Origin of the sequence: Marinomonas lutimaris, assembly GCF_019426345.1 — a bacterium.
GTDB classification, from domain to species: Bacteria; Pseudomonadota; Gammaproteobacteria; order Pseudomonadales; family Marinomonadaceae; genus Marinomonas; species Marinomonas lutimaris.
Map to the genome: position 1 here is coordinate 461372 of NZ_JAHLLW010000001.1, position 57671 is coordinate 519042.

The window sequence follows — 57671 nt, forward strand, 5'->3', positions numbered from 1 at the left end:
ATAAAATGCGACCATTTTCGTCGAAAATGAAGGTGAAGTGATCTTTTCTGACCTCCTTTTTATTTTCGTTTTTTAGTTTTTCTGCCAATTCATTACTACTGCTGAACGCCGTTTTTAATGTTTGGTTTTCAATGTTTTCAAAGATCATTCCTCGAACATGGCTTTTCATTATGTTATCTAAAACAAAGTCACAAATAAAAACTGAGGCGGAAGATATGAGTAAACAAATAAAGGCGATCGTTGCAGCTTGTCTGAAGCTGCTGCTATGAAGTAAAGGCTTAATAAACACAGAATTATCCTAGTGCATAACCAACCGAGCGAATGGTTCGAATAATAGGGTTTTTAGATCCGCCATCTAGCTTATGCCTTAATTTTGAAAGGTGGACATCAAGCACATTGGTTTGAGGATCGAAATGATAACCCCATGCTTTTTCTAACAGCATGCTACGAGTCACTGTTTGGCCTGGGTGTTCTGCCAGCACATAAAGCAACTTGAATTCTTTGTTCGTTAAGTCTATACGTTGTCCTGAACGGGTTACTTCATGTAGTTCAAGGTTGATCATCATGTCTTTGATCTTAATTAAGTTACTTGAAGCGATTTTCTTGGTGCGGCAGTACAGCCTTTCCAAGCGCAACAGTAGCTCTGTGAAGTCAAAAGGTTTTCCAAGATAGTCATCAGCACCCGCCCTAAGTCCTTCTATTCGGTCCGAAATTTGATCATTGGCCGATAAAATAAGTATGGGTGGATGCGGTGTATTTTCTAATAAGCCCAGCAGTTGTATACCATCTAATTTCGGTAAAATACGGTCTAGTAAAATGACATCAAAGACTTCTTCTTTAATCAGTTTTAGTGCGTCTTCGCCATTATCGACTAGCTTGCATGTATGACCTGAGACATGCAGCTTGCTGCTAATCCAATGGCTAACGGAGGCATCATCTTCAACAACGAGAATACGCATAGCTTCTTATCTCTATAGAATAAAAAAATAGTAATGAATGGCCGAGAGGTGTGTCGGTATACTAGTTCATATTGATAATGATTATCAATAGCGTACTTGCTGTTTTTTTACATTTTCTTACAAACCTTAAATATTAAGTTCTTGTTGTCTTTATAAATAATTGTTTTTTATAAGTTATTTTTAATTTTTGGCTTTTTTAAAAGTCTAGGGCTTCAATTTCTTTTGTCTTTTTCTTGTCAGGTCTGCTCATCCTAGCAACTGAGTAGCAAAGAGCCAGCTTACTTTCATTAAGCATTCTTAATGCTTCGCTTCTTGAGTTGTTAATGAGAATCAATCTTAATATATGTCGAGTTGAGTCACACATAAGATTATTTTTAGTTTGGAAAAGGAAGAATTATGAAAGCGAGCGTACGACGTTTTTTGTCTGATGAGCGAGGCGTGACAGCCATTGAATATGGCATTTTGGCGGCGGCGATGGCGGCGGCAATTGGGGTGATTTTCGGGTCTGATGGGGTATTTGTTACTGCTTTGAAAGAACGTTTTTCTTCCATTGCGGATCAAATAACCAATACCAGTAATCCTGGGTCTGAATAAGTAGTGTGATCCCTATGACAGACATTTTTGTTTCTTCTGTTCTGGTGTTTACCTCTGCTTGGGTGATTCTCACGGACCTTTTCTATCGCCGTATTCATAATGTTTTGATCGTTGGCTTGCTATTGGGGTGGTGTGGGATCGCCATTTCATCTTTCTGGTCTGTTGGTCCCTACTCGAATGTACCTTCAGAGGATTTGCTGAGTTATTTAGGTTATTCCATTGCTGGTGCTGTTGGTGTGCTGGTTGTTGGTTTTGGACTTTTCTTGATTGGGCAAATGGGAGCAGGAGATGTCAAGTTGATGTCTGTTTTATGTCTATGGGTTGGTTACGACAATCAGTTGGTCTTTCTTGTTGTTACCGCTTTAGTGGGAGGAATGCTTGCGCTTCTTATGCCCGTTTTGTCTTTATTGGAAATTGCTGGAGCCAAAGTGATTGTGCAAATTTCGAGCCGATTTCCTCGGTTGAAAATTCCAGCGCCTTTGGTGTTTTCACGTGAAGGTGTTAAAGGGCTGCCTTACGGGTTGGCTATTTCTGGTGGGGCATTTTATTTATTAATAAGCCCATTTTCTCACTAATTCTATGGTTTGGAAGTTATGAAAGTTTCGTCTGTTTTTTTTATATCTGGTGCGTTGGTTTTTGCGATAGGTGGCGCGCTTTTAGTTAGGGTGTTGGCATCGACACCTCCGCCGCCAGCCCCTGTTGTTAAGGCGGCCCCTGCTCCTAAGCCTGTATTTACGCCAGTTCTTGCTGCCTCAAAAGATCTTGTGCCTGGTGATTTTATTGATAACTCAGCAGTGCAATGGTTGGCTGTAGATAAACAGTACGAGTCACATAGCTACTTTTTGAAAGGTGTTGATCAAGTTGATGCTGTCTTTGGGGCAACGGTCAGAGAACCTGTGGCTAAAGGGGATGTATTAGGTAGCCGTGTGGTTGTTCTCCCTGGTGATGCGGGATTTATCGCTTCTGTTCTTGAACCTGGAATGAGGGCGGTTGCTATTCCTGCTGATGCGGTGACAAGCAATGCTGGGTTGGTGTCAGCAGGGGATCGCGTCGATGTGGTTTTGGGGCTAAAACGGGACCAAGAAAACGGTGGTGAAGCAGATCCAATGGCATCAATTGAGTTACCTAAACTGGCTTCACAAACCCTACTTAGAAATGTTCGAGTATTAGCGCTGAACGATGCTGTTGAAGAGATGGCGAAAGAAAAGCCTACGGAAGAAAAAAGCGGAGCAAAAAAGCGTAAGTTCTATGAAACGGTGACGTTGGAAGTCTTCCCGAAAGATGTTGAGCGATTAACGGTAGCCCGTGAAATAGGGGTTTTACAGCTTGCTTTGAGAAGCGTGAGAAACGAAATGCTTGTTGGCTCTTCGGATGAAAATCGAATAGCAGCGCGTGATGAGGTCACCACTCTTGGCCAAGTAACCGATATATACGATAGCTTTAAACCTCGAAAAAACGCCGAAAAATCTTCTGTTGTGATGTTCCGAGGTGAGTCAAAAGAAGTGTCAGAATTTGCTAATTAAGAGTATTGCGCCGTTCCTTTCAGTTTATTTATTGTGGAAGTTGTTTGATGTCCTTTAAATGTAATTTACTCGTTGTCCCTTTGCTTTTTGGGGTGTTTCTGCTGTCTGGAGTAAGCCGAGCCGCTTACCTTGAGCCCATGAATAATACGTCCGAGAGTCAGTCTGTTATAGGGACTTCCGCTTATCAACAGGTTGAAGTCAGCGGTAATGTCAATTTAGTTGTGAATCAGGGGAAGCTTTTAACCTTGCCGCAAAATGCTGCGAAGGTGCTGATTGCCAATCCTGATATTGCTAGTTTTCAAATGCCATCACCCGACAATGTTTTTGTGTTCGCCAAAAAATCGGGTTCAACCTCTTTGTATGCGTTAGACGATGAGAATCAGGTCATCTTGGCATTAACACTTAATGCTGGATATGATTTAGATAGTTTAACGAAACAAGTTGCTCAAGAAGTTCCTGGGTCTAATGTGCAGGTTGGGCCTGCGACGGAGAATGGACTTATTGTCCGTGGCTCAGTCCAAACCCCGCAACAAGCCAAAAAAGTGATCGATAGTATTGAGGCTTTTGTCGGTGGTGATGCGACTGGCAATGCTGGTGCTGGCAGCCAGACGTTACGTATAGTGAATCAGTTAAAAGTAGAGCTGTCTTCTCAGATTAATATCAGTGTTCGTATTGTTGAGGTTTCCAGAAATTTGAGCAGTAGCTTAGGATTTAGTTGGGATGCTTTGTTTGATAATGGGAAATATTTTGCTCGTAATAGTGCGAGTTTGTTTGATGCTACAACAGGAGCCTTCACTGGGAGTGGTGTGACAAACGCTGTTTTTGGTGGTGCATCGGGAAACCTCGGTGGAGTTTTATCTGCACTATCAAATGATGGACTTGCGAGTATTTTAGCCGAACCTAATCTAACTGCTATGTCAGGTGAAACAGCAGGCTTTGCCGTTGGTGGGGAAGTGCCGATTGTAATCATTACAAACAATAACGTTACGATCGAATATAAGCAGTATGGCGTCATCATGCGCATGACTCCGACTCTGTTATCACCTAATCGTATTAGTTTGCATATTGCTCCTGAGGTCAGTGATTTAACTGAAGAAGGTGCAGTAGAGTTACAAGGACTAACGGTTCCAGCCTTTAAGGTGCGTCGAGCTGACACGACAGTCGAATTGGCCAGCGGTCAAAGCTTTGCATTAGCAGGTATGTTGCGCAGCAGTGTGAGTCAAACGGTGACTGGGGTGCCAGGTTTACGCAGCATTCCAGGCCTTGGTCGCTTATTTGAATCTGAAACCAATCAAAAAGAAGAAACCGAGCTGGTTATTATTGCCACGGCTTATGTTGTAGCGCCGACTTCTTCGGGTGATCTACAAACCCCTGCGAAAGGCATTAGTACCATTGATGCTCATTTACCTCCCTTGGCATCAGCCGGTTATCTGTATTAATTATTAGGTGGTTTAGTTATGCGTGTTATCACTTTTACAATTGCGATTCTGGTGTTGTTGAGTGGCTGTGATCGCACTGTTCATCAGTTAAGAAATGGCCCTGACTCGAGTATGCGTCAGAATGAATCCTTTTCGGTAAAGCCGACAGCCTCGTCTATCTCATTAAAAGTTCAGCCGAGCGGCAGTTTAACGCCATCGTCTCTGTCTGGATTAAATAGTCTTTTGAAAAACCAAGGGCGTTTGTCTAATCAAACGATTCGAATTCAACCATTAAGTGAGCAAGGGGAGCAGTTTGCTCAGCGTTTGGGGCAGTCTTTGTTGGAATTGGGGGTTCAGGGAGAGAGTTTATTTATCCAGCCGTTGGTCTATCAAGAAGCTGAGACTGCGTGGGATCTGAATGTGGTATCAGAGGCCATTATCGTTGTGACGCCAGATTGTGTTATTGAAGACAGCACCACATGGAGCGTTAAACCATTCGACGCGGTGGGGACATTAGGCTGTGCAAATCGCTCTAATATTGCCCGAATGGTAGTAAATCCAAGAGACCTGATACGCGCCAGAACATTAGATTCTGCTGATGGAATTAATGCTGTCGGTGCAGTGAAGCGTTACCACGAAGCAGACATTACACCTCTGTTAGATATCGACTTTAATGAAGATTAAGGCAGGAAGATCCGATGAGCGATAGTAATCAAAAGCAAAATAATGAATCGCAATTTTTGGCAATTTTTGCTGCCGATAGTGCGCAAGTTAAACAGTTTGGCGACAGCCTGTCCCGTTTGGGATACTCGTCCGATAGGGTGTTTCTCGGAGGTGTTGAAACCGCTGAATCATGGGTTAAAGAGCATGCTATTCCATCATTATTATTTGTTGATATTGATAATGAAGTGGCCCCTTTAGTGTCGATTTCTGCGTTGCTTGAGTTGTGTGGTCCGACATGCAAAATTGTGGCATTTGGCTCTGAGCAAAGTATTGATTTGTACCGAGCGCTGTTATCTAACGGCGTATTCGATTATCTCTTGAAACCCATTCCTTTGGATATGATTTCAGCTGTGATACAGCGCGCTGAAAAAGGCAAGGTTGATGATGCGACCACGGGAAGAACCATTGCGGTAACGGGAACATCGGGTGGAGTTGGTGCCTCCCTTGTCTCTCTTGGGCTTGCCCAATCGTTATCGACAAAGCGCCATATGATGACGGCATTAGTGGATTTTGACCGCAAAAACGGCTCATTAGGGCTAATGCTAGGTTATAACGGTGATGCGGGGCTAGGCAGTGCGTTAAGTGCTGAGAATATCGATGCAAGATTGCTTGGTAGATCGATAGGGAAAGTGGATACACGCCTTAGTTTAGTCGCTCAGGTTCCGGATTTTCATGCTGAAGAGTTAACGGATTCTTATCCTGCGTTGGTTCTGGGTAGCAGTTTATGTCGCATGTTTAATCAAGTTATATGGGATTTGCCAAGTGCCAAGCCGTTTGGCTCTATGGATGTTTTGGCTCACGCTCAAACACGCATCATTGTGACCGATTTTACGGTAACTGATGCCCGTAATACGTTACGTTTATTAAATGAGATTGGGGATGAATCATCAGGGCAGCGTATTCTTCTGGTGCGTAATAGCTCAAGGCATATGGATAAGGAAGTCATTTCTCAAAAAGAGTTTGAGGAATTTATTGGTCGCAAGATCGATATGGTTTTGCCTTATGCGGGTTCTGGGTTGGGCAGTAGTTTATTGCAAGGAAAGCTCTCGCTGGAGGCTTTCCCTGATTTTGCGTTGGGGTTGCTAAACTTAGCAGATCTAGCGTGTGGTAAGGTGCCTCAGCAAAGCATCAAGAAAACGTCAGCTATCACTACGGTTTTGCGTCGCTTATTTAAGACGAATAAGTCTCCAGAGATGATGCTGAAAGGCGGGCGTTTATGATTATTAATCATGTCCCTAGAACCAAAACCGCTGCGCAGCGTGTTTCAGCGACAGAGGTTTCGGCACAAGAAGAGAGCAACACAAAAAAGCTTGCTCGCCAGGCATCATCGCAAAGCAATAGTGACACGCTTAGTTTGAAGAATAAGCGACTCATTCGGGAACAGCTTTATGAGCAAATAGACCCAGTTAAAGCATCCACCTTGAGTCATGACAGCCTAAATCATCAAATTGAAATGATGATTCGCAGTATCTGTGACACGAATCGCTTACAGCTATCGCAAGATGATGAACAAGCTATTTGCCGAGAAATGTTCCATGAAATGGTGGGGATCGGCCCTATCGAACCCTTGCTTGCCGATGACTCGGTGAACGATATTCTGGTCAATGGCGCAGGGCAAGTGTTTGTGGAGCGTTACGGCAAGCTTGAGTTATCAAATATTCGATTTATCGATGAGGAGCATGTGCTCAATATTGCGCAGCGTATTGCTGCTGCAGTTGGGCGTCGCATCGATGAAACTCAGCCAATGGTCGATGCGCGTCTCGCCGACGGCAGTCGAGTCAATATTATTACTTACCCTTTGGCGATTGACGGTACCAGTATTTCGATTCGTAAGTTTATGCGTCGCAATATGTCATTAGAAATTCTTGAGCAGCGTGGTGCGTTATCGAATGACATGGTCGACGTGCTGCGTCGTGCTATGCAGGGCAAGTTAAACATTATTGTGTCTGGTGGTACCGGTGCAGGTAAGACGACCCTGTTGAATGCGTTATCACAAAAGATCAGTAACGAAGATCGAATTATTACCATAGAAGATGCCGCAGAGCTGCAGTTGCAGCAAGTGCATGTGGTACGCCTAGAAACGCGTCCTGTCAGTGCCGAGGGTACAGGGAAAGTTGATCAACGAGACTTGGTTCGTAACGCCTTGAGGATGCGTCCTGACCGCATCATTTTAGGTGAGGTGCGTGGCGGCGAAAGTTTCGATATGTTGCAAGCGATGAATACTGGCCATGATGGCTCCTTGTGTACCGTTCACTCGAATACCCCTCGTGATGCGATTATGCGATTGGAAAATATGGTGATGATGGCCAGCATGCAGTTGCCATTGGAAGCCATTCGTCGACAGATTGCCAGTGCTGTGGATTTGATTGTTCAAGTTGAACGTATGCGTGATGGTTCTCGTCGTATTGTCTCTATTACAGAAGTTTGTGGTATGGAAGATGACGTGATTCAAACCCAGGAGTTGTTTGCGTTCGAAACGGATTCTATTGACGGACAAGGACGAGTATCTGGACGATTTGTCTCATCAGGACAGCGACCTAGCTTTTATACAACTCACTCACATTATTTTGATGAGGCTGTATAAATGTCTGATGTGGTCAATTTGCTGTCTTTATTGGTGTTTTTGTCGATTGGTTGCTTTTTTTTATTTTTGCGCAGCATTAATGGAAAACGTAAACAAGAACAGTTGTCTAAACAGTATCTTCAGTCATTAAAGCAGAGCGTCTTGGCTGAGAGTTCTTCGTCCGAGAGTCAGGAGTTTGACAACGTTAGCCGTCAAGTGGATGTGTTTGTGTGGTCTAAAACACCCATTATTGGAGCTTGGTTGGAACGTTTTTGGATAGACATGTCTTTGCTTGGTTGGCAGGAAAAATGCCGCACGCGAGCGATGATGCTTGCAGCGCCGTGCTTTTTATTGGGATTTACACTCGCTAAAGACAGTTTATCTCCTTTTCTATTGAGCTTGGTTCTCTCCGTCGTATTCTTTCTCTGTGCTGTGTTGGTGTTATATCGCAATGCCATGGCGAAGCACTTGAAAGAGTTTAAGCAGAACCTTCCCCAAGCCATCGATTCTATTGTGCGAATTGCCAGAGCGGGCGTACCTGTGAGCAATGCTTTTAATTTGGTGGCAGAGAACCTTCCAGGCCCCTTGGCAAAAGAGTTTTCATTGGTGGATAAATGGCTTCGCTTGGGAGTGCCCTTACGTCAGGCGATGCAAGATTCCGCTAAACGAGTGCCATTGAATGAATATCGTTTTTTTGTGGTTATTCTGATTATTAACCAAGAAGCGGGCGGTCGTTTAAGCGATACGTTAGAACGCTTAGCTCATACTTTGAGAGAGCGCCAAGAGTTGGCCCTTAAAATTCGAGCCAAAACATCAGAAGTGCGCGCTTCAGCTGTGATTGTTGCTTCGCTAGCGCCGCTTTCTTTGGCCTATATGTATTTGAATTCTCCTAAAGACTTCCAGTTTCTATTGAATGATTCGACAGGAAATAATGTGCTGTTTTACGCCTTTGGGAGCGTTTTATTAGGATTGAGTATTACCCATTTTATGATTAAACGAGTGATTCGATGACAAATGACATGATGTTTCTCGTATTTGTAGGGCTGCTTTTATGCACTACTGGCTTGGTGTTGTTTGGGCTCTATTTTCGAGCGAAACCCAAAACACTAACAGATCGTTTACAAACTAGCGGAATAGCAGCGGATAAAGAAAGCCAACTGGTTGAAGCTGCCTTGCTATCGCAAAATGATGAGAGGCGTAAACTGCAAAAATGGCTGCAGCCTTTAGATCGCATTGGACAAGAGTTAGCTGGTACAGAGAGCGACAAATTTGCCACAAGAAAATTGTTGTTAATGGCTGGCTTTCGCCGCCAAAACGCGCTTGGCGTGTTCACTTTTTGCAAGTTTTCGTTAGGCATTATCTGCATATTGTTGTTTTTATTTGGCGTTTTGGAGAGTGGCAATCGCCTAAGCCTTAATGGTTTGGCTGGTAGTCTAATGCTTTTATTTTTCAGTTCCTTTGCGGCTGAGGTTTGGCTAAAGATGCGAGCCGCTAGCCGAGGAGGGCGCTTGTCTAGCAGCTTGCCTGATGCATTAGATCTAATGGTTATCTGTGCGGAAGCGGGATTGCCATTAGGGCGGATCTTTAAAACGGTTTCAAAAGAGTTGGCGTTTTCTGCACCTGAGATCGCCGAAGAATTGGGTTATACCCATGCTGAATTACAGATATTAAGTGATCGTACAAAAGCGCTGTTAAATTTGTCTGAACGTTGTGGTGTCGAAAACGTAGAGGCAATGGTATCGACCTTGATTCAAGCTGAGCGTTACGGCACACCTTTGTCACAAGCATTACGCACTATTTCAGAAGAAAGCCGTAAGCGATTAGTGCTTGATTTAGAAGAAAAAGCAGGGAAGTTACCCGCTCAGTTGAGCGTTCCTTTGATGGTCTTTATTTTGCCGCCAGTGATTGCCATGATGGGGACGCCTGCCATGATCCGTATAATTCGTATGTTGGGTAGTTGATTGATGAATATAGTAAAAGGAATGATCGGTTCAACGAGAGGCTTTTATTTGCTGCTTGTGTGTTTCGTTGTGCTTTTAGGAGGGTGTTCTACCCAGGTTACCAAAAGCAGTAGTCAGATCAGTGAAAGTAAGACAGTAGAAACGGATACGGCGGAAGAGGCGTTGAAGCTTGCGCATCTGTTGCGTAACAACGGACGTTATCAAGCAGCCTATGAAGTGTATGAAAAAATGGATGAGAAAGGTCAACTGGAAGGGCCTTTTGTATTGGAATACGCTAGCTTGTCAGCTTCTATTCTATCTGCATCCGAAGCAATCGCGCTGTACAAACGCGCTCAAGGCGAGTTAGGAAAAGAGGTTTCTGATTCTCAGCAACAAGCTATTTGTGTGGGATTAGGACGTGCCTATTTAGAATTAGCTCAGTTAAATAAAGCCAAAGAGCAATTTCAGTGTGCGTTGGAGGCGAGTCCCCAAAGCGTCATGGCACTAAATGGGTTGGGGGTCATTGCCAGTATGAATGGTGATGTCTCCACAGCCCAAGAGAATTTGCAAGGCGCTTTAGATATCGCACCCTCTAACGAGATTGTATTAAATAATTTAGCACTTTCGTGGTTGTCATCAGGTGAATTTCAAAAAGCCATCAGTTTGTTAAAAACAAAGCAAAGTAGCCAAAATATGTCTACACGACTTAATTTGGCTTTGGCATATGTTCTTATCGATCGTGAAGATATGGCCAGAGAGTTACTGTTGAAAAATATCTCTAGAAACAAGACTGAAGCCATTTTAGATAGTTATGTCACTTCAAAATACAGAATAAAAAATGGATCCGATATTTCAGCTGAAATACTAGCACTTACCAATTCTCCATTTTCATTAAAGGATGAATGATTGTGATAGATAGTATTCGTTTTTTTATTAGAAAAGAGAAAGCTGTAGTTTCTATTGAAGTCGCTCTGATATTTCCTGTCATACTTTTTATTGCAATGATGTTTTTTGAATTGGCAAGAATCGCATTAATTATTTCAGTTGTTGGAGTTTCTTTGGAAAGAACAACGCAAGAGTTTCGGTATAATAAAGACTTTATTTCAATTGGTGAAGAAGGAATTAAGCAGACGGTTAGTGATAAAGTGGTTGAGAATTCTTATGGGTTGATTTATGAAAATAATATTAAAGTAGATCTTCAAAGTTTTTCTGATTTAAATGATTTCGCTAGTGTAGATATAGAATCTGGTAGCTATAGATCCTTACCTATTTTAAATTTTAGTGTTTTATTGAATGATAATTTTATAACGCCTTTACCTGGTTTTTTTGGCTTGGGTAATTCGTTCCAACATGAATACCGACAAGTTCTTGGTGATCTTGTAGGGAAGTCTTCGTCATGATATCGCGCTTTTTTCGAGACGAGAATGCGAACGCAGTGTTGGAATTTGCACTTTTCGTTCCTGTCATGATTGGCATTATTTTAGCGAGCGCAGACCTTTATAATATCAATCGCATGCGTGGTGTGATGGAGCAAACAGCACATAATTTGTCTTCAATTTTATCCAATCAACAGGAATGGAATATCAAAAGCTTTGATTATCTTGTGGAGCAGGTGGTTGATGTTAAGTCATTAGGTAGCTATAGCCTTGTTGTATCTAAAGTAAATTTAGATCGCACAATGGATTGGTTACCCATTTATCGTGGGGAGCTGGACGCTGCTTGCCCTTCAAAAAGTGAGGGCAATCGTTACCTTGATGATATGCCTGAAGAAGATGAAGATGTTGATAACATCTCTTTGATTGTGGTTCAGCTATGTCGATATACCGATAGTTTGGTTTTAAATAGTGGTTTACTTGGTAATAAGTTAATGGAAAGCGTGGCAGTTAACCGATTGCTATATCATTCTATTATACTAGATAAGCCATTATCGGAAGAGGTAGGGGTGGAATATGAATGAGGTTGAACGTGTTATCTGAAGTTAACAAAAAGGGCAAGAGATTATTTTATCAAATAATTGCTGTCCTTAGCTTAATTATGGCCTTTGTGGGAGTTTTGGTTCCTGGTATTCCTGCAACTGAATTCATACTGTTATGCGCTTGGTCGTCATCAAAGGGCTCCCCTAGGATTCATCGATTCTTAAATAACAATAGATTTACAGGGCCTACTTTATATAATTGGAAGAACGGTAAGGTTATTTCGAAAAATAATAAAATACTATCATCATTGAGTATGATGTTTTGTGCATGTTTATTGTTTTATAGCAATGTTAATGTGTATCTTGTTTTTTTTGCCATATCAGGGATGTTTGTTGGTTTTATATGGATGTGGTCTAGGCCGGAAGAAGTTAAAAATTTAACAAAAGAATGTTAGCTTTTCTTAATATAAATGAAGTGGTCATTTGGAAGGTAAGTTTTTATCATTAAATAAGATGGATTTTTAAATGAGGCCAGATATGCAAACAATAGAAAAAGACCAAGATACACTGACATTTGCAAAGCGTTTAAAATATTCTACGCGTACTAATCACGATAGTGTCGATTCACTGGTGATGCAGTCAGAACCATTTGCAAACGAAGAAAATTACAGAAAATTTTTGCGTTTACAGCATATTTTTCATTTGTCTGTTGCTCCCTTGTATCAACATGATGACCTGCAGGCATTGTTTCCTGGATTAGCTGAATTACCTAGGTTGTCTGCGGTTGAATCGGACCTGAACGACTTGGGCTTAAAGGCAGATGTCGATGCGTCTTTGTTAGCAACGCCGACCGATCTATACCAAGCTATTGGTTGGCTTTATTGCAGCGAGGGCTCCAATATTGGTGCGGCATTTTTATATAAAGAAACTCAGAAACTGCAGTTTGATGCGGAGCATGGTGCTAGGCATTTAGCGGCCCATCCAGAAGGACGAGCGCCGCATTGGCGTAAGTTTGTTGCTCAGTTAGATGCTTTGTCGCTAACGGAAGAACAAGAAGCACAGGCAGTAAAAGGGGCAATGGATGCTTTTGCATTTTATAAGAAAACACTATCGAGCTTGAATGCCTAAGAGTCTCTCTGAGGCCAGATGAAGATTATTTTTCATCTGGCTTTTTCGCTTTGGTATAGGATTTTGATAATCCGCGAATAGTCTCCATTTGTTTGCCAAACTGGCGACAAGGAGTGCAAATTGCAGTGTGCATGGTCAAGTTTATCTTTTCTTTGGCGGATAAAGGGCGATCCAGTTTCTCCGAGAGCATTTGGGTCGCTTGTTTGCATTTTATCATTTACGACTTCTCCTTTTGAAACCAGTGATCTTCTAAACATTCCCTTAAGCGCAGCCGAGCACGATACAAGGTGACATTTAGGCTGCTTATCGACACATCTTCGTTATGGCAAATTTCAGGCGTATCCATTTCGAGAAATTCGCGCATCATAAATAGTCGACCATATTTGGCTGGTAACGCATCCAAACACGCATCAAAAATACGCCAGAAGTGTTCATTTTCAACGCCATGTTCTGGCTGATCCCATTTTTTTGGGCGCTCGTCTTTTTGCCAGTGACCATTTTCTTCGAATAAATGCTCTATTAACGCTTCACCACTTAGGTTTGGTCCATCTTCGAGCTGACTGGCCGCCGTATGGCGTTTTTCCTTGCGTAGTAAGTCGATTATTTTGTTCTTTAAGATAGAAAACACCCAAGTCTTAAACGCTGCTTGTCGCGCAAAACGATCAATATTTTGATATGCAGAGATCATCGCTTCTTGTACTGCGTCTTCGGCTAATTGATTGTCTCGTACTTGAAGCTTGGCAAACTTCAGCATCTGCGTGCGTAACTCTTCAATAAAAACAGCATCCTGAAAGATGTTAACAGCTGCTGAAGAATCCATCTCAACAGAGAGGTTCGCATTAGTCATTTAAGCCTCGAGTTGTTTGTCTGATTGTTAGACGAGGTTAGTTGGGATTTTATTACCACTCAACCGTGATGTTGATTTATCTATTTGCTCGCTTCAGCTTCAGCTAAGTACTCATCTTTCAATTTGACGTAATTAAGTCCGGCATACTGAAAGTATTCAATCTCTTTGTCGTTAAGTGGGCGGATTTGTTTCACGGGAGAACCCATGTACATAAAGCCCGTTTCTAAACGCTTGCCAGGTGGTACCAAAGAGCCTGCGCCTATGATGACTTCGTCTTCAATTACTGCGCCATCAAGAATGGTGGTGCCCATGCCAACTAGCACTCTGCTGCCAATGGTACAGCCGTGTAGCATCGCCATGTGACCCACAGTGACATCGTCACCAATAGTCAGAGGATGACCTTCTGGCTTATAGTCGCTGGCGTGAGTAATGTGCAAGCAGGAATTGTCTTGGACGCTGGTGCGAGCACCAATACGAATGCGGTGCATGTCGCCACGGATTGCAACCAAAGGCCAAACCGAGCTGTCTTCGCCAATAGTGACATCACCAATAATGACGGCACTGTCGTCGACCCAAACACGGTCGCCTAATTGCGGTGTTTTACCGCGGAAAGATTTCATCACCATAAATCCTCTCTTAAAGGGGGTCTTGTTAATAGAAAGTGTTATTAAATGAAGGAACTATTAACACAATAGGCTTTTATACATTGAAAAAGTGTTAAGACAACCTATCTTAGTAAGCATAGTATTGATCAATGCAATACAGCGTTCAATTAATATAAAAGGATATCATGATATGTCACAGTCTGTATGGGACGCGACCAGCTTACCGAATTTTACCGACGTCGATGTTGCGAACATCGAAGCGGACCTAGAAAAACTACTAAAGCACAACCAAGCAGCCATCGATGCCTGTGTGAGTGAAAATACCAATCCAACATGGCAAAGCCTTGTTTTACCTCTGGATCAACTGCACGACGATTTAAACAATTTTTGGTCGCCAATTAGCCATTTGAACTCAGTGAAAAACACGCCTGAGCTGCGCGCGGCTTACAATGCATGCTTACCAAAGTTGACGCAGTTTTATACGGATCTTGGGCAAAACAAAGCCTTATATCAAGCGTACAAAAACCTTGCTGAAAGTGAGGTTTCAAAAGAGCTGAATCAAGCACAAACTGAAGCCTTAACCCAAACTATCCGTGACTTCGAATTGTCAGGTGTTGGCCTAGAGGGTGAAGCGAAAAAACGCTATGGCGAGATCAGCCAGCGTTTGTCTGAATTGGGTAGTCAGTTTGGTGAAAACGTGTTGGACGCGACACAAGCGTGGAGCAAATTAATCACCGACGAAAGTGAATTGTCTGGTCTACCTGAATCGGCCCTAGCACAAGCAAAACAAATGGCCGAAGCGAAAGAAAAAGACGGCTGGTTGTTCACCTTAGACTTCCCATCGTACATGCCTGTAATGAGTTACGCTGACAACGCCGCTTTGCGCGAAGAAATGTATCGTGCCTTTGCGACTCGTGCGTCAGACCAAGGTGGCGACATCAAATTTAATAACGCGCCTTTGATCGACGAGATTTTGGCACTGCGTCATGAGATGGCTCATATTCTTGGTTTTGATAACTACGCTGAATTGTCGGTTGCCACTAAGATGGCTGACAACGGGCAGCAGGTTATCGATTTCTTAGATGATTTAGCGAAAAAGTCAAAAAGCTCAGCAGAACAAGATCTTGCGCAGCTAACAGCGTTTGCGAAAGATGAAAATGGCATAGAGAAATTGAACGCTTGGGACATGACTTACTACGCGGAAAAACTACGCCAGCATAAGTTTAGTATTTCTCAAGAAGAGCTGCGTCCTTACTTCCCAATGAACAAGGTTTTGTCTGGATTGTTTCACGTGGCACAAACTTTATTCGGTGTGGATATTCGCGAAGAAAAAGAATTTGATAGCTATAACAAGGACTTGCAGTTATTCACCATCAGTAAGGATGGCGAAGACGTGTCTCGTTTCTATTTAGATCCATATGCGCGTGAAGCAAAACGCGGTGGTGCGTGGATGGATTCTTGCCGTACACGTCGTCGTTTAAGCGATAACCGCTTGCAGCTACCGATTGCCTATCTTGTGTGTAACTTCACCCCACCAATTGGCGCTAAGCCAGCGTTATTGACTCACGATGAAGTCACCACCTTGTTCCATGAATTTGGTCATGGCTTGCACCACATGTTGACTCAAGTGGATGTGTCTTCTGTATCGGGCATCAATGGTGTGGCATGGGATGCCGTCGAGTTGCCAAGTCAATTTATGGAAAACTGGTGTTACGAGCCAGAAGCTCTGGCTCACATTGCGGGTCATTACGAAACAGGCGAACCGCTGCCACAAGACTTGTTAGACAAGATGCTGGCAGCGAAGAACTTCCAATCGGGTATGCAGATGATGCGCCAGCTGGAGTTTTCTTTGTTTGATTTCCGTTTGCACATGGAATATCAAAAAGACATTTCAGTTCAATCGGTTATCAACGACGTACGCAGCAAAGTCGCAGTTACTACGCCTCCTGAATTTAACCGTTTCCAAAATAGCTTCTCGCATATTTTTGCTGGTGGTTACGCGGCGGGTTATTACAGTTACAAATGGGCGGAAGTCTTGTCAGCAGATGCTTTCTCGAAATTCGAAGAAGACGGCATCTTCAATAAAGATACCGGCGCGCGCTTCCGTGATACCATATTGGCAAATGGCGGCTCTCGTCCTGCAGCAGAATTATTTGCTGAGTTCCGTGGTCGTGAGCCAAGCACCGATGCTTTGTTGAGACACAGCGGCATCGCAGCTTAAGTTTTTGTACTGCAAGGAAGCAGCGCCTCGTCTGATGAAAATCAGACAAGGCGCTGCTTTTTTATAACGTCGAATTAGGGCGTTACTTTTTTGAAGGTAGGGTTATGACAGTAAAACGTTTTATCGCAGGGGCGGTTTGCCCTCGTTGCAGTGAGATGGATAAGATTCGAGCATGGCGCGACGATGACGCTGAAAAGCAATATCGTGAGTGCATTTCCTGTGGTTACACGGATGAGCAATCTACGGTAATACAGTCACAGCCAACCGAGATACCAACGCGAGTGAATAAGCCCCATACGAGTTCGCCAGAAGCGGAAGAAGTGGTGATTAATTTTATACCGAATCCAGGTTCGACCAAGCACTAGTCTCAAGCGAGCGCAGAGCAATTAAAAAAGCGGATTGATATTTCTATCAATCCGCTTTTTTTTGTTTCTTTTTTTATATCAATTTTAAGCCAGGAATAAAGCTAAGCCTTTGTTAACCAAAGAATATCTAACGGTTCGATAAGGCTTAATGATGGCAAATCAATTAACTCTTTATCTAGCAAGTTGATTGCTGTGTCTTGGCCGATTAGTTCGCTTAGTGATTGACCAAGCGGCAGATGTTGAAGTGCTATTAGGTGTTCGCTCATGTTGGCGATGACTAATAGTGTTTTGTCGTCCATTTGTCGTCTAAAGGCGAATAAGTGTTCGCTGCCTAGTGAAACTAGTTTAAATTCCTGTGCAGCGAAAAGTGGATTAGCTTTGCGGATTTGGATCATCTCTCGAACGATCTGAGCGATTTTGCCTTGTGGTGTGCTCTTATCTTCCGCCAGCGCGAAATCGGCTTTGGTGAGCTTCTTACGATGCACCCAACGGCTATCATCCACCTTAGTCTGATCATTTAAGTAGTCGTTGCTGTTGAGTACACCAAGGTCGTCGCCTTGATACAATAATGGAATGCCAGGCATGGCGAAGTTGATGCCGTTAAGGACTCGGATACGCTTAATGGCGTGATCAAGCAACAGCGGATCGTCTGCAGCGATGGCGTTTTCTACACCTGCCAGAGACGCTAAGGTACCGCACACTCGGCAATCGCCATTTACTGGGTTTTCTTGAAAGGGGACGCCCGCGGCAAAAGAACCTTCGAATTGACCCGTATAGAATTGATTCAAGAAGCGACGATGGCCGATACCATCAATGCCAAGACGATCAGAAATGGCGTCATCCCATAACCAGCCAATATCGTCATGACAGCGGATATAGTTGATCCAAGTGGTATGCTCTGGAATGGTGAAACTGCGTTCAAGGGATTGGTATAACAAGCTGGTTTGGCGTGTCGCTAAACTTTCCCATAACAAGGCCATCATTAGTGGGTTGTAAGACAGGGTGCACTCATCGGCGCCAATGTATTTATTGACTTCATCAGGGTGAACTATGGCTTCAGATTTAAACACCACTTGCGGTGCGGCAATGTCCAAGCAGGCTTTGAAAGCTTTGATCAGATTATGAGCCTTAGGTAAGTTTTCACACACTGTGCCTTTCTCTTTCCAGACAAAGGCTAAGGCATCGAGTCGTAAAACATCACAGCCGTTTAAAATTAGATGTAACATTTCTTCGACTACAGCGACAAAAACTGCCGGATTGGAATAGTTTAAATCCCATTGAAATGAATTAAAGGTCGTCCATACATGACTGTCTAATTCAGGCAAATAGGTGAAACTGCCTCGACGGATCTGCGGAAAAATTTCACGCACTGTCTTATTGTATTCTGTGGCCTCTTGTTCGCCCATGAAATAATAGTAGCCTTGGAATTCTTGATCGCCAGATTTTGCTGCTTCGGCCCAGCGATGTTCGTCTGATGTGTGATTAAAGACAAAATCTAACACCATGCGGATGCCTTTTTTATGTAGCGCGGAAGCAAGGTCTTTTAGGTCTTTGTTGGTGCCCAAATTCGGTGACACGGTTCGGTAATCTGAAATCGCATAACCGCCATCACTGTTGCCTTCTGGCGCTAAGTAAAGCGGCATTAGATGAACATAGTTAATCCCTAAGGATTCAAAATACGGAATTTTGTCGATAAGAGAACTTAGATCGTCCGCCAGCAAATCCACATAGATAGCAATGCCGACATTTTGATTGGATTCGAACCAGAACTCTGATTTGTCTTTGATTTGGGCTGGGCGTTTTTTCTTATGAAAATCGATAAAGGATTGCAGTAATACCTTTAGATGATAATGCAGATCAAAGCACTGTCCATAAAGCGGAAAAAGCTGCTCGAAAAGTGGCGCAAAGCCGCTCTCTAAGCGCTTAACGAAGATGGCCTTTTGTTGGGAGGTTAGATGGCTAAAATCTAATTCGGCTAACAAACGTTGTTGTGTTTTTTGTGCTTCAAAAGCGAAATTCATGACCATGTTTTTGCCTTGTAAGACGTGCTCGTGAAAAACGACGAGTTTGAATGATTGTTACCTAGTCTGGAACTTTAGGTTAAAAGTTTGGTTGGAGAGTTCGCTTTAACAACAAGATCTGCGCACTTCGTTTTCCATGGGGAAAACGTAGCCTAAGGGGTATGGCGGGTCAATATGGTGACTTTCTAAATACTGACTTAATTTCCGAGAAGCTGGCTTCTCGGAAATTCATGGGGAGGTTAGTTGTCGTTGTCGGCATAGCCACTACCGATGGCATTAAAAGGCATATCAAGATTCAGCTCTGGTACTTGTAAGCCAATCCAAGTAGGAAAGGTGTTGCTGTTTGGTCCTGGAAATACCGTATATTCGTTTGCCCAAGGATAACGCTTTACCGCTTCGTCTATTTTCGGGATCAACGCTTCGGCTTTTGGGCCAATAATAGACAGTACTTTTTCTGGTTTCGCCCCGAACCAATACCGATCCGGTGTGGTGGTCTTATATTCAGATAGCGCTGGCAAGCCTCTATTTACTCGCCAACCTACGACTTCATGAACCGTGTATTCAGAAGCATTCTTCTCTTTGGTCGCAACCCAGGTATGAACAGCAAACCAACCTCGCCAACTGTAAGCGTCGGCGGCATAAAATTCGATGACGGCGTTTTTTTCTGTCTCGGGTGATGGGGCAATGCCTGCGGGCTCTCGGCTTGCAGTGCGCCAATTGTCATTAGAAGAGCAAGCGCTTAAAAATAGGGTGATTAGTAGGAGTCCTAGATATTTTGTCATGCTTTGTCCTTTGGTTTTTAATGTAATTAGCATACGAACATTGCAGTGAATAGGGAGTAATATTTTTGATACAATGTGACGATTCCCTATTTCTTACCAAATTCAAAAAGTTAGACATAAAAAAACGCCAGCAAGCTGGCGTTTAGGTCTGTTGTCTTTACGAGACAGCAGGTTAGTTCATTTCAATGACGAAATCTTCTTTTGCGCGACGTACTTTTTTCAGGTCTTTCAACCAGTCGCCTTCTTCTGCACGGTAACCTAAAGGAAGCAGAATCACAGAGCGAAGTCCGCGTTCAGTTAAGCCTAGAATTTCGTCTACTTTCACTGGGTCAAAGCCTTCCATTGGTGTGCTGTCTACGCCTTCTTCGGCAGCTGCGATCAATGCTGTGCCAAGACCAATATAAGCCTGACGTGCAGCGTGCTGGTAATTGACTTCAGCATCGCGTGGAGGATAAGTGGCTAGGATCATTTGGCGGTAGTTTTCCCAACCTTCGTTTTTAAACCCTCGTTCGTCATTCACTAGGTCGAACATATTGTTAATGCGTTCTTCTGTGTAGTTGTCCCATGCAGCGAAAACTAAAAGGTGAGAAGCGTCGGTGATTTGAGCTTGATTCCAAGCGTGAGGCACGATGGCTTCACGTAAAGCTTGGTTTTTTACTACGATGACTTCGTATGGTTGAAGACCACTTGAGGTTGCTGTAAGACGGATTGCTTCAAGAATACGGTCGACTTTTTCTTGTGCAACAGCCTTGTTTGAATCCATTTTTTTTACGGCATAGCGCCAGTTCAATTTTTCTAACAAATTCGACATTTGAATTCCTTTATAAGGTTTATGTATGTGGACAATATGGATCTAATGTGAGTTGAATTCAAGCGAGCTTTAAGTAGAAAACAAGGATGTTGTACGAAACTTGAATGATCGGTTAAATGTCGAAATTTGTTGATATCTTGCAATAATTTCTTTAATAATGCCCTAAAATGGTTCATTTTTTTGGCGAGATGCAGTAAGGTGCGATTCCGAAAACTTCAATGGACCCCTTTCTAATGACGTTAGATCATAAACCATCATTACTACAGCGCTATTTGCGTGGTAGCTTGGTACTACAAATTGCCATCGGGATTATCTGTGGTATCGCGTTGGCTTACATGTCACCAAGCACAGCTTTATCAGCAAGTTTGCTCGGTGGATTTTTTGTTAAAGCGCTAAAAGCGATTGCTCCGATTTTGGTGTTTTTATTGGTAATGGCATCGATTGCTAACCATAAGCAGGCTCAACAAAGTCACATTCGTCCGGTACTTATCCTGTATTTGTTTGGTACGTTTGTTGCGGCACTAACTGCTGTGGTGTTTAGTTTTGTGTTTCCGACACAACTGCATTTAGTCGCGCCAGACTTAAGCCAAAGCGCACCTCAGGGTGTGGGCGAAGTATTGCGTACACTTGTGTTTAAAATGGTTGATAACCCAGTAAATGCACTTGTGCAGGGGAATTATGTTGGCATTTTAACTTGGGCGATTGGTTTTGGTTTAGGTTTACGTCATTCCTCTGAAGCAACGAAAGCATTGCTGCAGCATTTGGCGACTAGTGTGACAAGCATAGTGTCGGTGATTATTCGTTTAGCGCCGTTTGGTATTTTTGGTCTGGTTGCCAGCACTATCGCGGAAACGGGTTTTGATGCCTTATTTGGCTATTCACATCTGTTAGCTGTGCTAATTGGTGCCATGTTGTTTATCGCATTTGTTACTAATCCATTATTAGTATTCTGGAAGATTCGTCGTAACCCGTATCCTTTGGTCTTTAAATGTCTAAAAGAAAGTGGTGTTACGGCATTTTTCACGCGTAGCTCTGCGGCCAATATTCCGGTTAACTTAGATCTTTGTAAGCGCCTAGACTTAGATGAAGATACCTATTCTGTGTCGATTCCGCTGGGTGCTACGATCAACATGGCTGGTGCGGCGATAACCATCACGGTTTTAACCTTGGCGGCTGTACATACATTAGGTATTTCATTAGATTTTGGTACAGCGTTATTGCTTAGCATAATTGCTGCTGTGTCGGCGTGCGGCGCATCTGGAGTGGCTGGTGGTTCTTTGCTGCTGATCCCGTTGGCGTGTAGCTTGTTTAATATTCCGAATGAGATTGCTATGCAAGTTGTGGCGGTTGGTTTCATCATTGGTGTGTTGCAGGATTCTGCTGAGACTGCCTTGAATAGCTCAACTGATGTTTTATTTACGGCAGCGGCTTGTCTTTCGAATGATAAGAACTAGTTAGTTCAATATCAGCTGTAGAGCAAAAAGAAGGGGAAGCGATTTGCTTCCCCTTCTTGCTTCTATGGTTTTCTAGTTTAAAGCTTAAACTGGGTAACCAATTTATCAAGTTGAACAGATAGTTTCTGTAAGTTCGTGCTTGAAGCGGTTAGCTCGTCTGCGATCTCAGAAGTTTCTGTTGTTAGCTGATTAATCTCTTCAACGTTTTTGCTCATGTCATTTACCACAAGCGCTTGTTCTTCTGTTGCAGTTGCAACTTGAATGTTCATATCGCTAATCTGACCAATGTGCGCGGTGATTTGTTCAAGCGAGCTGTTTGCTTCATTGGCTTGACCCATAACCGTGGTGCTTTGATCCTGCCCTGATTGAATCGTTGCGACTGTTTTTGCTGATTGCTCTTGCAGCTTGTCGATCATTTTTTGAATTTCATCGGTGGAAGCGGCAGAACGACTTGCAAGGTTGCGAACTTCATCGGCAACGACGGCAAACCCTCGACCCTGTTCACCAGCTCGAGCGGCTTCAATGGCAGCGTTTAAAGCCAATAGGTTTGTTTGTTCAGAGATGCTACGAATCGTGTCTAGGATGCTACCGATTGAATCTGTTTGCGTTGCTAATGACCCAATATCTGAACTGATATGCTGTATTTCTGTAGACAACGCCGTCACGCCTTGGCGTGCCCGTGCTACTAAATCAGCTCCTTGATGTGCTTGTGTATCTGCTTCTTGGGCAGCTCTAGCAGCCTGAGAAGCGTTTTCAGCAATGTTTTCAACCGTAGCGCCCATTTCATGAATGGCCGTGGCAATCTGAGTAGTACGGTCTCGTTCATTTAAACAGTTGGTGTGTGTTGCCTTGGCTTTTGCTGCGACATCGTTTGCTGTGTGAGCAAGTTGACGAGAGTTCTCTGCAACGTTTTCAATAGCGGTACGGACTTTTGTAATAAACTGGTTGAAGTGCTGAGCAATGTCGCTGAGCTCATCTTTACCATCTAGTGTCATCACAGTACCAAGGTCAAGTTTGTCACTGGCACTTGATATGTGTTGCTGAAGATAAGAAACACGGCTATTAAGACGACGTAACATTAACCAAGCTAACAAAATAGACGCCGACAATGCGATGATGATTAAAGCAATCATGTTGTTGCGACTATTTTCATAATTGACTTGGCTTTGAGCGTAGCCTTGTTGGCCTTGTTCAAGCAGTTCATCAAGTATTTTATTGACAGCTTTACGCATGACACCATAACTGTCTGCGTATTTGCTTTTGTATATTTCTTGGGCTGTGGTCAGGTCGTTGTTTTCAATGGCTGTTAACATAGGTGCCAGTTCATCGCTTTTTACTTTAGCGAATATATCAATGATCTTTTGGACTTCAGCACGCATTTTAGGGTTTACTTGAGAGTCTAGGGCTTGTTTAAGCGCCATGTCCATCTCAGGAATATCCTCTGCACGAGTTTCTTTTACACGAGTCAATGCACCTCGTTTATCCTGCATAGCTGGAATTTCTTGCAGCAATATAATATCGATACCAACACGCATACGTGGAATGCGAGATGCGACTTCCGCAAGAGATCGCATTGGAGCACTGGTATTTTGAGCTAGCTGTTTTGTTTGCTCTTGCACGCTAGAAAGGCCTTTAAGGCCAGCCCAACTGACAAGTAAGAGGACAAGACAGGGTAGTGCGATCACAGATATAAACTGTGTTTTTAGGGACATTTTGTTAAATATCACGATGTATTACCTGCTGATTATTTTTGGATGGAGGAACTACTGTGAAACTTTTAATCCCTTATCGTTTTACAGAATAGGAGGTGCATGGTTAATTGTACAAGAAAGTTATATCAATATAGTTTTTTTTTGTACGCTGTTACTAATATCGTCTGATATTAAATCCAATAGATGACATTTTTAAATGATAGAAGAATATTTTATTGAATAATCGAAGGAGTTTTCATTGAGCAGTACATTTCGATCTCTATCCAATCCAAATTATCGGCTTTGGTTTGGAGGCGCGGCGATTTCGAATATTGGCGCTTGGTTGCAACGTACTGCTCAGGATTGGATAGTCATTGCTGAGCTATCGGATAAAAATGCTTCGGCGGTTGGTTTGGTTGTTTTCTTGCAATTTGCCCCACAAATTTTACTTTTGCCGCTTACTGGTTGGACGGCAGACCGTATGGATCGACGTAAGTTGTTGTTTATTACTCAATCCTTAATGGCACTACTGGCCTTAGTGCTGGGGGTGTTGGTTTTGAGTGGGCAGGTGGTGTTGTGGCAAGTTTGTGTTTGTGCCTTTGCTTTGGGTTGTGTTGCTGCGTTTGATGCGCCTGCCCGTCATGCCTTTGTGTCTGATATTGTCAGTGAAAAAGAATTATCAAACGCGGTAGGGTTAAACTCGGTGGCGTTTAACTCGGCTCGTTTGGTTGGGCCTGCGATTGCTGGGATCTTGATCGCGTTGATTGGTAGCGGTTGGGTATTTATGATCAATGTGTTGTCTTTTATTCCTTTATTAATTGCCCTGCATAAATTTAAAACACGCCTGCCAGCAGTTGTTGCTGATAACAGCAAAGCAACACCTGATATGGCGAAATTTTTTGATGGTTTTCGCTATATTTGGCAGCATCGGGAAATGGCTGTCATCTTGGTGATGTCTTTCTTGATTTGTAGTCTAGGGATGAATTTTTCTGTGTATCTATCGGCGATGACGGTGCATGTTTTTCAAGGACATGCGGATCAATATGGTTTCTTGATTTCCATGATGGCAATTGGCTCTATCTCTGGTGCAATGGTGACGGCAAGTCGTCGCTCATCACCGTCATTCCGCTTTATGATTTATGTTGCTGCAATGTTCGCGGTGAGCTGTTTTTTGGTTTCTATCAGTACGTCGTTTTGGGCGTTTTCCGTGTTGCTCATCCTTCTTGGCCTGAGCTTGCAGCTGTTTACGACGTCCACAGCGTCTTATATGCAGGTAACAACGGAAAAACGTTATCGTGGCCGAGTGATGGCGGTAGTGTTAGCAACGGCATTGGGAAGCACTGCATTAGGCGCGCCTTTGGTCGGCTGGATTGCTGATGTCTTTGGTGCCAGATGGGCAATTGGTATGGGCAGCTTTTCAGGTGCTGCGGCTGCTTTGTTGGGCTTTTGGTTTTTGCGTAGGCAAACCCAATTGAAAAACAACACACTTTAGCCCAGTGTTAAGAGTCAAAAATAATTGCAGTCGTCTATATTCAGTTTTTAGTGTATTTTTTATTGAAAGCATCGCATGAAGCGGTTCACTCTTTTGCATAACTCTAAAAATATTGATGGAGAAAACTATGTCACAGCATCTTGTATTGAGTTTTATCGGAGACGACCGCCCCGGTCTTGTTGAACGTTTATCCGATACTATCGCTCGCCACCATGGTAATTGGTTGGAAAGCCGTATGGCACATCTAGCCGATAAATTTGCCGGAATTTTAACGGTGACTGTTCCGTTGGAGCACCAAGAAGCACTGGTTAACGCATTACGTAATTTCGAACAACTTGGTCTGCATGTCACGGTTGAACTGGCGAATAAGAAAGCGACAGAAGGATCGACCTTGTCGCTGTCCGTTGTAGGCAATGATCGACCTGGCATTGTGAAAGAAGTGTCTCAAGTGCTGCATTCCTTGATGGTTAACGTTAAAGAACTCACCACCACTTGCGAACCTGCGCCGATGAGTTCCGATATGCTGTTTAAAACCGACATGGTGTTGGCTGTGCCGAAAGATCTACCTTTGTCAGAATTGGAAGCTGCACTAGAAAAAATTAGTAGTGATTTAATGGTGGAACTATCCGTTAATCAGTTTGCCTAGTAGCTTAATTTGTATACATTTTCGTTGGTCTAGAGCGGTTTTTCGTTAAACCGCTTGATCATAAAGTCGATTAACAAGCGTAGTCGTAAGGGCATGTTATCACGATCTCGGTAGAGCATTTGGCAGCCGCGGGGTTGGTTGCTCCACTCAGGTAAAACTTGTCGAAGCTCTCCTGAATCAATCAATGGCTGCGCATGGTAATCGGGCATAAATCCGATGCCTAAACCATCTTGTATAGCGCGAGTGAGCAAGCTAATGTCGTCTACTTTTAGGCGAATATTATGGTTTGGTTTATGAGTTAGCATCTCTCCAGATATAGTGTGTTGCAGTTTCCAAGTAGACATTGGTGAGCACAAGACAGTGGGGAAACCGTCCAAATCACAAGGTGTTTTTAGGCTGGATAGGTCTAAATTGATCGAGCCGCATATCACAAAGCGAATGTTCGTTAAGTGCCTGCCAATCCAATGATCTGCATTGTGGTCACCAACACGAAACGCAATGTCGATGGCTTCTTCTTCAATGTCGATATTTTGATTGGAAAGACGCAAATCCAAATGGATGTCAGGGTATTCAATCAAAAAGGCATTAAAATGCTGAGCTAAAACTTGCACGCCAAAATTCACTGGCGCAGAAATCCGAATAGTACCTTTGGCTTGGGTTTTGTCCTGCAGCAGGCACACTGCCACATCGTCTAACTCCTCAAAAAGAGATGCGCTTCGTTCATAATATCGCTGTCCTGAATGGGTTAGCTGGACTCTATGGGCGTCACGGTTTAGCAATCTTATCGCCAAGTCTTCTTCTAATTTAGCGACTCGTCGACTCAATGTGGAAAGAGGAATCTCCAATGCCGCCGAAGCTTTTTTAAAACTACCATGTTGAGCAACCGCGCAAAAACAACGCATATCATCAAGTGAATAGTTAAATTTCATATTTGGGATCTATTATCTCAATTTTGTTTATTTATTCCGTATTTAAAATCTATACACTGCGCCTTATATTTTCAAGTTTTCTTTTTGTGGAGAAAGATATGAACCGTTCGGCGAATACCAATGCCGTATTACTATTGTTGCTATGCACGTTTTTTTGGGGAGCTTGTTTTCCTGTTGGTAAGCATGCGTTGGGAGAAGTGCACGCGCTGACTTTGGTCATTTGGCGTTTTGCCATTGCTGCTGTTTGTTTGTTTATTTATGCCAAGTGGAAAAACATGTCGATGCCTAGCTTAACGGCAAAACAATGGGCGTGGGCGATTGGCGTTTCTATCATTGGTGTTGGTGGATTGAATCTGGGTTTGTTTACTGGTTTGGCGCAAACAGATGCCAGCAATGGCGCCTTGATCATGGCGCTTAGTCCCTTGGCCACGTCTTTGATTGGCTCTTTGTTGCAACGCAAACTGCCAGCACGCGGTGCGGTTTTTAGTTTGGTGGTTTGTTTATCCGGCGTGTTGCTGGTGTTAACCAATGGCGAGCTAAAACGCTTGTTGGGTTTTGAGTTTAATCACGGTGATCAAATGATCTTTTTGGGTATGCTGTGCTGGAGTCTTTATACCTATTTAACGCAAGGTGTGAGCCGCTGGATGCCAATGATTCCTTATACTCTAGTTGGCATGCTATCAGGGCTAGGTGTGATCTCTTTGGTCACGGCTTTTAGTGCTGAGGTTCATCCACTGCAAGAAAGTTTAGCGATTAGTGGTTATGTGTTGGGTGATTTATTGTTCATCGGTGTGTTTGGTACTGTTGGTGGTTACTTGTTGTGGATTTCTGGCGTTAAACAGCTAGGTGCGGCGAACGCTTCGTTGTTCTTTAATTTTGTCCCTGTCTTTGCGGCGTTGACGGCATTTGCTTACGGTCAAACTGTAACAAGCTTGCAGCTATTAGGAGTAGCGATTGTGATTGCCGGTTTGTTACTGCCAAGAATCGTTAAATGGCAGCAACAGCGTTTTAATCGCCAAGAAGCTACATCGGTTAATTAAACTTTCAATCAGAAGGTAAAAAGTAGAAATTACAGCGATTCAATGTTTTCCAAACACCATTCGGCTCTTTCTAAGACGGCGTGCTTTTGCGCGTCGTCTTGCTTATCCCAATTGCCGTAAATCATACCTATGCGATGATTTTTCGCCAGGCGTTCTCGATGCTTCACCATGAAGCGCCAATATAAGCTGTTGAGAGGGCAAGATTCTTCGCTGGTTTTCTCTTTTACCTTGTAATGACAATTACCGCAGTAATCGCTCATTTTCTGCATATAACTTCCGCTTGCCGCGTAAGGTTTGGAGGCAATCCAACCGCCATCGGCAAATTGGCTCATGCCGCGCGTATTGGGCAACTCCACCCATTCCAAGGCGTCTACGTAAATGCCTAAATACCATTCGTCGACTTGCTGCGGCTGAATTTCGGTTAATAAGCAAAAGTTGCCCGTCACCATCAAGCGTTGAATATGATGCGCATAAGCATAATCGAGAGACTGTCCAATGGCGCTGGCAAGGCATTTCATCTTAGTCTGCCCGTTCCAGAAATAGCTGGGCAAATCTCGCTCAGCGTTTAGGGCATTTTGTTGTTGGTAATCAGGCATATTGATCCAATACATGCCACGCACATATTCGCGCCAGCCGAGGATTTGCCGCACGAAGCCTTCGATTTGAGCGATGTCGATATTGTCGTTTTCTTGATAAGCCGCAATAGCGGCTTTTATCACATGCTTTGGGCTGATCAATTTCGCATTGAGGGCAAAAGACAGACGTGAATGGTACAAGCTCCAACTGTGCGGTGTTTGGTTAGTCATGGCGTCTTGAAAACGGCCAAAATTCGGCAGCAAATGCTCGCAGAAAAAGGTGAGTAAATTCAGCGCGTCTTGGCTGGTGACAGGCCAAAGTAAATCGGATTCTGCTTTGCCAAGGGAAGGAATATTGTGACGTTGAATGCGTTCAAGTAAATGTGTCACATCATGCTGAAAACACAAGGGCGCTGGAATGTCGTCGAGATCTTTTGCTTTGAGTTTATTGCGATTGGCGCTGTCGTAGTTCCATTGTCCGCCTTCAGGTTCTCTTTCATCGGCCATCAATATGTTAAAGCGCTGGCGCATTTTACGGTAAAAATGCTCCATACGAACGGTGCTTTTTGCCTGGAAAAAGTTAGGTATCTCGTTGAATGGTAATAAGAAGTGCTCGCTATCGATCATCCTAATTTTGGGCTTTGGGTTGCTCGCGATCAACTGATGATATTGCTGTAAGACGCGATATTCATCAGGACGTTGCAGTTCTACATGGTCAATATTATGTTGTTTGGCGAGGCTTAAAATCACTTCTTCTAGGCTCTGATTTTGAGTGTCATCCAAAGTGAGGTAACACACGTCATGACCGTTCTCTTTTAAGGCGCTGGCAAAGCGTTCCATGGCAAGGAAAAACGCACACAGCTTTTGAATGTGATGTGTGACATAGGTGGCTTCTGGGTGCAGTTCAGCGATCAGATATAGCACACCTTTATCTTGTGCTTTAAACCAAGAGTGAGCGGCGTTTAATTGATCGCCAAGAATAACGCGCAGCGTGTGAAACTGTTTCATGAAGACTTCCTTGGTTGCGATTGTCTGGATTTTGCCCGACTCTTCGAACGAACATGGGTTGCTAAAATACGCTGTTTTTCTTGTTGTACATTTGGCTGTTCCCGATACCCCCAAAGGCGATCACGGGCTTCTTTTGAAGCTTCTTTAAGGCTGACAATGGGCGCCGGATAGTTTTCACTAATTTTGAATTGATATAAGGCTTCTTCCATTGGTGACATTTCCCAAGGAGAGTGTATCAACGGAGCAGGTACTTCAGCCAATTCCGGCACCCAACGGCGAATAAACTCGCCATCTGGATCTTGGTCTTGAGACTGTTTTACGGGGTTATAAATTCGAATGGCATTTGAGCCAGTGACGCCAGCTTGCATTTGAAATTGTGGGTAGTGAATCCCCGGCTCAAAATCGAGAAACAATCTTGCTAGGTGATGCACGCCAAAGCGCCAATCAATATTTAAGTGATGACATAGAAAGCTGACGAGCATGGCGCGCATGCGAAAATTAATGTAACCCGTTTTATGCAAAGCTCGCATACAAGCATCAACAATTGGATAACCCGTTTGACCTTGTTGCCAAGCAATTAAGTCTGCTTCGACTTGATCATCTTGCCTATAAGGGAAGTGGGCGTAAGCTCGATTAACATGCTGAAATTCCATGCGGCATTCGCTTTCGAATTTTTGCATGAAATGGCAGTGCCAATGTAATCGAGAGCTGAGTGCGATGAGCGTACGTTTCCAGCCAGCCGTTTTCCAGCGAGACAGCAGGTCTTGATAGACTTCTTTTATGCTGATATTTCCCCACGCTAAATAGGGCGACAGCCGAGTGCAAGCTGATCGACTACTAAGAGGACTGGAAATAGACCGATAATAGTCTTTGCCGCGCCCTTCATAGAAGCTGTCTAAGGTTTTCCACGCCAATGTTGGACCGCCTGTTTGAATACCTTTTTGGGGTGTTTGCCATGGGGCTGGAATCGTAAGCGTTGGCGTGTTTATCTCATACCAAGTTATCGCTTCAAGTTCGATGTTTGCCAAGGGCGCGCGCATGACTTTTTGCCAATCTTCATCCCAGTTTTTTCTGTTATCGAGTGGTCGTATCACTGCGCCAGTTGGAGATTCGTGCCAAGATATATTGCGTTGCTGACACCAAGATTTAACCGCTATATCGCGCTGAAAGGTGAGCCCAATGCCAATTTCTTCACTACTGAATAATGCTTCAAACTGCGTGGTTGCATGGAGCACCTCAAGAGCCGGTAAGGCTTCTTGCCAAACAATATGTATGTGTCCACCATATTCGGCGAGTTGACGATTCATATCGTCTAAAGATTGCCAGACAAAGCGCCAGTGGCGCTCACTGTAATGCGGATCAGTGATAAGGCTAGGTTCAAAGATGTATAGCAAAATAATGGGTCTGTTTTGCGCAATGGCCGATGCAAGAGGCAGATGATCGCTTAAGCGCAAATCTCGCTTAAGCCAAACAACAACAGGTTTTACAGCAATATTTTCAGTCATTTGGTGGTTGCTCATCCGGTCGGATAAATCGGCCAGTCAGCCGCATCGACTGAATCCAATTGTGTATCGTAGACTTGGCCTTGCCATTTATGAATAAAATGCTGGTTTGGGTCGTATTGTTCGGTTTGCTTTTGCAAATTGAAGTGACGGCCACCTCTTGGGTCTGCTCCGACGCCCGCGATGTATTGCCAATTGCCCCAGTTTGAGCCAACACTGTAGTCGATCAATTGTTCTTCAAAATAGGCGGCGCCATAACGCCAATCTATGCCTAATTCATAGATCAAACAGCTGGCGGCAATTTGGCGACCTCGGTTGCTCATAAAGCCCGTTTCATTTAGTTGTTTCATACAAGCGTTCACCAATGGATAAGGCGTATTACCTTGACTCCATTTTCTAAAACGCTCTGCGTAATAACTGCCTTGGTTTTGCTTTTCTGTTAAGCCACCGGGCAAGAAAAGTTGCTTGCCGTAACGAGTCGCATACCAATGAAAATACTCGCGCCACAGCAGTTCGAAATAAATCCAATAGGTTGATTCGCTTGCACCATTATCTCGCTCGTAAACGTCTATACTGGCTTTGATTTGTCTGGCAGACAAACTGCCTTGAGCCAACCATGGCGAAAACTTAGTGGAGTTTTCCCAGCCGTCTAATTCGTTACGTGTTTCTTTATAAAGGCTTGGGAGATTGGTTGAGAAGTAATCGCTCAGCTGATCTATTGCGGCTTGCTCTCCGCCTTTGAATGCGCAGCTGTCGTCTATTTGCTTAAGCTTCAAAGGACGAATGCGTTGAATGTCGAAATCCGGTGCTGGTGGTAGTTCTTGCAAGGCAGGTAAGGGCGTAAAAGTGTTTAAGCTCTCAACTAATCGACGGAATTTTGAAAAAGAATCCGGTAAATACGTTACATCAAATGGCAGCTGAGATGTCGAAAATAAGCTCAAACCATGGTCCAGATGAATACGCACGTCAGGGTATCGGCTGGCGATCCGCTTGAGTGTTTGTTGCTCGTCCCAACCGCCATGATGATTACGATATAGATGTGAAATTGGTACTTCGTTGAGAAGTAAATTTAAGCTGGTGGCCGCATCCATGGAACTGACGAATAAAGTTTGCCCCAAGGCTTGTAACTGCAGCGCTAAATCTTGAAGACCTTGATCTAAAAATCGTCGGCGATTGGCAGACATGCCTTGCGTTGCATATCGGCTAGGGCGATTGTTATGAGGCTCATCGCAATAAAGGCAGACAAGGTAATCGACCTCCTGAACTGCTCTCCATAGCATGTTCTGATCTGCACAGCGCAAATCATCTCCGAACCAAATCACACCTAGCTTCATTACAAATTCCTATTTATTTGAGTCAATTAACCTTAGTACGTATTTAAGAGAACATTGGTTTAAATAAGATGCAAATCTGCTTTGTATTGATCATTTCGGATGGTTTTGCTTTAAAGACTGAATACCGTCTAATTAAATTATTTTTATTGGCAAGCAAAAACCATAACGAAAATAGGGTTATAATGCGTGAAATTTTCCCGTTTACGTTAGAAGGTAGTGATAAATATGAGTCTTCCAAATTGCCCAAAATGCGATTCCGCTTACGTGTATGAAGATCAAGCTATGTTGATTTGCCCAGAGTGCGCGCATGAATGGAACCCAAATGAAGTTGTGGTTGATGAAGATGCGCTCATTATCAAAGACATGGGCGGCAACTTATTGCAAGAAGGCGATAAAGTGACGTTGGCGAAAGACCTGAAAGTAAAAGGCTCTTCTCAAGTGCTAAAAATCGGCACTAAAGCGACTATTAAACGCCTTGTCGATGGCGACCACGATATTGATTGCAAATTAGATGGCGGCGGCGAAATGATGCTGAAATCTCAGTTCGTGAAGAAATCTTCCTAAATAGCTAACCTGCGATTTAACGATAGAACTTCTTCAAAATGAAAACCGCCTTCTGGCTCAGTCAGGAGGCGGTTTTTTTATGCTTTATAGCTTAAGCAGAATGTATAACGTCTAGCTTTTCATAGCTGCTCGACAGAGCAAATGCTGACGCCATTTGGCGAATCGAATATTGCCAATAATGGTACCAGTTAAAATCAGTACTAAGGCAATGGTTAATCCTAGCGTCCATTGTTCGCCAAAAATAGGTACGGCCAACACGCTGGCAAACACAGGAACTAAGGCCATCAATCCACCCATTTTAGTAGCACCTAAAATATGCACGGCACGTCCGTAAAATACCATTTGTACTGTGGTTGCCATCACGCCTTGGTAGAAAGCCTGTAAACCAATCATTTCCCAAGAAGCATCTGTCAAATGATGTGGCAAAAACAAGATATACGCAGGGGTAAAGAGCAGGGTTGTGACAGCAATAATGCCTAATGTTGCTTGCCAAGGCGCAAACTTCCAACGACGTAACAGCACAGTGAAAATTCCCCAAAAGACGCAGGCGATTACAAAGCTGATATCTCCTAGCCAATAAGATGCGCCTGATAGCATGGTTTCAGCTAGTAAGGCGAGAATGCCTAAACTGCTTATTAAAATGCCAATCCAAGACGCCCTAGTGTGACGCTCATTTGCTAAAAAGTAAGCTAACACTGCGATCATGATCGGCATTAAACCTGGTAATAAAAGAGCTGCGTGTGTTGCTGGCGCATGCTGAAAGCCATTAAATACAAATAAAGCGTAAGCCAAACCACCAATACTGCCTAACGCAAACATACGCCATTGCAAGATGGTTTTACGGTGTTGCCAAATAAACGGAAAAAACAACACAAATGCGGTGCCAAAGCGCACCATCATCATGTCTGGTAAGGCTAAAGCTCCCAAAGCGCCCGCTTTCGACACCAAGATAAAACCTGTCCATATAGCAACAGCTGCTAACGCGTACGCTACGCCAGCAATTGGTAATGAGGATTCTACATTTGATCTATTCATTTCTTTATCCTCTCGGTTTTGATTTTTTTCCAGTATAGGGTTATTGTTCTTTCATTAATAATGAATAATAAAGAACAAAGCCTTCATTAAATATGAAAGAGACGGCGACATGGATATTTCAGATCTGATTGTTTTTAAGGCTGTGGTAGAACACAAAGGCGTTACCCGAGCCGCAGAAGCTTTGCATCGAGTGCCCTCGAATGTCACTGCACGACTTAAAAAACTAGAAGGTGAACTCAATGTTGACCTCTTTTTACGAGAAAATAATCGCCTGTCTGTCACCTCGGCGGGACTGAGATTATTGGATTACACCGATAAAATTCTGCAGCTACAAAAAAGTGCCATTGCCGAGCTAACTCAAGCAGAACCTTCGGGATTATTACGATTGGGTTCCATGGAAAGCAGTGCTGCTTCGCGATTGCCCAATGTACTTTCCCGTTATCACGATACTTATCCTGCGGTCCAGATTGAACTGATGACCTCTGCTTCCATGCCGCTAATCGAGCGAGTATTGGAAGGGGAGTTGGATCTAGTGATGTCAGCTGATCCACCAGATGATCCAAGGCTATCTTGTGTGCACTGCTATGACGAAGAGTTGGTACTTATCATGCCCGCAGCTTGGGGCGACCAACCAGAGTTGCCCGATTCGCTCACCATGGTGGGTTACAACAAGGGGTGCTCCTATCGAGGTCGACTAGAAAAATGGCTCAAAAGGCAAGAACACACTTGCGAGCGCATTATCGAAATTCCTAGTTATTACACCATGATCAGCTGCGTCATCGCCGGAATGGGCATCGGCATGGTGCCGCGCTCACTCTTGTCATTACATAAAACCGAAGGGCTGGCTTTCCGAACGGTTGATCAGGATATAGCCCATGCGCCAACTTACTTGGTTTCCCGCAAAGACAACCCTTCAAGCGCAATCAGTGCGTTTGTGGAATGTACCTTGGGGTTACCAGAGCAGGTAGTTTGAAACAGTTTAAAGCGCTTTGACCATAACTGCTTTATCAACACCCTTATCGTTCAAACTATGTATCACCTCGAAGCCGTATTTCAAATACAGGCGAATATTGTGCTGTTCGCACTGCAAATACAAAGAAGTGATCTGTTGAGTTTTAGCGTGCTTCAAAGCCTGTTGTAACACTGTTGTGGCGTAGCCTCTGCCGCGTTTATCGGCTGGCACAAAAACGCCTCCAAGCCAATGCTTGTAATCGGGAAATTTAGGATGTTCATGGAACTTCAGTTCCGCCACAGCAAGTAGCTCGTCATGGTCATGCAAGACAAAAGAGATGGGGAGCGCGGCTCTACTTTCCGCCACCTTTGCGACTTTTATCTCAATGTCTTCTTGTGATATTCCCTGCGTTAAATGTGCCCATTCCTCGAAATACCACTGAGCAATTGTCGGAATAAAGTGCTTCTCGTCAGCGAGGAAAGAGACCTTCATGCGGTTATTAATTTGCTTATCCATTTCTATTTCCACTAGCTTCGTACATCAATCTAATCTAACCGTTTTTCCGCGCACTTTGCTATTTTTTACTGGGTATAAGCGCTTTTTTTATAGTGCTGAAATAAGGAAAAAGAGAAAAATAGTTTTGAGTTATAATTAAATGCGTGTTTAATAAAAATGTCACTTTAATTCGTTATACGCACATGGAGAGCTATTTTATGGGAAAAATTACCGCATCTATTCTAGTTGCCTTACCACTGTTGAGCAGTGTTACGTTTGCTGCTGAAGATACTAGTTGTACACCAAAAGAATACAATATGGCGCTGCGTTATCAGCAGCAATCTGCCGAGGTCATGGCGCTGCAGTTGCAGGCATACCAGTTTGCAACACAGCGTTTTATCCAGCTCTTAGCGAATCATCATTCAGATAAAAAACCTGCGGTGGTATTAGATCTTGATGAAACAGTGATAGACAACACGCCATTATTAGTTCGTGATGTAAATAACTGCCACGATTACACTTCTTGGGATACTTGGAGTGATTGGGAGCAAAAAGGCGAACCGACCTTGATCCCAGGGGCTAAAGATTTCATCGACTTTGTTACACAACAAGGCGTGAAAATTTACTATATCTCAGATCGTTTTCAGGAGAACAAAGCAGACACGCTTAAGACACTGCAAAAGCTGAATGTTGCTCAAGTAAGCAGTGATAATGTGTTGTTGTATACCAAGTCGAAAGAAGCTCGTCGTGATATCGTTCGCAAAGAGCACGATATTCTTATGTTGATTGGCGATAGCCTGCATGATTTTGCTGCAGAATTTAAAAACAAGAAATCAACGGAGTATCAACGTGGATTGGTTGCCAAAGAAGCAGCCCATTTTGGTAACGACTGGATCGTGATGCCCAATGCTTCGTACGGTTCTTGGTCGAAGTCTGAGCTAAAAACGTGGAATGAAAAAGCCGCAAAATAACGCTGAATAGAACATAAACAGCCAATACGAATTAAGGTTTGTATTGGCTTTTTTATTCAATTTCTGTCCAAAACAGCATCATTTCTCAATCCTTTCTCTTGTCTGTGTTCTGTTTGCTTCCACTTCCGCAATGGCTGCGTTTAAACGAGAAGCATTTTTAGGACTCGCCATTAAATAAGCTGTTTCTTCATAGGCCTGAAAATCTTCCAAGCTTATCAGCACAGCCGGCTTCCTGCCCTGACGAGTAATGAGTACAGGCTTATGATCGTCATTTACTTTATCAAATGTACTAGCAAGATTTGCTCTAAAAGCTGAGTAACTTAACGTATCCATATTTTACTCCTGCAAGTCAGTGTTTAATTTTTCCGTATGCAGAGATTTTAGCCTTTCCTACTGGCTGTGAAGAGTCGGTGAAACTCTTCTGCTGAATTTGCCAAGCTACCACTCGCTTTATAGCCACAGCGTTGGTTTCAGCTAAGATGCCTTCCTCTTCAAGGAAATCATCAAAGGAAGAACCTATGTGTTTGTTAGTCATGTTTGGTGTCCTCTTCAATTAGGTCTAATGCGGAGGCTAGCTCGACATAGTCTTGATAGGTTGTTTTTAGAATTTGTTCAAAGCTATTATTAAAATAATTAGATTGAAGCCATTTTAGTGCAATGTTTTTATTTTCGGAATTATAAAAGTTCTCGAAATCATATTGTAATTCCTTATTTACCTTTGCTTTTATATCGGCATTTGAATTGTGGTCTTCAGTATAGAGATCAAAAAAACTTTTGGAGTTATTGTCTCCAAAGTGATTTACAAATATTTCCTGCAGATATTTGCAAAAATCAATTTCAAATTTTTTGTTATTTTTTGTATGAAATAAATCATCATACTTCTGTGGCTGAACCTCTACAGCCATAGATGCATTGATATTACCGAAACGCTCTCCGCAATAATTCATTAAGTTTTTGGAATTACCTGAGACAATTTTTTTGAATTGCTCATTATCTTCTTCATAAAAGCACAGCAATGTTGTCAGCATCAAAATATCAACCTTTGAGCCGCTAGGCATATTTGAGATGGTTGCCACAACGCGATCTGCAATTTGAATAGCGGTTCTGGGAGGCATTTTAAACGCGTCTAAAATTACTGAAATATTGCTCAGGGTAATGCTTGCATCGTCATTTGGCGGCAGGATCTGAATCCCCGCTTTTTTCAGGTATTCGCCAGATAATTTGCTAATATCAGTATGCACTTCCAGAAAGCTTTTTAAGTCAGGTGCTTTTAGGCTAAATCGGCTATTGAAGAATCGGCCAAGATAAAGACGAGCGTCGAAGCCTTCGCCATAAATGGCTTTTACGGCATGTTGCAGTTGTTCGGTGTCTGTGGCGACGACAAAGACAATGCCTTTTATATCGAAGATGTGCTTGATGGTTTCGAGCATTTCTACCGCATAGCTAGGGCGGCAGCGGTCTAATTCATCTATAAAGATAAAAGCTGGGTAGGACAGTTGTTGTGTTTCTGTCACTGTTTTGACCCAATTCGCCACATGAATTTTTAAATCATCAATGGCTTTCTTTTTACCATCATGTTCATCAATAAGTTGCTTCACCATTGTTGAAGCTAACTCACTTAGGTCGATGGTTTTCCCTTCGCTATCCTTGGCGTCTTTAAGTTCTGAGTCATCGTCAGCTTGCAAGAATGCTGCGAGATCCATATCCAAGTAGCGTTTTGCCATGCTTCGCGCAAAGCCGGGAGCTGCCGCTTTTAGAAGCCCTAAAGCTTTTTTCGGAAGTTTGAACTTTGGGCTATTTTCAGGCATATCTGCCTGCATTCTAAGTTGTTTGATGATGGATGAAATCGCCGTCATCAAAGGATCATCAGAGTAGTCTTGTTGCCATGCATCGATGTAAACAACAGGGAAGTGAGCTTTTAAGTCGTTAGACCAACGCTTTAGAAAGTAGGTTTTGCCAGAACCCCATTCGGAGTTTAGATTGAGCACATAATTACGCTTTTCATCGCCAGACTCTCTTGTCGTATCGTAACCTTGTCCCACGAGAAACTGGGTTAAAAACTCGGCGTATTTAGCACGGTTTAATGTATCTCTAGGAAAGGACACATCTTCGATAACATCTTTTTCTGACCAATCGAGAGAGATTTTTTCTGGCATCGACGAGTATCCTTACATAAATCAATAGGTTGGTATTACTTTAGAAAGCGTCAAATTGACGTTTAGCAATGTTTGTATTTAGCCTATTCATTTCTATGCTTTACTGCAATTTAATTAAGATGAAACAAATTCACGCCGAGCGGTTTTACGCGCTTGCGCGTGGAGCGAGGCGGGAAGTTTGTTTCTAACTTAATTGCAGGAACACAAAAAAACCGCCATCTTGCTAAGCCAGATGGCGGTTTGTGTGATTGCTTCGGGTATTGTTGAAGACTGATTCTTAGTTACGAATCAAGTAATCAAATGCACCCAATGCCGCGGTTGCGCCAGATCCCATGGAGATGATGATCTGTTTATATGGCGTTGTGGTGACATCACCAGCGGCAAATACACCTGGGATAGAGGTTTCGCCATGAGCGTTGATGACGATTTCGCCTCTGTTGGTTAATTCCAATGTGTCTTTCAAGAACTCGCTGTTTGGCACTAAGCCGATTTGTACGAATATCCCAGCCACGTCGACAAGATGAGACTCGTCGGTTAATCGGTCTGTGTATTTTAGGCCAATAACACGTTGTCCATCACCGATGACTTCCGTTGTCATGGCGTTTTTGATGATGGTGACGTTTGGTAAAGAGTTGGCTTTTTTCACCAATACATCGTCGGCACGCAAGGTGTCGGCAAATTCAAAAACCGTTACGTGTTCAGTGATGCCAGCCAAATCAATCGCGGCTTCGATACCTGAGTTACCACCACCGATAACGGCGGTTCTTTTGCCTTTGAACAAGGGGCCGTCACAATGTGGGCAGTAAGCTACGCCCTTGTTGCGGTATTCTTGTTCGCCCGGTACGTTCATTTCTCTCCAACGTGCACCCGTCGCTAATACCACAGATTTACTTTGTAGTATTGCACCGTTTTCCAATTCCACTTCGATGAACTCTTTCTTCTCTAGGCGAACGGCTTTTTGCAGCTTCATTAGGTCAACATCGTAATCCAATACGTGTTGTTCAAGGCCGGCGACCAATTTCGGGCCGTCGGTGGCTTTCACAGAAATGAAGTTTTCAATCGCCATGGTGTCACTGACTTGTCCACCAAAACGTTCAGCGACGACGCCTGTTCGGATGCCTTTACGAGCTGCATAAATGGCTGCGGCTGCACCTGCTGGACCGCCACCAACAACGAGCATGTCGTAAGGCGCTTTTTCTGCTAACTCGGCCGCTTGTTTGTCTGCTGCGCCTGTATCTACTTTGTTAATTATCTCTGCCAATGTCATGCGACCTTGGCCAAAGAGTTCGCCATTTAGGTACACAGATGGCACGGCCATGATGTTGCGTTCGTTTACTTCGTCTTGGAATAAAGAGCCATCGATCATGGTCGCGGTAATGTTAGGGTTTAATACCGCCATTAAGTTAACGGCTTGCACAACGTCTGGACAGTTGTGGCAAGAGAGGGAAATGTACACCTCAAAGTTCAATGTAGAGTCTAGAGACTTAATTTGCTCTAGGGTCTCTTGTGCCGCTTTGGATGGATGGCCACCTGCTTGTAATAGAGCCAGTACGAGAGAGGTAAACTCGTGGCCCATTGGAATGCCTGCAAAGCGCACACGTGCTGATTCGCCTTTTGGCGCGATGGCCATTTGCGGTGCACGACCTTGTGAGTTTTCATCAACCGTTAAGGTGATTTTGTCGTTTTTTAGCTCAGTGATTTCGCGAGCCAATTCAAGTAATTCGTCTGATTTTGCGGAACCGTTTGTGGACACAGTAATTTCAATCGGATTAACGATATTTTGCAGGTATGTGCCCAACTGCTGTTTTAAGTTTGCTTCTAACATGATGATGAAACCTGTGTTTGATTGAGTGATTTACTGTGCTGAGAGAAAAAGGGGTCTGGTATGACCCCTTTTGGGTTCTTTATTCAGTCAGCTTAGATTTTGCCAACTAGGTCTAGAGAAGGAGTCAATGTTGCTTCACCTTCTTTCCATTTCGCAGGGCAAACTTCACCTGGGTGAGCGGCTACGTATTGTGCAGCTTTTACTTTGCGAAGTAGGTCTTGTGCGTCACGGCCAATACCTTCAGCAGTGATTTCCATTGCTTGGATTGTGCCTTGTGGGTCGATCAAGAAAGTTGCACGGTCTGCAAGACCTTGGCCTTCACGCATTACACCGAAGTTGTTAGTGATGTTGCCAGTTTGGTCGCCAACCATGAAGTATTGGATTTTGCCGATTGTTTCAGAGCTTGCGTGCCATGCTTTGTGAGTGAAGTGAGTGTCTGTAGAGACAGAGAATACTTCAACGCCGCGAGATTGAAGTTCAGCGTAGTTGTCTGCAACGTCGCCAAGTTCAGTTGGGCAAACAAAAGTGAAGTCAGCTGGGTAGAAGAAGAATACAGCCCATTTACCTAGTACGTCTTTTTCAGAAATTTCTACGAATTCGCCGTTTTTGAAAGCCGTTGCATTGAATGGTTTGATTTGCGTGTTGATCATTTTGTTTCTCCTAATGTGTGTTTGAGTGCGTTACCAACAGGACTCATATTAGGGAAAACGGTTCGATAGGTAAAATTGTTAATAACTAAAGTTGTAATTGTAAAAAACTATTTAATGAGAGGTAAGCTGTACTGAAAATAATGATTGGTTATAGCGGGAAACTAACTTGATTCATCCGGATACTCCTGACGAATGGCAATGATTTGTTGCTCCATTAATTTTACAAAAGGCGTAAGTGCTGGATCAAAGTGTGAGCCAGAGTGCTCTTCTATATATGATAGAGCTTTATCAAGCGGCCAAGCTTCTTTGTAAGGGCGTTTGGACATTAGTGCATCAAGCACATCGGCAATAGCTACAATACGGCCTTCCAAAGGAATATCTTCGCCTTTCAAGCCTTTTGGATAGCCACTGCCGTCCCATTTTTCATGATGGGTGAGTGCGATGGTGCGAGCCATTTGTAACATCTGGTCATCGTCTTCTGAGAAGATTTCACCGCCAAAAACAGTATGAAGTTTCATGATTTCCCATTCTTCAGGTGTTAATTTTCCTGGTTTTAAAAGAATGGTATCTGAGATGCCAATTTTTCCGACATCATGCATAGGCGCAGCTTGAAAAAGGTTATTGATCCACTCTTCGTTTCCGCCATAGGCTTCAGCAATCAGTCGAGCATAGTGGCTCATACGAATAACGTGAGCGCCAGTTTCGTTGTCTTTGTATTCAACGGCACGGCCTAAATGATGGATGATACGAAGTTGGCTTGCTTGTAGTTCCTGAGTGCGTTCAGCTACCTTTTTCAGTAGTTGGCGGTTTTGATCATACAAAGCAATATGGGTGCGAACTCTAGCGCGAACGATTGGCGGACTAATTGGCTTGACGATGTAATCAATCGCTCCCATTGCAAAGCCTCGTTCTTCATCTCTGATATCGTGTTTTGCGGTCACAAAAATGACGGGTATGTTTGCGGTTGATGGGTTTCTTTTGAGCTGATAACAGACCTCATAACCATCCATATTAGGCATCATCACATCCAAAAGAATGATGTCTGGGCGTGGTATCGTTGCGGCAATAGTTAATGCTCGCATACCGTTTAGTGCAACTTTTACCGTGTACTCATCTGCTAAGGAGGCGACTAAAACGTCAATGTTTTCTGGCGTATCGTCAACGATTAGAACGGTCGGTTTTTCTAGTGGTTGTTTGGTATTAGATTGCTCAAACGTCGCTTTTATCATGATGTTTACTGCTCAGAGTCCTCTAAATATTCTTTGAGTATAGTTAAATGTTTCATTGCTTGTTCAAAATCGTAAAGGTTTAAGGCTGCAACGATTTTAAGCATGCTGTCATAAAGACGTCTGTCGGTAATATTTGGGAGTATTGCTTGTGCTAATGGCAAGGCTTGAACCGTATTACTTTCAATATAAGTGTTTAATTTTTCAATGTTTTTTTGAATTTCTTCTTGTGTCATAACTAAAGGTGGTTGAGGCGTTTGTGCCAAATCCGTAGAGCACATTTTATCCCAAATTTTTAGTTCATTAAGAACCGTGTTTAGGTCATTCTCTACTGCTTTTAGTATAGATGAGAGATCTGTTTTGTCTTCTTCGATCGCATTTTCTAGTCGTTCAGAAGATACGCTCAGTTGAGTCATTCCTAATGTAGCAGCGATGCCTTTCAGTGTGTGGGCGTGTCGATTGGCTGTTTCTTTGTCATTCGCTGCCAAACAAGCTTCGTATTCTTCGATGAAATAGACTTGGGTCACTAAAAATCGTTTTAATAAGCGAGTATAAAGCGAGCTAGTAAGGGTTCTTGCCAAGCCTGCTTCGACATCAATATACGGGCTGTTAGGCAGAATATCGGTATTAAGATTCTCATCAACCGATGACCTTGATGTCTCTAAAGAACCCCGATTGCTCATGTTTATCCACGTTTGTAATGTGGCAAACATGGTGTCTATGTTAATAGGTTTGGCAATATGGTCGTTCATACCAGATTCTTTGGCGCGCTTGATATCTTCTTGCATGACGTTGGCAGTCATCGCAATAATAGGTAAGTCTTTATATTGCACCATAGAGCGAATTTTTTGGGTGGCCATGTAGCCATCCATGATGGGCATTTGGCAATCCATCAAGATACAATCGAATTGCTCTTTTTCTAGCTTATCAATCGCTTCTTGGCCGTTATTGGCGGTGGTTACGTCGATGCCTTGTTGTGTGAGTATATCTTCCGCTAATTCGCGGTTTATTTCGTTGTCTTCAACTAATAATATTTTTACCCCTGAAAATTCATAAGAGCAGTCAAGGCTTGTCTGGTAGAGTGCTTTATCATTTAGTGGTCCACTTTCAGAGCCACAGACATTGATAATTTGATCAAATAAGCTAGAGGCCGTGACGGGCTTAGTCAAATAGCCTGCTATAGGAAGACCATTACCAGCTTGTTGTACTTCATCTAGTTTGTAGGCCGTGACCATAATGATGGTAAGCGGAGATTGCTTGTCTGTGTGTTCAAAGATAGCTTTGCAGGTCTCTATGCCATCAAGCCCCGGCATTTTCCAATCGATCAGCATCAGTGGATAAGGATGCGAACACCCTTTTAGTGAATGGATATACTCAATAGCTTCATACCCACTCTTGCAAGAGTGACAAATAAGGCCGAGAGCTTCCACGTTCGCTTTTAGAACATCTCTTGCTGTGTCGTTATCATCCACAATGACGACTTGGCTTAAGCTAACCTGAGGGCTAAGAGTGAACTGAGCAGGGTGTTTGTCACAATGCTGGAAAGGTAAGGTAAAATTAAAGGTGCTACCTTTGCCTTCTTCACTTTCTACCCAAATCTCTCCGCCCATAAGCTGAATAAGCCGTTTTGATATAGCAAGTCCAAGCCCGGTGCCTCCGAATTTTCTCGTTGTCGATGCATCAGCTTGAGAGAAGGATTTAAACAGCTTGTCCTGTGTATCTTGATTGATGCCAATGCCCGTATCTTGCACGCAGAAGTGGATGATATGTTCTTGCTGATTTTGCTTAAAAGAAGTGGCTTTAATGATAATTTCCCCCGCTTCTGTAAACTTAACCGCGTTGTTGCTCAGGTTCAGTAGAATTTGGCGCAGTTTGGTGGGATCTCCTACCACGCTTTCTGGTATCTCTTGGTCAATATCTATGATGAGCTCTAACCCCTTTTCTTCAATTTTCAGCTCAAGTACATGGGTCACATTATGGATAAGGCTATGTAACTTAAAAGGGACTTTTTCAATGTCCATTTTTCGTGCTTCGATTTTTGAAAAGTCTAAGATATCGTTAATAATGTTGAGAAGAGACTCGGCTGAGTGACTGACTTTTTGAATATAACTGCGTTGTTTGTCTGTTAAGTCGGTTCGAAGTGCTAACGAGGACATACCGATGATAGAGTTCATTGGTGTACGAATTTCATGGCTCATGTTGGCAAGAAATTCACTTTTTGCTTGATTGGCATTTTCTGCCGCTTCTTTTGCCGTTTGTAGCTCGCCTGTTTGTAAGGCGATGTCATTTTCCAGCTTTACTTTATATTGCGCTAGAGATTGCTGTGACATGACTCTTTCCGTCACGTCTCGCCAAGATATGATAGTGGCTGGTTTATTATTAAAAGAAATCGATAGAATGGTCATGTCCGCATAGATCAATTCGCCATCATAGCGTTGGAAGACCCATTCTGTTCTCGTGTGGCCATGCTGCGCGACCTTCTCAGAAAGGCTTTCAAAATGTACTGAAGAGAGTCGACCATCAGCTTGTTCAGTTGGAGAAAGGTTGGTTAGCTCGGTATCCAGTAGTTTTTCTTTGCTGGGAAATTGAAGTGTCTGAATCGCGGCATCGTTGCACTCCACCATTTTTAAATCAATGAGTATCCAAGTTGGGTCTGGCGATACTTCAAACATAGAGCGAAAGCGCTCTTCGCTTTTGATAAAACTAGATAATTGTCGCGTCACTCTGCGTGAAATAGCCCACGCTAATATAAGTAATATGGCAATCGTAATAATGCTGATCAAGATAATGCGTGATTTAACATCTTTTAACCTATCTTCAATTTGTTGCTCTAAGTTCTTTGAATTGACCTGAACATACTCACCGATTTGATCCATTAAACGTGGTAAGGGCAAAAAGATATTTTCTAATAAATTATTAAGCTCGATTTTTTCTTCTTCTAGCAATATATGCTCGAGGCGCATATGAAAAAGGCCATTGTTTCCGAGTACGATAACTTGATTTGTATTATCAAAATAATATTGCTCGCCAAATAGAATATTACCCAACGCATTTCTTTCTATTTGTAGGTATTCCGCTGCGTCTGGATGTGTTTTGGCAGACTCTGCAATGACATAATCTAAGCGGTCGAGGGAGGATTTGATTTGGTTATCTTTTAAATCGGTAATGGTGCTTAGCGAGTTAGAAACCAGCATGACATTTAAAGCGACTTCAAGTGTGTTTACGTCTTCCATTGCAGTGTTTAATGCAGACTCTAGTCGTGAAAGACGAAGCTTTAAATACTCTTTGGCAAGTTCATCTCTGTCGTCGATTGAGGATGTATTGTACTGGTAGATTAACGCATTTTCTCGTAGGCGGTTATCTCCTGTCATGGAATAGATAGAACGCTTTAAATTGCTAAGATGAGCAATGGCTTTGGCGGGGAAGTCGAGTTGTATTTCGTTTAAAACATGTTGGGTTCTTCGGGTATGCCAGTCGTTAATTTTATTGGTTATGTCTAACATGCTTTGTTCGCGCTCTTCTAATTGAGCGCTTATAGCAGCGGTTTTTGTGTTGATAGACTCAGAACGGAGCGTAGCGATAGATTGATGATAAAGAGCCATTTGCTGTGCGTTATCAACGGCCGAATTAGTACCTTCAAACAAGGCTTGACGAAGCTGACTACGGAACGCAGGGACAATTTCTCTTAGCTCTGCAGATGCGTTTAATAGTTTTGTTTGCTGTGCTCTTAGGTCTTGCCTTTGTTGTGTTAGTTCCTGCAAGGCAGCGGTTAAGATAACGGCTCCGATGATAGAAGAAATTAAAGCGACAAAAGCTAAAAGCCAAACCAAGGGAGAGATGGATAAGTGATGTCGATCTAATGTCATCATAATGCAGCCCTACTCAGTCTCTTGCTCAATAACTGGTGACTGTGTGTCAGTGAAAAGTAGTTCTTGTAATTCTCCATGGTTAATAAATTGCACCCAAATGTGTCTTTTTTTAGGGTTCAAAACAGACAGTTCGTTTTGTTTCTGAGAATCATTATTATCTCTCGTAAGCTTTTTCAGGCTGTCTTCGATCTCTTTGCTGGCGGGCATGTCTTTTAGTGGCAAAAGAGCTTGTCCAACAATGAGAGCATTGATGTAGCCTTCTAGTTGCATTGTCGTTGGAGGAGCTAGGTCGCCAAATCGTGCCATGTCTTCTTTCAGTTGTTTTATGATCGGAGCGTTTGAATTATTTAGCGAAGGGGTTGTTTGGGTGATTAATACTTTTGCTTTAGTGTCATTAATTTTTGTCTGTAATGCCTCTAACCCCGTAAATGAAAAGGTGGCAAATAGTGGTGATACGCCAAAGCTTTCAAGCTGCTTAATGAAGTTAGCGCTTGTATCATAAGTACTGATCATAATAATGGCTTTAGGTATTGGGAAAACAGCTAAGACATCAGCAACGGAGTGGCTTACTTCGCTACTATTTCGTTGATGTCTAATCTGTAGTATTGATGTTGGGTCTTTCAGCCCAGCATTGGTTAAAGCTGCTATCGTACTTGCTAATCCTGCGTCACCGTAACTGTCTTTCTGCGCGAAAACCGCAATCTCATTAGGCTTTATACCTAAATCATTCACCAGTACTTTTATTAAATAGTAGGCTTCTTCTGAATAGCTTGCCCGTGTATTAAATATAAATGGAGAAGACCTTTCCGCTCTAATAGATTGTGCACCAGTGAGTGGCGATATAAGCGGAATATCGTATTTTGATAACACACTAAGGGAAGCAAGGTTAGTTGGTGTGCCAACACTACCTAACATGGCTTTCACTCCATAATCATTGATTAGAGTGTTGACTTGAGAAGGTGTTCTACTTGGCTCATAGCCATCGTCTAAGGGAACTAATAAAAGTTGATAGTTCAGTTTCTTGCTGTCATTAATACGGTCAAAGCCTAATTTTATGCCCCTTACAATCTGATTGCCCATAAAGGCATTTGGACCCGTCAATGGGCCAGTAAAACCAAAACGTAATTCCGATGAATACGCTTTTTCACCTAATAAAAAAAGGGATAGTGTTAAACAAGCAATGACTTTTAATATCATAAACAGATTCAATCCCGCCGATACGATAAGCAAAGTAGTGAGTTATCAGTCTAAGATAAAAAAACAGGAATGAAATGTAAGTTTGGTAAGTAAATGTCAAAGCTGGTTACCCAGCTTTGTATTGATAAGAAAATATTAACGCCACTGAGTAAGTCGAGCCATTTGTAAATGACGCTCTCGCTCGGCTTGATCGACTGTGATAGGAGTGAACTGGATAATATCCCCCGGCTTTTGTTGGGCAAGAATGCCACCGCCAACGCGGGTGACGCAGCCCATTTTTGGGTAGCCGCCGATGGTTTGTCTGTCCTGCAGCAAGACAATAGGCTGGCCGTCTTTCGGGACTTGAATCGCACCATAAGCAATACCTTCCGAAATGATCCCTTTTAAGTCGCTGTGAACTTCTTGGCCTTCCAAGCGATAGCCCATGCGGTCTGAGTTGGACGATACTGTGTAATCGCTAGAGAAAAAGTTGGCGCGATCTAACGAGGAAAAAGACTGATACTGATAACCTAAAATGACCGGTATTTCTTTGTTGCCATAATTTGGAATCGCTAAGCGAGGCACTGATCTTTTTTCATGGCCCGAGAAAGCTTGATAGGCTAATAGATCGCCTTTTTGCAGTTTGTCACCTTTGCCAGTGAGTCCGCCAATTTTTTCACGCACCACCGTGGCAACACTGCCTAGCGTCGGCTCGCAGTGAAAACCGCCTTTTACTGCGAGGTAAGCTCGCAAGCCCCAAACTGGCTGGTGGAAGGCTAATACATCGCCTTTTTTAATGGCGTAGGTTTGCCAAGGCGTGATGCTTTTCTCGTTCAGCGTTGCTGCAAGATCCGCCCCGGTGATGGCGATGCTGGTATCGGCTTGCGCTTCTAATATGAACATGCCAAACGTAATTTCGATCTCTGGGCTATTACTGTCGTTATCGAGTAGAGCGTTGGCCCAACGAAAGGCAACTTCATCCATCGGTCCGCCAGTGGTTAGGCCAATAGATTGATGACCGTGGCGGCCCAAGTCTTGAATCAGCGCCAACAAGCCGGGTTTGATTACTTTAAAAGCCATCGAGCTGACCTCCTAGTACTAAGAATTCATCCCGAGAAATAGGCTCGAATCGCACCGAATCTCCCATGGCGATTAGTGCGAGATTCTTGCTGCCCCAATCAATCAAATTGACTGGTGTGCGACCAATAATTTGCCAGCCACCAGGTGTCACGCTTGGATAAACCGCTGTTTGATTTTCTGCTAACGCCACGCTGCCAATCGGGACTTTTAAGCGCGGCGTAGTTTTTCTTGGAACGTGTAGTTCATCGGGTGTATTACCTAAGAAAGCAAACCCCGGTGTAAAGCCAATGGCATAGGCTCGATAGGTTGTTTCACTATGGCGCTGAATTATTTCGTCGATGCTTAAATGACAGTGCTTGGCTACGTTTTCGATATCTGGCCCGACTTCTTTGCCGTAATACACAGGAATCACCACTTCGCGCTGATCTTTGACCGAAAAGTCATTAGGATCAATGGCTTCTATGGTCTGACGAATGGTTTTGAAAATAGCAAAGCGGTCATAATGATCATCATCAAACACGACCAAAAGCGTGGTGTAGGATGGTACCAAATCAACAATGCCCGCTAGTTTCGTCAAATGTTGCGTGACTTGAGCAATGTAATTAGAGGTCGCTTCGCTAATCACCTGATTAAAGGTCAATAAGCAGGCCTGATTACTGACCATTTCTATGTTCGGGAAGTCTTCGCGGCTCATAATTTATTTCACGTTTGTGTTGTTTAAACGATCCACTAAAGAGCGAATGCGCATAACAGCGTCCACTGCATGAGCACCATCGCCATGTACACAAATAGTATCGGCATGTATCGCCAGCTGTTTGCCTGATGTGGTCGTTAACATGCCCGTTTCGCATAGTTGCTCGACTTGCTTTTCGATCAAATCAAAACTGGCGTGAACGGCATTGGGTTCTTTACGGGGCGTGAGTCTGCCTTCGTCTGTGTATAAACGATCAGAAAAAGCTTCAAACCAAACTTGGATACCGTATTTCTTCGCCATCTTCTGGATTTCAGGAGCTTCTGGTACCGCCATCACCATTAGTGGCAAGGTAGCGTCTAGCTCGCTTACCGCTTGCATCACCGTGTCTAACACAGTGAAATCTGCCATCATGGTGTTGTACAAAGCGCCATGGGGTTTGACGTAATCCACTTGGGTATTTTGGCTTTCGCAGATACCTTTTAACGCGCCAATTTGGTATTGAATGAGCGCTTTTAATTCACCGGGTGCGATGTCCATGTTACGACGACCAAAGCCAACCAAGTCTGGATAAGCGGGATGCGCACCAATGGTGACATTATGTTGTTTTGCCAATTCAACGGTTTTTGCCATGGTCAGTGGATCAGAAGCATGGAAGCCGCAAGCGATGTTTGCCTGATCGACAAATGGCATGATTTTATCGTCTAAGCCCATTTTCCAAGCGCCGAACGCTTCGCCCATATCGCAATTTAATTTCATCTTTGGTTCCTCGTGCCTGTTTACTGTTGAAGGCGGTTAGTTTTGAGACATGGTCGTTGGTAAATACGTGACAATTTCAGGAAAAATACTGATCAACAAGATGGCTACGCCAATCAGTAAAAAGAACGGCAGGGCAGCTTTTGCCACATACAAAATATTTTTCCCCGTCAGAGCCTGTATCACAAAAAGGTTGAAGCCAACGGGCGGGGTGATTTGCGACATTTCCACCACCAACACTATGAAGATACCAAACCACAACAGATCAATATTCGCAGCTTGTACCATAGGCAATATGACAGCAACGGTCAGCACCACCACAGAAATACCATCCAAGAAGCAGCCTAGGATCACGAACAACACTGTAAGGTATAAGATTAGTTCCATAGGCGATAAAGACATGCCAGAAATCCACAAAGCCAAGGCTTTAGGTATACCTAAAAAGCCCATTGCTAGTGTCAAAAAGTGCGCGCCAACTAGGATGAAACCAATCATACAAGAGCTTTTTACCGCGCCTAATAAGCTGTCCATAAAGCTGTGACGGCTTAATGATCCAGTGAATGCAGCCAGTACCAATGCACCGGCCACACCAATAGCGGCAGCTTCGGTTGGTGTCGTAATACCGCCGTAAATAGACCCCAATACAAAACCAATCAACCCGACGACTGGCAATAGTTTACGTAAGCCTTTAATGCGTGCCGACCAGCTAGTTTCATGACCCGTTGTTTTAGGTAATTCGTCCTTGTGTAGATGTCCCCAAATCATGGTAAAGCCCATAAATAGGGTGACTAATAACAAGCCTGGCAAAGCGCCAGCGATAAACAAACGTGCGATAGATACTTCTGCCGCCACGCCATACACAATCAAAATAATCGATGGCGGAATGAGCAGACCCAAGGTCCCAGAGCCTGCCAAGGTGCCGATGGCCATGCGATCGCTGTAACCTTGCTTGCGCAGCTCTGGCAAAGTCATGCGTCCAATGGTCGCAGCGGTTGCCGCAGAAGAGCCTGATACCGCAGCAAAAATGCCACAGCTAAGAATATTCACATGTAGTAATTTACCTGGTACTCCGCCTAACCATGGCGATAGACCTTTGAATAAATCTTCTGATAAGCGCGTACGAAACAGCACCTCACCCATCCAAATAAACAGTGGTAAAGCGGTCAGTGACCACGCGGTACTTGCCCCCCAGCTTGAGGTCGCAAAAAGCAAATCCACTTGATAGTTTTCAGAAAGAATTAAGCCCAAACCACCAATGGCGATTAGGGTAAAAGACACCCAAACACCCAGTGACAAAAGGGCAAGCATGGCAAACGCCAGCAGGATAGAAATCCACATCATATCCATTAGATTTCCTCCAAAGACAGAGCGTCTTCTTGTTCACTGTAAGTGGGCTTTTTACCACGCAATACAGTGACTAATGCATCTAAAATGGCAAGGTTCAACGCGATTACACCAATCGCAACAGGCAGCTGAGGAATCCAAAGCGGAATCGGAATATAACCGTAGGACACTTCTTCATAAATATAAGATTCGTACACCATGTAACTGCAGGCGTAGGACAAATAGCACAATAGCCCAAAGGACAAGACCAGAATTACACCTTCTTGTATCCTGCGGGGGACTGGAGAAAATCGTTGAATCAGCAAGGTGACTCGAATATGACCGCCTTCACGGAAGGTATAAGCCAATCCAAGAAAGGTCGATGCTGCAAGCGCGTACCCTGCAAAATCTTCCGCAGAGGGTACAATAAAACCGAATAAACGACCGACGATTTGCGCTAATAAAAGCAAGGTGATAATAACGATACACAAACCGGACAACAGGCCAGAACAGAGGTACAGCTTTTCTTTTAATTGGCTCATAGTGTTCACTTTTTGCTTGGAAGACACCACCTAGCTTGATGTTGTATCAACAAAAAAACTAGGGGTGTTGGGAGGACGCTTTTATTTATGAGTCTTTTTTATTCGCTAAAGACTCTTGATGATCAGTTCTGATAACGAGTCAGGATTTCACCAATTTCTTTTGGTGCTTCCGCTTTCCATTCTTCTGTCATCGTTTTACCAATGGCTTTTAGTTCTTCAACTAACTGAGGTGATGGATCCGATACCACCATGCCGTTTTCAACCAAAGTTGCTTTATCTTTCGCTGCGCGTGCTGCGATTTGGGTCCAACCTGCCGCTTCGGCGTTTTTCGCTGCGTCTAGTATTACTTGTTGAGTCGCTTTATCTAAACGACGAAAAGCACGCTTGTTCACCACAACGATATTTTTTGGAATCCATGCTTTCACATCTGTGTAATAGTTCACGTAATCCCAAGCTTGGCTATCAACGCCTGTCGATGGCGAAGTGATCATGGCTTGGATAATGCCAGTACTAAAAGCTTGAGGAATATCAGGCGTTTGAATGGTCATTGGTGTGGTATTCATTAGATCAGCAAGGCGCGACTGTGTTGGGCTGTAAGCACGCATTTTTTGACCTTTCAAATCGGCCAAGCTGTTTACTGGCTCTTTGCTGTAAAGGCTCTGTGCTGGCCATGCAACGGTATAAAGCAACATCATGCCGTCTTTGTCCAATTCCTTAGCGATAGAAGGTTTAGCCGCTTCCCACAATTTTTTGGCGTCTTCAAAAGACGTTGCCAAAAACGGAATATTGTCGTGTTTATAGATAGGATTTTCATTGCCCAAAATACCCAAAAACACTTCGCCCATCTGTACTTGCCCTGTTTTTACTGAGCGTGGGATTTCAGTGTGCTTGACCAAAGAACCACCAGAGTGAACCGTGATATCAAGGTCGCCATTGGTATTGTTTTTGATTTCTTTCGCGAAGCTATAAGCGATTTGTGTTTGTAAATTGCCATCACCGTAAGGAGTTGGCATGTGCCATTTTTCGGCAAAGCTGGCAGTAGAAGTAAGGCCGCCGATAGCGACGCCACTAATAAGTAATGCACTGGTTAATTTTGACATGGTGTTCGTTCCTATTTTTAAAAGTTATTTGTTTTTTATTATCAATGATGCGGTAGTTTCTACCTGCGTGTTGTCATTCAAGGTTCTGAAAAAGCTATAGCACAGCGAGGTCCGTATCTAAAATATCTGTCACAAGCATCTTTCCTGGTGCGTGTGTAATGCAAATTGGTGGTTTGGCATTACGAATGGCCACTTGTGGAGTGACGCCACAAGCCCAAAAAACTGGGATTTCGCCGTCTTTAACGCTTACAGCATCGCCGTAATCTGGCTTGTTTAAATCTGCAATGCCAATGTCTTGTGGTGAACCAAAGTGTAGTGGAGCACCGTGTGCTTTGGGAAAACGTGTGGTAATTTGAATCGCACGAATCGCATCTTTTGGAACATAAGGGCGCATGGTGACCACTGTGTTACCGAAAAAACGCCCCGCAGGCACAGTGGCAATATTGGTTTCAAACATAGAGACATTTACGTCTTCTTCTATGTTTCTTGGCGTTAGTCCTGCTTGTGATAGCGCGTTTTCAAAAGAAAAAGAGCAGCCCAATACAAACGCCACCATGTCGTCTTGCCATAGGTCTTCAATATCGGAGCGGCTTTCGACTTTTTCGCCATTACGGTACACATAGTATTCTGGGATGTCGTGGCGCATATCAATGTCGTTGCCAAGCTCTGGCATCGTAAAATTACCCACTTCAGATACACCAATTAAAGGACATGAAACTGGATTTTTTTGGCAATAAAGTAAAAAATCATTTGCCCAATCGGCTGGCAAAATCACCACGTTACCTTGCATCGCACCTTGTGCTAAGCCGCTAGTAACGCCCGTATGTGCCTTGCTACGAATGGCTTGGCGCAAGTCAGCGGTTTGCTGCAGTAAGGTTGATGGGGCTGATTTCATTTACTTTTTCCTTATTCTTGCCACATTGTTGATAACTAAGAGTAGATCTTGCTTACCTTAAAAGTCTAATCGTGTTTTTTTGGGCTATTTGATCAATTTTTTTTATCAAATTTTTTATTTGGCTCTTATTTCTTCTGTGGTTTGGTTTTTTGGTCGTAGTCTTTGGCAACCTGAAGTGCCAGTTGCGCGACTTGATAAACAATATGGTCCCTTGGATCATTTAAGTAAGACGCGGTGAAAATAAGGTCATCCGGCACCCAACCTGGATCAAAAGAAATAAGACGGTTTGCCTCTATAAAACGCTGAGCCAGTTGTATTGGTAAAACACCAACGCCAATGCCTGAGGCGATCATTTCAAAGCTGGTGGATAGTGATGTTGAAGGAAAAACTTGCCCTACTTCTCGATAGCGTCGCATTAACTCAGACATGAGTTCTTGATAAGGGCGAGAGAGTCGAGAAAAAGAAATAATAGGTGCGCCGCTGCCCAGATCCTTGTTTTCAGTTTGTGGATGGCAGAACCAACCAAGCTGGAACGACGGTAAAGTAATATTTTCCACATTACCTTCTGATAGCGGCCCCATTAGAAACACTAAATCCATGTTTCTGCTTAATAATTGATCGCGTAAGTTCATGGTTATGTCGACCGAAAGTTCAACAACCAGTTTTGGGTAATGCTTCCTGAGAGCTGAAAGGAATTCAGACAGCCAGGATTGTGCAATAGTTTCTGCTACGCCGATTCGTAATGTGCCTTTTACTTCTTCTGAGGGCGTTAGCTCAGCTCTAATTTGTGACAAATAGCTTTCTACTCGTTCTGCATGCGATCTTAGCAATAAGCCTTCTTTTGTCAGTACAACGCCACTTTTTTGACGATCAAATAGCTTAATCCCCAGCTCTTCTTCCAGCGCCGAAATTCGTGCAGAAACAGCCGGTTGGGATAAATTCATCTGCTGGGCGGCTCTTCGTACTCCGCCTAATTTTGCGACCCAAAGGAAGGTTTTTAATTGATCAAAGTTCATCTCATGCGCTCTTTATTTTTGTGTTAGTTGTATTGGCGATCAGTTTTTTTTATCACTTTAGAAAGAAAATAGCGAATTGACTTTATCACTTGAGCGTTCAACACTGAACTCAGCCTATCTGAAGACAATTTGTCTTTTGGGGTATATAAAAAAATTTGTAACCAACAAATTCACAAAATAGGACACGAACATGACTAAGCAGAATATATGCAAAACGGGGATGCCTTTTGTTTTAGCTGGGGCGCTTTTCACAGGTAATACTTTTGCAGATGAGTCTCTTTCTATTGTCGGTAGTTGGAGCAGCTTGCCGCTTTATAAACAATTTGAACAACCCTTTTGGACAAACACATTGCCTAGTGACAGCAAGGGTGATTTTAGTGTTTCTATGACAACGCATGACCAAATGGGGATTGGCGGTGGCGATGTTTTTCGAATGCTGGGTGATGGCGTTTTTGATATTGGCATGACGGTTGGCGACTATGCCGTTGCTGATGCACCAGCATTAGAAGGACTAGATGTTCCTCTATTAGCGAATACAGCGGAAGAAGCCCACAAAATGGTAAATGCAGCTCGTCCAATGGTCGAAAAGATTTATGAGACAGCCTTTAACTCGAAAGTATTGGCCATTGTACCTTACCCACCTCAAGTGGTGTTTTGTAAGGTGCCGGTATCGTCTCTAGAGGATTTATCTGGTTTGAAAGTTCGTGCTTCTGGTCGTATGACTGCGAAGTTCTTAGATGCGTTAGGCGCACAAAGCGTGAATATTGGATTTGGTGAAGTGCCAGGCGCTTTACAGCGTGGCGTTATCGATTGTGCAGTGACTGGCGCAGGCTCTGGTTATAGCGCGGGTTGGTGGGAAGTAACCACGACTCTGATGACCTTGCCATTGGGTGGATGGGATCCTGTGGTTACGGCCATTAATCTAGACAAATGGGACGATCTTTCAAACGAGCAGCAAGCATTCCTACAATCTGAAGTTGCTACTAAATTCGAAAAACCAGTATGGGACGCCGCTCAGGGTGACCTTGATCAAGATGTGGCTTGTTTAACTGCTAACGGCGAATGCGCCAAGGGGCCAAGCCATAGCATGAAGTTGGTTGAGCCGAGTGACGCTGACTTAGCACATGCTAAAGATATTCTTACCTCAAAAGTATTACCAGACTGGGCGGATCGCGCTGGCAAGGACTGGGTAAAAGAGTGGAATAGCACAGTTGGGAAGGCTGTTGGTATTCAAGTCGCTGTGACTGGAGAATAGTTACCATGATGTGCATTATTGATTGGTTAAAACGTATCAATAATGGGGTGGCGATTGCTGCAGGCCTAGTTTTGTTGGTCTGCATTCTCCTCATTCTAGTTGATATTGTGTTGCGGGAATTCGGCATTAGTTTTGGTGGTTCAGAAGAAATCTCTGGTTATGTCATGGCGTCCGTTTCTAGCTGGGGGATTTGTTATGCATTAACAGAAAAAGCCCATGTACGTATTGATGTGTTAAGAAACAAAAGTAAGGCAGTAGGGCGTTCAATTTCAGATCTTATTGCTTTGTGCGCTACGTCATTTGTGGCGATTTATGCCGCTTATTATGTGATTCCTGTCGTGGAAAAAAGCTTTAAGCGACAGTCACTTGCCAATACTTCATTAGAGACGCCACTTATCATTCCTCAATCTATATGGATGGCGGGGTGGATATGGTTTGCTGTTACTTCATGCGTGTTACTGGTTTGTGCTACTTGGTTGGTTATTCAGCGTAAACACGATCAAGTAGACGATATTATCGGTACGGGGACTGAATAATGCTTCCTTTTACGTTTTTTGGTCTGTTAGGCCTGCTCGCTTTATCTATTCCTGTTGGTATTGTGTTGTTTCTATTGGCGTTTGGGGTTGATGAGTTTTTTAGCCCTTTTCCTCTAATGCGTGGACTAGGGCAAGTTTTATGGTCTTCGTCTAATCACTCAACGCTCATTGCTGTACCGCTGTTTGTACTGATCGGTGAGATTTTATTGCGCAGCGGTGTGGCACAGAAAACCTACGGTGCCCTTAACGCTTGGGTTTCGTGGCTGCCGGGTGGTCTGATACACGCCAATATTGCAACGGCGACTATGTTTTCAGCGACGTCGGGCTCTTCTGTGGCAACCGCAGCAACGGTAGCGACCGTTGCGACACCTCAAGCAGAAAAGCTAGGTTACGATCAACGCTTATTTACTGGCTCTATCGCCGCAGGCGGTACTTTGGGGATTTTGATCCCACCGTCTATAAACTTGATCGTTTATGGTTTTCTGACAGAAAGCTCTATTCCGAAATTGTTTCTAGCTGGCATTGTTCCAGGTATCAGCATGGCGCTGATGTTTATGATAGTGACTGTCATTATTTGTTCTATTTGGCCGCGTTTAGGGGGGCCAAAACAGCACAGTAGCTGGAAAGAAAAGTTTGTCGCATTGAAGTCCCTTCTGCCTGTTCTGGTTTTATTGTTCAGCATTGTTGGCTCTATCTATTTGGGCTGGGCCACACCGACAGAAGCCGCTGCTATTGGCGTGTTGATTGCGCTTGTTCTAGCCCTTGCTTACAAGGCATTTTCGAAGAAGATGCTGCTTGATAGCTTATCAGGAACCATACGAATTACGGCCATGATTATGTTGGTGGTATTGGGCGCGTATGTTCTCAATTTCGCTTTAACCGCTGCGGGTGTGGGCCGGACGTTACAAAATCTGTTAGCAGGTCTTGGGCTAAGCGCGATCGCTACCTTGCTGATTATTGTCTTGATGTACATTGTTCTAGGGTTCTTTATTGAGACCTTGTCGCTGATGGTGGCGACCATTCCTATTGTCGTTCCCATTATTGTTGAGCTTGGCTACGACAAAATTTGGTTCGGTATTCTAATGATCATTTTGGTTGAGATGGCATTGATTACCCCACCTGTTGGATTGAATTTATACGTTGTTAACTCTGCCCGGAAGAACGGCAAAATCTCAGATGTGGTCATGGGCAGCTTGCCTTACGTTGGCGTGATGATCTTGATGATTATTCTGCTTATTGCTTATCCAAGTATTTCTCTTTACCTACCTAATAATTTTTAAGGAAAATCATGTTATTTACCGTGAATGAAACTGCAAAGCAAATTGATATCAAACACTTAGTCATTGCTGGCTGGACAGCCCGAGACATGGAGTCTGTTCAAGAACACATTGATGAGTTAATAGAAATTGGCGTAACGCCGCCTTCTACTGTGCCATTATTTTACCGTGCATCTAACTTGCTAGTGACGCAAG

The 57671-nt window shown here is 43.5% G+C and carries 58 protein-coding genes (2 of these 58 running past the window's edge); 27 read left to right on the plus strand and 31 right to left on the minus strand.

Annotated elements, in window-relative coordinates; genetic code table 11:
- Both KPL72_RS01985 and KPL72_RS01990 read right to left on the minus strand, forming a co-directional pair.
- Positions 1-169, minus strand: partial view of a HAMP domain-containing sensor histidine kinase gene (locus KPL72_RS01985; RefSeq protein WP_249422044.1) — the 5' portion only. 1088 nt of this gene lie to the left of the window's left edge; the window shows 169 of its 1257 coding nt (coding positions 1-169); it begins with the start codon at positions 167-169; its stop codon lies off the left edge, out of view.
- 124 nt (positions 170-293) lie between these two features.
- Complete coding sequence (locus KPL72_RS01990) at positions 294-959, minus strand: response regulator transcription factor (RefSeq protein WP_219701598.1); 666 nt, start codon at positions 957-959, stop codon at positions 294-296.
- 396 nt (positions 960-1355) lie between these two features.
- On the opposite strand from KPL72_RS01990, the gene KPL72_RS01995 reads away from it, so the two are divergent.
- The 14 genes from KPL72_RS01995 to KPL72_RS02060 all read left to right on the plus strand — a co-directional run bounded on the left by KPL72_RS01995 (position 1356) and on the right by KPL72_RS02060 (position 12763).
- Positions 1356-1553, plus strand: coding sequence for a Flp family type IVb pilin (locus tag KPL72_RS01995; RefSeq protein WP_219701600.1), 198 nt, complete (start codon positions 1356-1358; stop codon positions 1551-1553).
- Between the two features lie 14 nt (positions 1554-1567).
- On the plus strand, positions 1568-2128 hold the full coding sequence (locus KPL72_RS02000; protein WP_219701602.1) for an A24 family peptidase: 561 nt from the start codon (positions 1568-1570) through the stop codon (positions 2126-2128).
- Between the two features lie 18 nt (positions 2129-2146).
- Complete coding sequence (gene cpaB, locus KPL72_RS02005; protein WP_219701604.1) at positions 2147-3076, plus strand: Flp pilus assembly protein CpaB; 930 nt, start codon at positions 2147-2149, stop codon at positions 3074-3076.
- Between the two features lie 47 nt (positions 3077-3123).
- Complete coding sequence (locus KPL72_RS02010; RefSeq protein WP_219701605.1) at positions 3124-4515, plus strand: type II and III secretion system protein family protein; 1392 nt, start codon at positions 3124-3126, stop codon at positions 4513-4515.
- Between the two features lie 18 nt (positions 4516-4533).
- A complete protein-coding gene (locus tag KPL72_RS02015) occupies positions 4534-5178 on the plus strand; it encodes a CpaD family pilus assembly protein (RefSeq protein WP_219701607.1) in 645 nt (214 codons plus the stop codon).
- Positions 5179-5192: 14 nt separating this feature from the next.
- Entirely contained in the window at positions 5193-6437 is a 1245-nt protein-coding gene (locus KPL72_RS02020; RefSeq protein ID WP_219701609.1) for a CpaE/TadZ family protein, read from the plus strand.
- Positions 6434-7801 carry a TadA family conjugal transfer-associated ATPase gene (locus KPL72_RS02025; protein ID WP_219701611.1) on the plus strand — a complete coding sequence of 456 codons (1368 nt, stop codon included), beginning with the start codon at positions 6434-6436 and terminating at the stop codon, positions 7799-7801. The genes KPL72_RS02020 and KPL72_RS02025 overlap by 4 nt, the downstream gene beginning before the upstream one ends.
- A complete protein-coding gene (locus KPL72_RS02030; protein WP_219701613.1) occupies positions 7802-8791 on the plus strand; it encodes a type II secretion system F family protein in 990 nt (329 codons plus the stop codon). It abuts the gene before it with no gap.
- A complete protein-coding gene (locus tag KPL72_RS02035; protein WP_219701615.1) occupies positions 8788-9741 on the plus strand; it encodes a type II secretion system F family protein in 954 nt (317 codons plus the stop codon). Before KPL72_RS02030 ends, KPL72_RS02035 begins: the two co-directional genes overlap by 4 nt.
- Positions 9742-9744: 3 nt before the next feature.
- Positions 9745-10626, plus strand: coding sequence for a tetratricopeptide repeat protein (locus KPL72_RS02040; protein ID WP_219701617.1), 882 nt, complete (start codon positions 9745-9747; stop codon positions 10624-10626).
- Positions 10623-11120: a TadE/TadG family type IV pilus assembly protein gene (locus KPL72_RS02045; protein WP_219701619.1), complete on the plus strand. Its 498-nt coding sequence runs from the start codon at positions 10623-10625 to the stop codon at positions 11118-11120. Before KPL72_RS02040 ends, KPL72_RS02045 begins: the two co-directional genes overlap by 4 nt.
- Positions 11117-11677 (plus strand): TadE/TadG family type IV pilus assembly protein, encoded by a 561-nt coding sequence (locus KPL72_RS02050; protein ID WP_219701620.1) that lies wholly within the window; start codon positions 11117-11119, stop codon positions 11675-11677. Before KPL72_RS02045 ends, KPL72_RS02050 begins: the two co-directional genes overlap by 4 nt.
- 8 nt (positions 11678-11685) lie before the next feature.
- On the plus strand, positions 11686-12090 hold the full coding sequence (locus KPL72_RS02055; protein WP_346729487.1) for a YbaN family protein: 405 nt from the start codon (positions 11686-11688) through the stop codon (positions 12088-12090).
- Between the two features lie 82 nt (positions 12091-12172).
- A complete protein-coding gene (locus KPL72_RS02060; protein ID WP_219701624.1) occupies positions 12173-12763 on the plus strand; it encodes a biliverdin-producing heme oxygenase in 591 nt (196 codons plus the stop codon).
- A gap of 25 nt (positions 12764-12788) precedes the next feature.
- Here the strand turns inward: KPL72_RS02060 and KPL72_RS02065 are convergent, their stop codons facing one another.
- The 3 genes from KPL72_RS02065 to KPL72_RS02075 form a co-directional block, all read right to left on the minus strand.
- Positions 12789-12980, minus strand: coding sequence for a zf-HC2 domain-containing protein (locus KPL72_RS02065; protein WP_219701625.1), 192 nt, complete (start codon positions 12978-12980; stop codon positions 12789-12791).
- Complete coding sequence (locus KPL72_RS02070; protein WP_219701627.1) at positions 12981-13610, minus strand: RNA polymerase factor sigma-70; 630 nt, start codon at positions 13608-13610, stop codon at positions 12981-12983.
- 80 nt (positions 13611-13690) lie between these two features.
- Entirely contained in the window at positions 13691-14236 is a 546-nt protein-coding gene (locus KPL72_RS02075) for a gamma carbonic anhydrase family protein (protein WP_212917321.1), read from the minus strand.
- Positions 14237-14405: 169 nt separating this feature from the next.
- Between KPL72_RS02075 and prlC the strand changes: the two genes are divergently transcribed.
- Both prlC and KPL72_RS02085 read left to right on the plus strand, forming a co-directional pair.
- Positions 14406-16436 (plus strand): oligopeptidase A, encoded by a 2031-nt coding sequence (prlC, locus tag KPL72_RS02080; protein WP_212917322.1) that lies wholly within the window; start codon positions 14406-14408, stop codon positions 16434-16436.
- A 104-nt stretch (positions 16437-16540) separates the two neighbouring features.
- Positions 16541-16801: a YheV family putative zinc ribbon protein gene (locus KPL72_RS02085; protein ID WP_219701629.1), complete on the plus strand. Its 261-nt coding sequence runs from the start codon at positions 16541-16543 to the stop codon at positions 16799-16801.
- Between the two features lie 101 nt (positions 16802-16902).
- Here KPL72_RS02085 and KPL72_RS02090 read toward each other — a convergent pair whose 3' ends face one another.
- The 3 genes from KPL72_RS02090 to KPL72_RS02100 form a co-directional block, all read right to left on the minus strand.
- Positions 16903-18828 (minus strand): alpha-amylase family protein, encoded by a 1926-nt coding sequence (locus KPL72_RS02090; RefSeq protein WP_219701631.1) that lies wholly within the window; start codon positions 18826-18828, stop codon positions 16903-16905.
- Positions 18829-19061: 233 nt separating this feature from the next.
- The gene (locus KPL72_RS02095) at positions 19062-19604 is read right to left on the minus strand and encodes a DUF3750 domain-containing protein (RefSeq protein ID WP_219701632.1); all 543 of its coding nucleotides are present in this window, start codon (positions 19602-19604) and stop codon (positions 19062-19064) included.
- Between the two features lie 172 nt (positions 19605-19776).
- Positions 19777-20415 carry an NAD(P)H-dependent oxidoreductase gene (locus tag KPL72_RS02100; protein ID WP_219701633.1) on the minus strand — a complete coding sequence of 213 codons (639 nt, stop codon included), beginning with the start codon at positions 20413-20415 and terminating at the stop codon, positions 19777-19779.
- Positions 20416-20648: 233 nt separating this feature from the next.
- Between KPL72_RS02100 and sstT the strand changes: the two genes are divergently transcribed.
- A complete protein-coding gene (sstT, locus tag KPL72_RS02105; protein WP_249411664.1) occupies positions 20649-21869 on the plus strand; it encodes a serine/threonine transporter SstT in 1221 nt (406 codons plus the stop codon).
- 77 nt (positions 21870-21946) lie between these two features.
- Here the strand turns inward: sstT and KPL72_RS02110 are convergent, their stop codons facing one another.
- Positions 21947-23581, minus strand: a complete 1635-nt coding sequence (locus KPL72_RS02110) for a methyl-accepting chemotaxis protein (RefSeq protein WP_249422074.1) — start codon at positions 23579-23581, stop codon at positions 21947-21949.
- A gap of 238 nt (positions 23582-23819) precedes the next feature.
- Here KPL72_RS02110 and KPL72_RS02115 point away from each other — a divergent pair, with 238 nt between their 5' ends.
- Positions 23820-25052, plus strand: coding sequence for an MFS transporter (locus tag KPL72_RS02115; protein WP_212917329.1), 1233 nt, complete (start codon positions 23820-23822; stop codon positions 25050-25052).
- 127 nt (positions 25053-25179) lie between these two features.
- Positions 25180-25698 (plus strand): glycine cleavage system transcriptional repressor, encoded by a 519-nt coding sequence (locus KPL72_RS02120; RefSeq protein WP_212917330.1) that lies wholly within the window; start codon positions 25180-25182, stop codon positions 25696-25698.
- Between the two features lie 29 nt (positions 25699-25727).
- On the opposite strand, the gene KPL72_RS02125 is transcribed toward KPL72_RS02120, so the two are convergent.
- Entirely contained in the window at positions 25728-26627 is a 900-nt protein-coding gene (locus KPL72_RS02125) for a LysR family transcriptional regulator (protein WP_212917331.1), read from the minus strand.
- Between the two features lie 98 nt (positions 26628-26725).
- Here KPL72_RS02125 and KPL72_RS02130 point away from each other — a divergent pair, with 98 nt between their 5' ends.
- Entirely contained in the window at positions 26726-27667 is a 942-nt protein-coding gene (locus tag KPL72_RS02130) for a DMT family transporter (RefSeq protein ID WP_212917332.1), read from the plus strand.
- A 29-nt stretch (positions 27668-27696) separates the two neighbouring features.
- On the opposite strand, the gene KPL72_RS02135 is transcribed toward KPL72_RS02130, so the two are convergent.
- From KPL72_RS02135 to KPL72_RS02145, 3 genes are read right to left on the minus strand one after another with little or no spacing between them, the layout of a single operon-like run.
- Positions 27697-29250 carry a cryptochrome/photolyase family protein gene (locus tag KPL72_RS02135; protein ID WP_219701637.1) on the minus strand — a complete coding sequence of 518 codons (1554 nt, stop codon included), beginning with the start codon at positions 29248-29250 and terminating at the stop codon, positions 27697-27699.
- Entirely contained in the window at positions 29247-30755 is a 1509-nt protein-coding gene (locus KPL72_RS02140) for a cryptochrome/deoxyribodipyrimidine photo-lyase family protein (RefSeq protein ID WP_219701639.1), read from the minus strand. Before KPL72_RS02140 ends, KPL72_RS02135 begins: the two co-directional genes overlap by 4 nt.
- Positions 30756-30766: 11 nt before the next feature.
- Positions 30767-32086 carry a DASH family cryptochrome gene (locus KPL72_RS02145; RefSeq protein WP_219701640.1) on the minus strand — a complete coding sequence of 440 codons (1320 nt, stop codon included), beginning with the start codon at positions 32084-32086 and terminating at the stop codon, positions 30767-30769.
- A 225-nt stretch (positions 32087-32311) separates the two neighbouring features.
- Between KPL72_RS02145 and KPL72_RS02150 the strand changes: the two genes are divergently transcribed.
- On the plus strand, positions 32312-32650 hold the full coding sequence (locus tag KPL72_RS02150; RefSeq protein ID WP_212917336.1) for a zinc ribbon domain-containing protein YjdM: 339 nt from the start codon (positions 32312-32314) through the stop codon (positions 32648-32650).
- A gap of 111 nt (positions 32651-32761) precedes the next feature.
- Here the strand turns inward: KPL72_RS02150 and KPL72_RS02155 are convergent, their stop codons facing one another.
- A complete protein-coding gene (locus KPL72_RS02155; protein WP_219701641.1) occupies positions 32762-33685 on the minus strand; it encodes a DMT family transporter in 924 nt (307 codons plus the stop codon).
- Between the two features lie 109 nt (positions 33686-33794).
- On the opposite strand from KPL72_RS02155, the gene KPL72_RS02160 reads away from it, so the two are divergent.
- Positions 33795-34658 (plus strand): LysR substrate-binding domain-containing protein, encoded by an 864-nt coding sequence (locus KPL72_RS02160; RefSeq protein ID WP_219701643.1) that lies wholly within the window; start codon positions 33795-33797, stop codon positions 34656-34658.
- A 6-nt stretch (positions 34659-34664) separates the two neighbouring features.
- On the opposite strand, the gene KPL72_RS02165 is transcribed toward KPL72_RS02160, so the two are convergent.
- The gene (locus tag KPL72_RS02165) at positions 34665-35153 is read right to left on the minus strand and encodes a GNAT family N-acetyltransferase (protein ID WP_219701646.1); all 489 of its coding nucleotides are present in this window, start codon (positions 35151-35153) and stop codon (positions 34665-34667) included.
- A gap of 197 nt (positions 35154-35350) precedes the next feature.
- Between KPL72_RS02165 and KPL72_RS02170 the strand changes: the two genes are divergently transcribed.
- Positions 35351-36103: a 5'-nucleotidase, lipoprotein e(P4) family gene (locus KPL72_RS02170; protein WP_249422045.1), complete on the plus strand. Its 753-nt coding sequence runs from the start codon at positions 35351-35353 to the stop codon at positions 36101-36103.
- Positions 36104-36181: 78 nt separating this feature from the next.
- On the opposite strand, the gene KPL72_RS02175 is transcribed toward KPL72_RS02170, so the two are convergent.
- From KPL72_RS02175 to KPL72_RS02250, 16 genes are all read right to left on the minus strand, one after another.
- On the minus strand, positions 36182-36436 hold the full coding sequence (locus KPL72_RS02175; protein ID WP_219701649.1) for a type II toxin-antitoxin system Phd/YefM family antitoxin: 255 nt from the start codon (positions 36434-36436) through the stop codon (positions 36182-36184).
- A 16-nt stretch (positions 36437-36452) separates the two neighbouring features.
- On the minus strand, positions 36453-36638 hold the full coding sequence (locus KPL72_RS21160; protein ID WP_249422046.1) for a hypothetical protein: 186 nt from the start codon (positions 36636-36638) through the stop codon (positions 36453-36455).
- Positions 36631-38259, minus strand: coding sequence for a KAP family P-loop NTPase fold protein (locus KPL72_RS02185; protein ID WP_219701652.1), 1629 nt, complete (start codon positions 38257-38259; stop codon positions 36631-36633). The genes KPL72_RS21160 and KPL72_RS02185 overlap by 8 nt, the downstream gene beginning before the upstream one ends.
- A 277-nt stretch (positions 38260-38536) precedes the next feature.
- Positions 38537-40084, minus strand: coding sequence for an alkyl hydroperoxide reductase subunit F (gene ahpF / locus KPL72_RS02190; RefSeq protein WP_219701653.1), 1548 nt, complete (start codon positions 40082-40084; stop codon positions 38537-38539).
- A gap of 92 nt (positions 40085-40176) precedes the next feature.
- Entirely contained in the window at positions 40177-40734 is a 558-nt protein-coding gene (ahpC, locus tag KPL72_RS02195) for an alkyl hydroperoxide reductase subunit C (RefSeq protein ID WP_212917346.1), read from the minus strand.
- Positions 40735-40895: 161 nt separating this feature from the next.
- Positions 40896-41963, minus strand: coding sequence for a response regulator (locus tag KPL72_RS02200; protein ID WP_219701655.1), 1068 nt, complete (start codon positions 41961-41963; stop codon positions 40896-40898).
- Positions 41964-41968: 5 nt separating this feature from the next.
- Entirely contained in the window at positions 41969-45829 is a 3861-nt protein-coding gene (locus tag KPL72_RS02205; protein WP_219701657.1) for a hybrid sensor histidine kinase/response regulator, read from the minus strand.
- Between the two features lie 9 nt (positions 45830-45838).
- Entirely contained in the window at positions 45839-47026 is a 1188-nt protein-coding gene (locus KPL72_RS02210; protein WP_219701658.1) for an ABC transporter substrate-binding protein, read from the minus strand.
- Positions 47027-47161: 135 nt separating this feature from the next.
- Positions 47162-48085 (minus strand): 5-oxoprolinase subunit C family protein, encoded by a 924-nt coding sequence (locus KPL72_RS02215; RefSeq protein WP_219701659.1) that lies wholly within the window; start codon positions 48083-48085, stop codon positions 47162-47164.
- Positions 48075-48779 carry a 5-oxoprolinase subunit PxpB gene (gene pxpB / locus KPL72_RS02220; protein ID WP_219701661.1) on the minus strand — a complete coding sequence of 235 codons (705 nt, stop codon included), beginning with the start codon at positions 48777-48779 and terminating at the stop codon, positions 48075-48077. The genes KPL72_RS02215 and pxpB overlap by 11 nt, the downstream gene beginning before the upstream one ends.
- 3 nt (positions 48780-48782) lie before the next feature.
- Entirely contained in the window at positions 48783-49535 is a 753-nt protein-coding gene (locus tag KPL72_RS02225) for a 5-oxoprolinase subunit PxpA (RefSeq protein WP_219701664.1), read from the minus strand.
- A gap of 36 nt (positions 49536-49571) precedes the next feature.
- Entirely contained in the window at positions 49572-50879 is a 1308-nt protein-coding gene (locus tag KPL72_RS02230; RefSeq protein ID WP_100186164.1) for a TRAP transporter large permease, read from the minus strand.
- Complete coding sequence (locus KPL72_RS02235; RefSeq protein WP_219701666.1) at positions 50879-51397, minus strand: TRAP transporter small permease; 519 nt, start codon at positions 51395-51397, stop codon at positions 50879-50881. Before KPL72_RS02235 ends, KPL72_RS02230 begins: the two co-directional genes overlap by 1 nt.
- 122 nt (positions 51398-51519) lie before the next feature.
- On the minus strand, positions 51520-52497 hold the full coding sequence (locus tag KPL72_RS02240; protein ID WP_219701668.1) for a TRAP transporter substrate-binding protein: 978 nt from the start codon (positions 52495-52497) through the stop codon (positions 51520-51522).
- Positions 52498-52591: 94 nt separating this feature from the next.
- The gene (locus KPL72_RS02245; RefSeq protein WP_219701670.1) at positions 52592-53392 is read right to left on the minus strand and encodes a putative hydro-lyase; all 801 of its coding nucleotides are present in this window, start codon (positions 53390-53392) and stop codon (positions 52592-52594) included.
- 125 nt (positions 53393-53517) lie between these two features.
- The gene (locus tag KPL72_RS02250) at positions 53518-54408 is read right to left on the minus strand and encodes a LysR family transcriptional regulator (RefSeq protein WP_219701671.1); all 891 of its coding nucleotides are present in this window, start codon (positions 54406-54408) and stop codon (positions 53518-53520) included.
- A gap of 190 nt (positions 54409-54598) precedes the next feature.
- Here KPL72_RS02250 and KPL72_RS02255 point away from each other — a divergent pair, with 190 nt between their 5' ends.
- The 4 genes in view from KPL72_RS02255 to KPL72_RS02270 are tightly spaced (at most 8 nt apart) and all read left to right on the plus strand, a layout consistent with a single transcriptional unit that may run on beyond the window.
- Positions 54599-55663, plus strand: a complete 1065-nt coding sequence (locus KPL72_RS02255) for a TRAP transporter substrate-binding protein (protein ID WP_219701672.1) — start codon at positions 54599-54601, stop codon at positions 55661-55663.
- Between the two features lie 5 nt (positions 55664-55668).
- On the plus strand, positions 55669-56199 hold the full coding sequence (locus KPL72_RS02260; protein WP_219701673.1) for a TRAP transporter small permease subunit: 531 nt from the start codon (positions 55669-55671) through the stop codon (positions 56197-56199).
- On the plus strand, positions 56199-57479 hold the full coding sequence (locus KPL72_RS02265) for a TRAP transporter large permease (RefSeq protein WP_219701674.1): 1281 nt from the start codon (positions 56199-56201) through the stop codon (positions 57477-57479). The genes KPL72_RS02260 and KPL72_RS02265 overlap by 1 nt, the downstream gene beginning before the upstream one ends.
- Positions 57480-57487: 8 nt before the next feature.
- Positions 57488-57671, plus strand: the beginning of a protein-coding gene (locus KPL72_RS02270) for a DUF2848 domain-containing protein (RefSeq protein ID WP_212917361.1). 470 nt of this gene lie beyond the right edge of the window; only the first 184 of its 654 coding nucleotides appear in the window; its start codon is at positions 57488-57490; its stop codon lies beyond the right edge, outside the window.

Coding starts and splice junctions, on each gene's coding strand:
- KPL72_RS01990 (WP_219701598.1), bottom strand. CDS start 959: ATGCGTATTCTCGTTGTTGAAGATGATGCCTCCGTTAGCCATTGGATT.
- KPL72_RS01995 (WP_219701600.1), top strand. CDS start 1,356: ATGAAAGCGAGCGTACGACGTTTTTTGTCTGATGAGCGAGGCGTGACA.
- KPL72_RS02000 (WP_219701602.1), top strand. CDS start 1,568: ATGACAGACATTTTTGTTTCTTCTGTTCTGGTGTTTACCTCTGCTTGG.
- cpaB (WP_219701604.1), top strand. CDS start 2,147: ATGAAAGTTTCGTCTGTTTTTTTTATATCTGGTGCGTTGGTTTTTGCG.
- KPL72_RS02010 (WP_219701605.1), top strand. CDS start 3,124: ATGTCCTTTAAATGTAATTTACTCGTTGTCCCTTTGCTTTTTGGGGTG.
- KPL72_RS02015 (WP_219701607.1), top strand. CDS start 4,534: ATGCGTGTTATCACTTTTACAATTGCGATTCTGGTGTTGTTGAGTGGC.
- KPL72_RS02020 (WP_219701609.1), top strand. CDS start 5,193: ATGAGCGATAGTAATCAAAAGCAAAATAATGAATCGCAATTTTTGGCA.
- KPL72_RS02025 (WP_219701611.1), top strand. CDS start 6,434: ATGATTATTAATCATGTCCCTAGAACCAAAACCGCTGCGCAGCGTGTT.
- KPL72_RS02030 (WP_219701613.1), top strand. CDS start 7,802: ATGTCTGATGTGGTCAATTTGCTGTCTTTATTGGTGTTTTTGTCGATT.
- KPL72_RS02035 (WP_219701615.1), top strand. CDS start 8,788: ATGACAAATGACATGATGTTTCTCGTATTTGTAGGGCTGCTTTTATGC.
- KPL72_RS02040 (WP_219701617.1), top strand. CDS start 9,745: ATGAATATAGTAAAAGGAATGATCGGTTCAACGAGAGGCTTTTATTTG.
- KPL72_RS02045 (WP_219701619.1), top strand. CDS start 10,623: ATGATTGTGATAGATAGTATTCGTTTTTTTATTAGAAAAGAGAAAGCT.
- KPL72_RS02050 (WP_219701620.1), top strand. CDS start 11,117: ATGATATCGCGCTTTTTTCGAGACGAGAATGCGAACGCAGTGTTGGAA.
- KPL72_RS02060 (WP_219701624.1), top strand. CDS start 12,173: ATGCAAACAATAGAAAAAGACCAAGATACACTGACATTTGCAAAGCGT.
- KPL72_RS02065 (WP_219701625.1), bottom strand. CDS start 12,980: ATGATAAAATGCAAACAAGCGACCCAAATGCTCTCGGAGAAACTGGAT.
- KPL72_RS02070 (WP_219701627.1), bottom strand. CDS start 13,610: ATGACTAATGCGAACCTCTCTGTTGAGATGGATTCTTCAGCAGCTGTT.
- KPL72_RS02075 (WP_212917321.1), bottom strand. CDS start 14,236: ATGGTGATGAAATCTTTCCGCGGTAAAACACCGCAATTAGGCGACCGT.
- prlC (WP_212917322.1), top strand. CDS start 14,406: ATGTCACAGTCTGTATGGGACGCGACCAGCTTACCGAATTTTACCGAC.
- KPL72_RS02085 (WP_219701629.1), top strand. CDS start 16,541: ATGACAGTAAAACGTTTTATCGCAGGGGCGGTTTGCCCTCGTTGCAGT.
- KPL72_RS02090 (WP_219701631.1), bottom strand. CDS start 18,828: ATGGTCATGAATTTCGCTTTTGAAGCACAAAAAACACAACAACGTTTG.
- KPL72_RS02095 (WP_219701632.1), bottom strand. CDS start 19,604: ATGACAAAATATCTAGGACTCCTACTAATCACCCTATTTTTAAGCGCT.
- KPL72_RS02100 (WP_219701633.1), bottom strand. CDS start 20,415: ATGTCGAATTTGTTAGAAAAATTGAACTGGCGCTATGCCGTAAAAAAA.
- sstT (WP_249411664.1), top strand. CDS start 20,649: ATGACGTTAGATCATAAACCATCATTACTACAGCGCTATTTGCGTGGT.
- KPL72_RS02110 (WP_249422074.1), bottom strand. CDS start 23,581: ATGTCCCTAAAAACACAGTTTATATCTGTGATCGCACTACCCTGTCTT.
- KPL72_RS02120 (WP_212917330.1), top strand. CDS start 25,180: ATGTCACAGCATCTTGTATTGAGTTTTATCGGAGACGACCGCCCCGGT.
- KPL72_RS02125 (WP_212917331.1), bottom strand. CDS start 26,627: ATGAAATTTAACTATTCACTTGATGATATGCGTTGTTTTTGCGCGGTT.
- KPL72_RS02130 (WP_212917332.1), top strand. CDS start 26,726: ATGAACCGTTCGGCGAATACCAATGCCGTATTACTATTGTTGCTATGC.
- KPL72_RS02135 (WP_219701637.1), bottom strand. CDS start 29,250: ATGAAACAGTTTCACACGCTGCGCGTTATTCTTGGCGATCAATTAAAC.
- KPL72_RS02140 (WP_219701639.1), bottom strand. CDS start 30,755: ATGACTGAAAATATTGCTGTAAAACCTGTTGTTGTTTGGCTTAAGCGA.
- KPL72_RS02145 (WP_219701640.1), bottom strand. CDS start 32,086: ATGAAGCTAGGTGTGATTTGGTTCGGAGATGATTTGCGCTGTGCAGAT.
- KPL72_RS02150 (WP_212917336.1), top strand. CDS start 32,312: ATGAGTCTTCCAAATTGCCCAAAATGCGATTCCGCTTACGTGTATGAA.
- KPL72_RS02155 (WP_219701641.1), bottom strand. CDS start 33,685: ATGAATAGATCAAATGTAGAATCCTCATTACCAATTGCTGGCGTAGCG.
- KPL72_RS02160 (WP_219701643.1), top strand. CDS start 33,795: ATGGATATTTCAGATCTGATTGTTTTTAAGGCTGTGGTAGAACACAAA.
- KPL72_RS02165 (WP_219701646.1), bottom strand. CDS start 35,153: ATGGATAAGCAAATTAATAACCGCATGAAGGTCTCTTTCCTCGCTGAC.
- KPL72_RS02170 (WP_249422045.1), top strand. CDS start 35,351: ATGGGAAAAATTACCGCATCTATTCTAGTTGCCTTACCACTGTTGAGC.
- KPL72_RS02175 (WP_219701649.1), bottom strand. CDS start 36,436: ATGGATACGTTAAGTTACTCAGCTTTTAGAGCAAATCTTGCTAGTACA.
- KPL72_RS21160 (WP_249422046.1), bottom strand. CDS start 36,638: ATGACTAACAAACACATAGGTTCTTCCTTTGATGATTTCCTTGAAGAG.
- KPL72_RS02185 (WP_219701652.1), bottom strand. CDS start 38,259: ATGCCAGAAAAAATCTCTCTCGATTGGTCAGAAAAAGATGTTATCGAA.
- ahpF (WP_219701653.1), bottom strand. CDS start 40,084: ATGTTAGAAGCAAACTTAAAACAGCAGTTGGGCACATACCTGCAAAAT.
- ahpC (WP_212917346.1), bottom strand. CDS start 40,734: ATGATCAACACGCAAATCAAACCATTCAATGCAACGGCTTTCAAAAAC.
- KPL72_RS02200 (WP_219701655.1), bottom strand. CDS start 41,963: ATGATAAAAGCGACGTTTGAGCAATCTAATACCAAACAACCACTAGAA.
- KPL72_RS02205 (WP_219701657.1), bottom strand. CDS start 45,829: ATGATGACATTAGATCGACATCACTTATCCATCTCTCCCTTGGTTTGG.
- KPL72_RS02210 (WP_219701658.1), bottom strand. CDS start 47,026: ATGATATTAAAAGTCATTGCTTGTTTAACACTATCCCTTTTTTTATTA.
- KPL72_RS02215 (WP_219701659.1), bottom strand. CDS start 48,085: ATGGCTTTTAAAGTAATCAAACCCGGCTTGTTGGCGCTGATTCAAGAC.
- pxpB (WP_219701661.1), bottom strand. CDS start 48,779: ATGAGCCGCGAAGACTTCCCGAACATAGAAATGGTCAGTAATCAGGCC.
- KPL72_RS02225 (WP_219701664.1), bottom strand. CDS start 49,535: ATGAAATTAAATTGCGATATGGGCGAAGCGTTCGGCGCTTGGAAAATG.
- KPL72_RS02230 (WP_100186164.1), bottom strand. CDS start 50,879: ATGGATATGATGTGGATTTCTATCCTGCTGGCGTTTGCCATGCTTGCC.
- KPL72_RS02235 (WP_219701666.1), bottom strand. CDS start 51,397: ATGAGCCAATTAAAAGAAAAGCTGTACCTCTGTTCTGGCCTGTTGTCC.
- KPL72_RS02240 (WP_219701668.1), bottom strand. CDS start 52,497: ATGTCAAAATTAACCAGTGCATTACTTATTAGTGGCGTCGCTATCGGC.
- KPL72_RS02245 (WP_219701670.1), bottom strand. CDS start 53,392: ATGAAATCAGCCCCATCAACCTTACTGCAGCAAACCGCTGACTTGCGC.
- KPL72_RS02250 (WP_219701671.1), bottom strand. CDS start 54,408: ATGAACTTTGATCAATTAAAAACCTTCCTTTGGGTCGCAAAATTAGGC.
- KPL72_RS02255 (WP_219701672.1), top strand. CDS start 54,599: ATGACTAAGCAGAATATATGCAAAACGGGGATGCCTTTTGTTTTAGCT.
- KPL72_RS02260 (WP_219701673.1), top strand. CDS start 55,669: ATGATGTGCATTATTGATTGGTTAAAACGTATCAATAATGGGGTGGCG.
- KPL72_RS02265 (WP_219701674.1), top strand. CDS start 56,199: ATGCTTCCTTTTACGTTTTTTGGTCTGTTAGGCCTGCTCGCTTTATCT.